This window comes from Legionella cincinnatiensis (assembly GCF_900452415.1).
GTDB classification, from domain to species: Bacteria; Pseudomonadota; Gammaproteobacteria; order Legionellales; family Legionellaceae; genus Legionella; species Legionella cincinnatiensis.
The window spans coordinates 3,805,147-3,862,817 of the sequence record NZ_UGNX01000001.1; the positions used below are offsets into that span (position 1 = coordinate 3,805,147).

Below are 57,671 nucleotides of genomic sequence, written 5' to 3' on the forward strand. Positions count from 1 at the left end.
ACCTTAGGGAACACCTTGAGATTGATAAAGAAGACATTTTACAAGATTTAGGCCGCGATTTAAATTTAATGACAGATGGCTTGGCATCTATTACAAAAAAAATTACCACCGCGGGCAATGAGATAGTGACTATGGTTGAAACGATTCTTACTTCAGCCAACGAGCAGGCTGAAAGTATTACCTCGCAAGCAACTGCAATTAATGAAATTAGCGCTTCTTTAGAAGAAATTGACAAAAGCTCAAAACAAACTATGGCTAAAGCACAAACGTTAAGAGAGGTTGCTAAAAATACGTATGAACAAGGGAAGTTAGGTACGGAATCGGTAGCACAAAGCATTGAAGGGATTAATGCTTTAGAAGAAAAAATGAAGCTTATCGCCCAAACTATTCTTGATTTAAGTACTCACACCCAGCAAATTGGAGATATCACTTCCGTCGTGAATACTCTAGCACAACAATCAAAGATGCTGGCATTGAATGCATCAATTGAAGCCTCTAAAGCAGGCGAAGCTGGAAAAGGATTTGCTGCTGTTGCGACTGAGGTTAGAAATCTTGCCGAACAATCCGAACAATCAACAGTACAGGTACAAAAAATTCTTGAAGATATCCGACGAACTACCGAAAAAGCCGTTACTGTTACTGAAGAAGGAGCAAAAGCTCTTGAGTCTGGAACAAAACTCATTGATAAAGCGGGCCAAGTCATTCAAACGCTTAGTAAAATGATTAATGATGCTTCTATTTCAAGCCAGCACATTGAAGTAGCCATACGCCAGGAAACTGTAGGTATCGAACAAATAGTCGAAAGTATGAATGAAATTAACCGTACTACATCAACTTTTTCAAGTGGTATTAAAGAATTGATGGATTTTATTCATAAGTTAGATGATATAGCCAAACATCTCAAAGACGGTGTGAATATTTATAAAGTTTAGAAGCTTTAACATGACTCCAAACGATCAGTTATTAAAACAGTTACTTGAAACATTTGGCCCAGAACTTGAGTCATTACTGGCAGTTATTACTGAGAATTTAAGAAAAATTGAGCGCGCAGAAGCAGTAAATGAGCTCAATCTTATGATGGCTGAAATTTCTCGTGCTGGACGCAATATTAAAGTTTCAGCATTTTCAGTAGGCATGCAAACTCTTGGCAAGATCGCTGAATTTGTGGAGCAACTGTTTGATCCGCATCATAAAATCTCTACAGAGATCATCCAATTAACCTTTCGTGCCGTTGATGGGATGCGTGAGGCTATGCACGATTTTATTGAAAAAAAACCTCTTTCTGCCAATCTTAATAAGCTATTATATCAACTTGAATCTCTTTTACAGGTGGAAGAAGATGAAGAAGAAAAACAAATAACAAAGACTACGCCGCAGGAAAAGAAATCTAATGAAGAAGTCTCTTCCTCAATACCCGCTTCTCCCCCCCCAGATAATGAGTTTATAAAAAAAATTGTTGAAACGTTTAAAACAGAGCTTCATGAAAATTTAATCACGATAACCGATGGATTATTACAACTTGAAAAAGGAACTGAATCTGAGCAAGACTTCCAAAATTTATTGGAAGAAATTTTTCGAGTTGCCCATAATATCAAAGGTTCTGCTCGAGGAGTAGGAGCCGTTGACGTAGGTGAAATTGCTCACTATTTAGAAGCTTTATTTGCTGCAATTCAGAAAAAAAAGATAGAGATTTCTTCGGAAATAATTAATCTTTGCCTGCGATCAATTGACTATATGAATGAAGCGATACAATGCTTTAGTGAACAACGACCCTTATCTTTTGACTTACACGATCATTTGCAGCAGTTAACCTATTATGCCGAAGGAATTACTCAAGGAGAAATAGCTGCTAATATATCTCTAAGTAATCAAAATTCAATTAAGTCTAAAGAAAAAGCTGGTTTTCCAATCGCATCACCCAAAAATGAATTTGAATCAATACGCGTATCTTTACAAAATTTGGAACGCATTTCAGTTTATATGGAAGAAATTCAGGCGATTAAAATTGCTATTGAAGAAAACTATTCCAAATTAACCAAAATTAATTTCAAATTGGAACAACTAACGAAGTCCTGGAAAAAAAATACCTTTGATTTAATTAAAAATTATTCTGGAAACGAAACAAAACATTTAGATACTTTATCCTCTGTAAACTTTATTGAACTCACAGATGCCAAAAAAGCTGTTTATTTAATTGAACGAGAATTGCGTATACCCGTGAGCGAATTATCGATTTTATTAAACGCCCTTCAGGATGAAATTCGTACATTACGCCTTATTCCGGTAACGAATCAATTACGTTATTTACCGCGTATAGTACGTGACTTAGCTCAAGAACTAAAAAAGGAAGTGAATTTCGAAATTAAAAGTAATAATGTAAAAATTGATAAACTAATACTTGATGGTCTAAAAGATCCTATAGTTCATATTTTGCGTAATGCCATTGATCATGGTATTGAAAATAGCGAGTCTCGTCTGAAAGCTGGTAAATCACCACAAGGAAATATCACTATTGAGGTCATGCAGAAAAACAATCAAATCGTTTTTAAAATAATCGATGATGGTATAGGAATTAAAACAGATGATGTGATTCGTAGTGCACTACAAAAAAATATTATTACCCAAACTGAACTTGATACGATGAAACAAGAAAATATTTATGATCTCCTTTTTCGCCCAGGTTTTTCTACTCGCAAGTCAGCTACTGATATTTCTGGGCGCGGCATAGGACTTGATGTAGTTCGATCGAATCTGCTTCGTTTAAAAGGTCAAGTTAAGGTAGAAAGTCAACCAGGAAAAGGAACTATTTTTTTCTTGCAAGTTCCTCTTACCTTAGCTACTGAACGAGGTTTAATTGTGATGTGCAGTAGCCAAACATTTGTAATTGTTACCAGCTCCGTAGAATGCGTATTGCTGCTACAAAAGAAAGATATTGTTAATGTAGAAGGTAATCCAACCGTTCTTGTTAAGGAACAGCCAATTTTGTTATGCTCGTTGTCAAAGGTACTGCATCTTGATGAAAATAAAAAAAATCCCAAGGAAAGTTTTTCTGTTGTTGTCATCAAGACAGATGAGGAATGCATTGCCCTGCTTGTTGACGAAATTATTGGTGAACGAGAAATTGTTCTTAAACCATTGCAAGAACCTTTAACAAATATACCTTGTGTCATTGGCGCTACTTTAACAGGCAGCAATCAAATTAATTTGGTATTAAATTCTACAGAGATAATTAAAAGAGTGCTGCTATAGTGAAACTACTTCTATGATAAAAATTTTAATTGTTGATGACTCACCTACAGAAACTGCGCTAATTCAACATATCATTGAATCTGCGAAAGATATGGAAGTGATTGGTGTCGCCAAAAATGGTAAGGAAGCAATTGAGTTAACCAAAAAATTAAAGCCTAATCTTATTACTATGGATATACATATGCCAGTTATGGATGGGCTAGAGGCTACTCGTATCATTATGGCACATCATCCCACACCAATTGTGATCATCAGTTCCCTGATAAATAGCGAATCAGCCCATGCTACCTTTCATATTCTTGATGCTGGTGCATTAACGGCGTTAGAAAAACCTGAAAGTGTATTTTCACCTTCTTTTGAAGACCGCAAAAATCATATCATTGAGACCCTTCGGAGTCTTGCGGAGATTCGAGTAGTAAAAAAACCCCTAAAAAAACATTTAACACACGAAAGTCACCAAGCACACACCGAGCCTAGAGGCGAGCCCCTTTATGAAATTATTGCCATGGGGGCTTCAATTGGTGGTCCCATGGCATTGAAAACAATTCTCTCTCAATTACAAGCAGATTTCCCAGTCCCTATCGTTATTGTGCAACATATGAGTAGTGGTTTTATTTGTGGGTTTGCACAATGGCTTGCAGAAAATGTAGATCTTACTGTTAAAAATGCAGAAAATTATGAAACCTTAAGAGCAGGAGTAGTTTACATAGCTCCTGAGCATAAACATCTGGAAATCGATAGAGCTCATAAAAATTTAATCTGCAAATTAGTCGATGCCCCTCCTGTTTCTGGTTTTTGTCCTTCAATTACACATTTATTTCAATCAATTGCCAAAGTTTCCAAAGACAGAGCCATTGGGGTACTTTTAACAGGAATGAGTGATGATGGAGCAACAGGATTATTGGAATTAAAGCGAGCTCATGGACATACCTTGATCCAAGATCAAGAAAGTTCTGTTGTTTTTGGCATGGGCGCCGTAGCACAATCATTAGATGCCGTAGATAAAGTTATTGAATTGGAGCATATTGCAGGTTATTTAACAAAAATTTGTACCATTATAAGTGAGTAACTTTTTTATGGAAAAAGAAAATCCATTGATTTTAGTTGTTGATGATAGTGCCACTATGCGTTTAATTACCTGCGATGCATTAATGAAAGTGGGCTTTAATGTGATTCAAGCTGAGAATGGGGAGCGAGCATTATCACTACTTACAACTGCTAAACCCGACGCTGTATTATTGGATGTAGAAATGCCCGGTTTAAATGGTTTTCAAGTCTGTGCTGAAATTCGTAAATTACCCGATTGGCGTTATCTTCCCGTTATGATAGTCACAGGTTTAGAGGATTATGAATCAATCAATCTTGCCTACCAAGCTGGTGCTACAGATTTTACAACTAAGCCGATTAACCCAACTTTACTTGGTTATCGGGTCCGTTATATGGTTCGAACCAACTCTTACTTTCAAGAATTGCAAATCGCTGAGCAAAAAGTTAGGGCATTAAACAATGAGTTGCTCGACAAGCTACTTCAAATTCAACAAAACGCCATCGCAGTGGCTCGTTTTGTCCCCCAAGATTTCCTAAAGGTACTGAATCGAAAAAATATTACCGATATCAAATTAGGTGACTGTGTTGAAAAAGTCATGACAGTCCTTTTTTTAGATATCAAGTCCTTTACTTCAATTGCGGAACAACTTTCTCCCGTTGAAATTTTTAATCTGATTAATACCTTGATGAGCTATATGGAGCCCGTAATCCTTAAAAATTCTGGCGTTATTGATAAGTATATTGGCGATGCCATCATGGCACTATTCAATAATGCAGATGATGCTCTTATCGCTGCATCGGAGTTGTTAGTGGCTCTAGACGATTTTAACTCCTCTCGCATACACAACCATCTGGAACCTATACATGTAGGCATTGGTATCAATACAGGTCATCTGATTTTAGGCACTGTTGGATTTGAAGAGCGAATGGATTGCAGTGTTATTAGTGATGCGGTCAACATCGCTTCGAGGCTAGAGAACTTAACTCGAGTTTTTGATATTGAGCTATTAATTAGCGAAGAAACCTTTACCCAATTACAATACAAAGAACGATATCACTTTCGTTCTTTAGGGTTAACTAAAGTAAAAGGCAAAAACCGCCCCATAAATATTTATGAAATATTTAATCATAATTCACCTGCAGAAATTCAGTTAAAAAATGATTCAGCCGCTATTTTTGCCACCGCTTTAAGTCAGTATGAAGCAAAAAGATTTAATAAAGCCCTAGAGCTTTTTAAAGAGATTTTGTCCATAAATCCTCAGGACTCATCGGTAAATTATTTTCTAGAGCAATGTAAGGAAAAAATGAAATAAAAGAAGGATGTAAACATCCTTCTACTTAAAGAACTAACCCGCTTTAATTTGATCGACAACATTTTGATTGAGATGAGTGACGATTAAACTAATTAACTTTACTGCTTGATCATAATCACGTTTATCAAATACACCGGCTTGTTGATGTGCATAACGGATTGGCACTCCAATGTTAATGCTTGGAACTCCTGAGCCTGAACCTTGTACTTTGGAACCATCTTGACCATAACCTATTTCAGATTCCAATTGTATTGGAATGTTATTTTTTTTAGCCAACTCTAAAATCCAACTTAATAACTCTTGGTGAGGAATCATAGAACGATCATAAACAAATAATGTAGGCCCTTTACCTAAAGCAATTTTACCTTTACGAGCAGCAATCAACGCAGGATAATCATCGGCAATGCCTACTTCCACATTAATGGTAACATCTGGATGTGTGCTGTTAAAAACAGTACTGGCTCCACGTAATCCCACCTCTTCTTGTACTGTTGCTGCTGTAAAAAGTTGATTAGGTTGTTGCTGATTTTTGAGGGATTCCAGAACATCGCCAATCAATGCTAAACCTAATCGATCATCAAGTGCTTTGGCTAAATAACGATTTTCGCTTAAAGGACTAAATTGACTGGCAGGAGTCACTTGTAATCCTGGGCGAACATTAAATTGAGTTTCTGCTTGCTCTTTTGTTTCAGCGCCAATATCAAGAAAAACTGCATTAACTGCAGGTAATTTATTTTTTTTAGTTTCTTCAATAAGGTGAGTTGAGTCCATTCCAGAATAAGCAAGAATAGGACCATTAGGAGTGGAGACAGTCCAACGTTGTGCAAAAATAACCGAGGCTGGAATACCACCTAGAGGAATAATCTTTAAAAAACCATCAGGCGTGATCGATTCAACCATATATCCTACTTCATCCATATGAGCCATCAATAAAACATTAGGACCTTTGGAATTATCTTTATAGAGCCCAATTAAATTACCCATGCCATCTACAGTAACTCGACTCATCGACTGTTGCCATTGTTGCTTTACCACATCGCGAACAGATTTTTCAAATCCAGATGCACCTGCCAAATCAGTTAATTTTGCCAAAGAATTTTGATCGGCGATAACCCCAAAAGACCCCATCATCATTAAACCCATCAGTACTGCATTTAATTTTTTCATCACCAATATCCTTATTTAACCCAAATTATTGCGCGACCATTCTACTATAGTAACCACCTATTATTTAGGCTATTATTGCTTTTTTTATTTTTGAACCATTTTTTGCCATGAAAATCGCCATTGTCATTCCTGCTCGTTATGCTTCAACCCGATTACCAGGAAAACCATTGGTGATAATTCATGGGCAAACAATGCTACAACGTGTAGTGCGTTTGTCACTTGCTGCTACTGAAGGATTAAAAAATACTTCGGTAATCGTCGCAACTGATGATGAACGAATTGTCCGTCATTGTAATGAAATTGGGGTTGTCTCTGTGATGACTTCTCCAGAAGCGCCCAGCGGCACTGATCGTGTTGCTGAAGCAATACAGCAAATACCAAGCAAACCTGATTTTATTTTAAATATGCAAGGAGATGCGCCCTTAACACCCCCAGATTTTTTACGGGCAATGATCGACGCCTTCACTGCTTCACCTTGCGATGCAGTAACTCCTGTGACTCAATTAACCTGGAACCAACTTGATGAGTTACGTCAAAATAAACAAACAACCCCTTTTAGTGGTACCACTGCTGTTTTCGATGAACAAACCGGTAACGCTTTTTGGTTTAGCAAAAGTATAATCCCTGCGGTGCGTAAAGAAGAGGAATTGCGCCAAAAAAGCGACAAAAGCCCTATATTTCGTCATATTGGTTTATACGGGTATTCGCTCAATATGCTGGAAAAATATATTACTTTAACTGAAAGCAAATTTGAAAAACTAGAAGGATTGGAACAATTGCGTCTATTGGAAAATGGTTACACGATTCGTTGCGTTGCTGTGGATTATAAAGGACGAGCAAATATGTCCGGGATTGATAGTCCCCAAGATGTCGTTCGTGCTGAAACATTGATTACTCAATATGGTGAATTATTACCATCCTTATCTGTTCAGTCTCAAGAGATTCTATAAAAATGACTACACGATTACTTGTTGCACGTCACGGTAATACATTCGCTCCTGGCGATATTATTCGCCGAGTAGGTACTACTGATTTACCCTTAGTGGAGAGTGGCTTACATCAAGGGCGTTTACTAGGTATCTATCTAAAGCAGCAGCATCTTATTCCTGATGTAATTTTTACATCAAAACTAAAACGCGCCATCCAAACGGCAGAACAAGCACAAAGCACGATGAGCACTGATTTACCTATTGAAACATTGTCCATTTTCAACGAAATCGATTATGGGCCTGACGAAAACCAACCTGAAGAGCAGGTAATTGCTCGAATTGGAAAAGACGCAATTAGCGCTTGGGAGACCCAAGCTATAGTACCCCCAGGCTGGAACGTTGATCCCACCACACTCATTAAAAATTGGCTGGATTTTTCTATTTGTCTTCGCACCAAGTATACGGGAAAAACATGTTTGGTGATCACAAGTAATGGCATTGCCCGTTTTTTACCTTACTTGACAGGTAATTTTTCAGCATTCTGTGGACAATACGGAATTAAAATTGCTACAGGAGCATTATGCCTCTTTGAAAATAAAGAGCACTCTGAACTATGGGATTGTATGGCATGGAATGTGAAGCCACAGACTATGACTTTTTAGTAGTGAACATCAATAAATAGTGCAGAACCCTAAGGATTTACTCCTAATTAATTAGGACACTCAAATTACTATTTTATAAATAGTTGTCTCAAGGAGTGAATAATGATAAAAGATCAAAAGCTATTAATTATAATCATAGTAAAATGTCATATATACCATTATCTACTCAAGGCACGTCTCCTTTTGAAAAACTCCTCGGCCATGCTCCTGAGATCTTAAATAATTGGTCTAAATTAGAGAATGCCTTTTTCCAAAGTAATACATTTGAACCGGATTTTTTAGAGCAAATCAGGCGCGCCTTAGCTTTTGATAATCTTTGCCTCTATTGTATGGAAAAAGCCGGTCGTCCAGACCACCGCCCAGAGGATATGCGGCTTTCTGAAGCACTACGATTTGCAAACATATTCGCCATCGATCATAAAGCAATAAATGAAAAAGACATGGACCAATTAAAACAATATTTCTCACCTAGTGAAATTAGCGAATTAATTTCTTATTGTTCTTTTATTTCTGCGTCACAACGTTTTGGAGCAGTATTAGGCCTTCAGCCAGCTTCAGCATATGAACAGAAATGATTGACGCATCACTTAATTATGTTTACAGGCAGGCGTATATTAATTGTGCCTAGAGTTAATTGTAACAAACTTGTCACAAGATAAACTCAATGTGTCATCCTCACGTTACATTTAAAACTTATTATTCCTTCTGAATAACATAACAGGAAAAAGACTGAATATGAAAAAGTAAAGGAAACTAAATAATAAATTGATGCCTATAAAATTAGCAATGATGTCATTTTAACAAATAGGTTTATGTATATGAATTATGACTTAAGTTTGGCAAGAGTAAGACAAAGAACGCAAATAAAGCAATTCAAATTAGGAAAAGAAAATACTCTTTTTAGTGCTAAAATTTCTAAGATTCCAGGAGCAATCTATTCAAATAGCCTCGATATTTATTCTAAAAAGGAAATCAAAATCTCCTCCACCGAAGCGGCCCATATTATAGAGAAAAATGGAAAATTTAAATCACTTATCTGCCATGTAACTCCAAGCTCCATAAAAAAATTAAAACAATTTGGTCTCATTCCTGCTGAAACACCAATTTCACAAGCTATCAATAAGTTAGGTGAATACCGACAGATCATTCTTAAACGAGCCTATGAACATCATAAGGTCACCTCTCTTTATAAAGAAAAAGCCTCCTTACTGGATTTTTCTCAAGATTTATTAATGGCATTAGAGCCATTAGAATGTGGCGCTAATACACTAGATGGATATCAAGAAAAAAGTCAGAAAATTGCTATTCAATCAAACATTCAAGCAACAATAACACAATTATCTAAATATAAAGCCAAACACCGCAACACCTTAAATTCATTATGTGTATTCGATAAAAATGCCCTTGATAAAATAGACTTACTCTATGAAACTTTATTTACAAGCTTAAATATTTTATCCATAACTATTAAGAACGCATCCTTTGAAGAACTGCAAGTGCTCTTAAGACCAACGGGCCCAAAATCCATTCTTACACATATAAAAAATATGGGTATGGCAATTGTTGTAAAAACACAAGAACTCAATCAAAATATTATCTACAGTCGCCAAGCAAAATCCTTTTTTCGGGGTGAATTAAATAATGCTTGCGAAGAGGCACTCAAAGTAATTCAGAATTATGAAGTTGATCCACATAATCCTATTTTACCCGCACATCAAGGAAACTTTAATCATAGTACCCGTACAATTGCTGTTGACTTCTCTGGACTTGGCGAGGAAAAAATAAAACATCTCATCTATGCTCTTAATGAAATATCCGATCAAGGCATTCAAAGTCGAGATGAAAAATATGTATTAGGGGAAATAGAGTTAAGCTCTTTTGATGCCTCTAATAAAAGATCAGGGAAAAATTTTTCTCTGGCTAACTCGTTTAAAAATATTTTTCGAGGGGCTCTATTTGTACTAAAGCAAGCACTCTTCGGAGTAGCATATTTCCTAATAAATTTAACTATAGATTTGCCTGTTTCTTACCTTACTACTCTTTTCTCTTTTGGCTCTCTAAAAATTTCTCCTTTAAGCACATTTCTTTTTCCCCCAAAAAACCAAAATGGCGCAACACCCTTAGTTAAAGAACTTCTCGAGTCGTGCTCATTTAAGCAAAACAGTTTTGGGTCGAATAGTGGGCGAAAACTCGCTTTATTAGCAGTTAATTTATTCAAAGACTTAGGACATACATTCTTAGATATACTTTACCGTTTAGGTCTTGGTTTTTATGACATTGTTTTAGATGCTAAAATAAAATTCAACAAAGGCGAGCGAACGGCGCAATGCCAAACAATTTTATCTCATATTAATGATTCTATTAGAGCAATACAGGAAGAAAACACAAAACAACTCGACTCCTTGATGGAACAGGAAAAAAGTATAATAAAAGCTCAACAGAAATGCTCTGAAAATACCAACTCAATATTAATAACAAGTCCTGAAGTAGCCAGTGTCCCCTACCATCTTAGCTCTGGTGAATGGCATGATATAATTAATGTAATATTTGATAAAATAAAAACCAATCTGGATGAAGAAATTACCTACGCTCTAGCCAAGCATCCCTTGCAAACAAATCTAAATTTAGTGTTACAACTTGGGGCCATACTTTCCATGCTCACCCCAACAGCAATTCCTCAAGTAACCCAAATATACACTCAGATATTCTCCCTTTTACAAAATACAGTAACCACTATTTTCCCCGAGGCTGCTTTAAATGCAGGGACTCAGATAATAAATAATGATATGGTCAAATACATCCAATTAACTCAAATGCTCGAAAATATAATTGGCTTCAATCAACCTTTAGGTATTGATACTGAAGAAGGTAACGCTGATAAGCCAATAATGAAAGGTAACTCTTTTGGACAGAACCTATTGGGTCAAACCTCAATGCAAAATGAGACATGCCGACGATTTTTACAAATGGAAGTTATTCAACTTCTCTTAACGAAACAAACTGTACTTCCCTACTTATCTTATCGAGAAAAACGTTTACTGATGATGACAATTGAAGAATTGTTCACGGATATTAAAAATAAAGAATATCTTATAAAAGGATTATCTAGTTTATTATACCCTTCTACAAAAAAAACCTCTTTAAACCAAACATTAACTATTATCTTTGATTACATTTCATTATTAACTCGCTGTCTTTTGAGTCCTATAACGTTTTCTTTTAGACCCTGGTATGAACTTGAAAATAAAATAATTAAAGATTTAACTCGTATTGTGCACGCAGCAAGTAGACTATCTAATGCGTTATTTAACCTGGTAGTACGAATTTTTATAAGAGCGCCTGGAGATATTATTGTCAATGAAGTTGCTGCAAGAGTAGAAGGAGCAATTCATAATAATAAACACAGTATCTCTCAAATTTCTTATCAATTAAGCCAATATTGCAATCAATCAATGGAACACATTCGACAAAAATCTTCATCAGGGGCGGATATAATGCGACACATGGCTACTTCACCATCGCCACAAATAGCACTCAAAAATGCGACCTCTTATTTGTATACTGATGGTTTTTTTGCGCGTGAAAAGGGTGTTAATTTCAATGAGCTTACATGCTCAATGAATACCCACTTGAGGTCCTAACTCATTAGGAAGAATGGTATAATTAACGCCAGTTATGGATAAAGATATAATTATAACGAGTCTCTATCACGAGCCGTTCGGGCTGAGGAGGCGCACCAGCGCCGTCTCAGCTCGAACAGGTCGAAGTAATAACCCGCTCTCTTATCCATAACTGCCGTTAATTAAAATAATATGTCACAACTAGGATAATAGGAGTTTTTGGTGAGTAAGGCTTTTACTAAAGAAGATAATGAGGATACTGAACCAGAGCGTCCAGACATCCAGTTACCCAGTATCAAAAATTATATGACCCCTAATGGTTTTGCAATGCTACAAACCGAATTACGTGATTTAATGAGTAATGAAAGGCCGGAAATTGTGAAGATCGTAAGCTGGGCAGCGAGTAATGGGGATCGCTCAGAAAATGGGGATTACATTTATGGAAAAAAGCGTTTACGTGAAATTGATAGACGCATTCGCTATTTGACAAAACGATTAGAAAGCGCTCAAATAGTCGATCCTAAACTTCAAGTAGGTCTTACCCAAGTATTTTTTGGCGCCACTGTTCACTACGTCAATGAAAATGGTGAATCTCATTCTGTCAAAATTGTAGGTCTGGATGAAGCAGATATTAATGTAGGAAAAATAAGCTGGGTTTCACCCTTGGCGAAAACATTATTGAAAGCTAGAGTTGGAGAGAATAGGACCTTACGAGTTGGTGATAAGGAATGTACTTTAACGGTGACAAGTATTTCTTACATTGTATAATTTTATATTTAAATTCAAGTGATTGACATTTACAACCAGCTTTTTCGAAAACCTCACAGGCAGTTATAAGCCTTCCTCTCATAAAGTTCACAAACCCAGTCCATGAATGAAATACTCTTTCATTCATAATTATTGTTTAATGCATAGAGTAAAAAAGAAAAGTAATCCAGCCTTAAGAGTTCCTTAATATTATTTATTTAAAATTCCCCAATGTTTTTTTATGGACAATATTATGCCCGTATATTCCATTCAATCTCCAGTAGTTCTGTTTACTCACGATGAATATGGAGCGCGATTATTATTTCAACAGGGTGAAGCAAATCCAAGAAATCAATTAGGTAAAAATGGAGTTAGCTTACATCATTGGTTTAATTCATTATTTTATAAAACAATAACTATTGAAGCACCCTTAATTGATGAGCATGGCAAACATCAAAAAAACCAACGCTTTATAATCAATAAAAACAGCTTGATAAAATATATCGGCTCCAGTGCTTCAAATAACGACAGCGATGAAGTACTTATTAAGAAATTGCATGAAAAAATGTATCACTCCCCATTAAATCAGCCGACTGAGGAAGATAAGTTAAGACAAAAACAAGCAGGCGATCATTTACGTCATGCTGGTGAATACAACCACATAAAAATGAAATACTCTTTGTGGGATAATTTAGTGGGAAAATTTTTAAGCTGGCTTTTTCAAAAGACTATAGCCAGTTTTAATTCTTTTAAAGCACGATTTTTAATAGTACGTACGGAAAAAAATTTATTTGAAGCTGGTGAAGTCTTAGCAAAAACTCGCTTCCATGAAGCTTATACAGATGTCCCTGCTTATAAACATCATATTACCCGTTTCCAAGGCAAGCCAGTTGCTCATACTACCTTGCGTGATATACCAATAACTACCAAAGACAATTACATTAAATATCAAAAGTTTGACTCAGATACACACTTTTATGGTAAATATCCTGTATATGCAAAAGTGGATACATCTACTGGCACCTCAGGTAAACCTACCGCTTGGGTACGTGGCGAGCGAGAACTAAATGCTGTTAAAAAAACTTTAGCGTTGGCCGAGAAGGCACAATTTGGTAACCGTAGAATCGCATTTATTAATGCTTTTGCCCTTGGTCCCTGGGCAACAGGATTAACTGCTTATGAGCTTATGCGAACTACGGGGAGCGTTTTTGCTACAGGTGCTGATAAAGAAAAAATTCTTGATGAGCTCTTACGTATTAAACACTATGAAGCACATCAACTTGAACTGAAACTAGATCAACTATATGAAAAATATCCAAGTATTACGCCAGAAGAGATGCAAGTAATCCGTAAATTTGTCGCGAGTAGTTTAAAAAATGCTTTAAAATATAGAGATACCTCGTTTGAAGACCTCTTAGCACAACAATTATCCTCATTGGATAACAAAGAAAAACGCTTAATTGAACAATATAAAAGTAATATTGTAGCAATAGCGCAAAAGCTCAATCAAGAAAAAGTACAAATACTACTAACAGGATATCCTCCATTTCTCAAAGATTTAGCGACATACATTAAGGCTAAAGGACATCATTTAAGTGATTTCTCGGTTGTTGGTATCGTGGGTGGCCAAGCAAATTCAGAAGCCATGCGTGATTCCCTCATTAAAGATGGATTTATTAATATTTATTCTTCTTATGGAGCATCTGATTTAGATGTCAATTTAGGTGAAGAAACAGATGATGAAATTATTATACGTAAAGCAATAGAGCGAAACCCTGGATTAGCACGTGAACTCTATGGAGTTAATAGAGGCTTACCAATGATATTTCACTTTGATCCGATGAACACTCATGTAGAATGTGATGATCATGAGGAAAATAAAGACAATTTAATATTTACTTGTACACGTGATGATCGTTCTTCACCAAGAATTAGATACAATCTGGGTGATAAAGGTAGAGTTTATGCCGCGAGCGATGTACAAGCGTTATTAGCTAAATATGGAATATTTCATCAACCCAAATCACCTCTTCCTTTAATGTTTATTTGGGGACGTGATTCAACTGTAGTATTTAATGGTGCTAATTTAGCATTTACTGAGTTAGAGCGTGCTATAACCAATATTGATACTAAAGGACAAATTCTTAAAAAAGCATTTTATAGTTATCAAGATAATGAAGGAAATGATCAGCTGGAGTTTTGGCTAGAGCTCGAAGAAGGTGTTGAGTTATTTGATGAGAAAACAATGGAGCATTATGCTAAAAATCTCATTTCTGAACTGGTTAATATCAATCAAGATTTTCGTTATCAAATTGAACATCTTAATGATGGTACCGCATTGCCAATGGTTCGTTTCTTTAAGCGAGGCCAAAGCCCAATTAGTGAAGCAGAGGGGCACCGTAAACAAGTACTAGTGTTCCAAAAAGAAAACCTACCAGAAAACTATAATTTCCCAGGACGAGATGTTTGTCGTGGAATAAGAGTGCCTATGAATCGTGCTCTATTAACTGCCGAGCAAGAACAATCCACTGCTTTAGCACCTACAGTATCTTTGAAGTAAGGGGTATAATTAATGAGTAAAAAAATTTGGCGTGAACTTTTGGAATATGGCCGTTGGGCTCCATCACCTCATAATACCCAACCCTGGTTATTTAAGTTTGATGAAAACAATCCCCAAAGTATCACTTTACTTTATGATCCTAAACGTTTAATTCCTGGAACAAACCCCACGGGCAGTTTTATGCAGGTTGGATTCGGCATTCTCAATGAAACCTTATCTATTGCTGCAGCACCACGGGGTTTTGATATTGAAGTTCAATATAGGGTAGATCAATTAGACGCCAGCAAACCAGGACCGCAACCTTTAGCACACTTAACGCTTATCCCTCGTAAAAAAGAAGAAAAATTAAATAGACAGCTCATTTTAGATCGCAGAACATCGCGATTACCCTACAATGGACAGCCCGTTCAATTCGAATTGCTCCAAGAACTTGCCGCTATTGCTAAAGAATATAATCATCTTTTTGAGTTTTCTAACGATCAAGCGGAGGTAGATTGGGTCATTCGTCTTAATGCAAATACGATGTTTGCCGACATGCGTGAAGTTGTGGCACGTAATGAGGTTGGTTCTTGGATGCGTTTTAGTAGAGAAAGCGCTGAAAAAAAAGCAGATGGTCTTGCCGCATATGCCATGCAGATTCCTGGTGTTGTTATGTGGCTTTTTGTGCACGCTAATTGGATATTCAATATTCCCGGGGTTTATCAATTAGTGCGTTGGGTTTATGAGAAAACGATGCAAGGAACCGCTACAGTCGCTTGGATTTCTGGGCCGTTTGATACACCAACTGATTGGGAAAAAGCAGGTCATATGATGGCTAGAATATGGCTCACTATGACTAAATTCGGTGTGTATTTACATCCTTTTGGTAGTGTTATTACAAATCATGAGGCGCACAAAGAGATGGACGAACATTTCAAAAATGATTCGCGTGAACATGATTTATGGATGCTAATGCGCTTAGGTTACGGGGATACCCCTCCTCAAGCACAAAGATTACCTTTAGATCAAATGATTATTGAAAATAAGCCAGAGCAAAAGACACACCCTAATAATTTCTTTCATACACACCAGAGTGACTCTTCAGAGCAACAGCAAGAAGAATTTAATTATGCTTGTTTCTAATCTCTTAGTATCCGTGGCGCTGGATGTAACGGATAGGGTACACACCTTGATGGAAACTATTTGCCAGTACTTATCAAGCAAGTTGATGCGCCCACTAAACAAATTACAGGCGACGGTGCTTATGATAAGCAAAAATGCTATGAGTGTGCCCTTATTATTTTTTTATTCGGTAACATTAATTATAAGGCAATTCGTAAGTATGGTTGAGCTTGAACAAGATAAATTATAGGTATACAATTGACCACTTTGTTCATAAATTTGGTTGTAAATAGGAAATGAAAAGTAAGTTAGAGCAGTTAAAAATACGGGTCAAAACAATTGAAGAAAATAAGGATAATGTAGATAGACTTAGACAGTTACAACAATTTATTACGAAAGAACGAGACAACTTAGTAGAGGAAGCTATTACCGAGTTAATTGAGTCTATAAATAAAGAAAATATTGAGATTATAATCATCTCAATAGGAAGTGGGAATGCACCAAAACAACAAAGTCCAGCTTTTTTAAGGCATTTCGGAAAAGCAACGGTTTTAAATATAGACGGTGCATTTAGGGACGAAAAAAGTACTAAAAACGATAACGCTAACATAGAATATATACCCTCTATTATTTCCTCCGAGAGTACGCCGAAAGCTTATGAACAATTAAAAAAAGCTATATCTTATTGGACTCATGCAGGGAAAAAAGTAATTTTTATGAATCATACTTTTCCAGGTGGTCATAATTATTTTAATGATATTATCAGGCAGAATTTGGATATGTTGGGTAGTACATTCAGTTACATTGGATCTTACCATCAAAACCAACCTGTTGCGGTTTATTCAGAAACTTTTCTCGACACAAATAAAGGAAGTACAAAAGAAAAAGTTGATCTTAAACGAAGAGTTTGGGCAACTGGAAAAACTTTTACCGATAATGAGCTTCAACAATTATTACAACCACAAGATTATGCATATGGCAATTTCTATTGCGATCTTAATCAGATTGTTCCTAATAATTTATTTCCCAAAAATAATGAAGAAGTAAAAAGGACTATCCAAGAGGCAGTTAAAAAGATAAAAGAGTTTAAATATGATGATTTTGATCTTCAGAAAAAAAACAACAAACAGCAAGTATTAGATTACCAAAAATTAGTAAAAAAAGAGTTTCATGCGTTCATGAATTCGAAGGAAATGATATCAACATATTTTTTGGGGAACAAAGAAGATCAAGAAGAATTAAAGCAAGCTTTTCAGAAGAAAATAAATGAAATAGATACAGCTTGTAAAAAACAAATAAGCAACATAAGTTACACAAATTCCGTTTCTGTATTAATAGATATGCACATCAATCAAAATCAAAAGCCAAGTTTTGATACCGATGAAGAATTTGCAAGAATGCTTCAAGAAGAAGAATTGATTAATGCAGGACTTATAAAAAAGCAGGGATTTTAAGAGACATTTAATGTAATACCTTATCGTAAAATTTTACACGGGTAGATCAAGTTTGAGGTTTTAAATCACCAGTTACGAACTCTATAGGCTTTTTTAGTCATTGATAAACTCTTATCTTTGACAAATAGAAGTTATACCCTTTAGATTCGTAACACCATATTTTTTATAGTTTTTTTACATCCCAGAAATTAAAAAGCAGATTTTATAAATCTGCAACGACACTGCTTTATGGCAGGATCCATGTGGTGTGAATCTATTGGCACCAACATTAACATCAGTTATGGATAAAGATATAATTATAACGAGTCTCTATCACGAGCCGTTCGAGCTGAGGAGGCGCACCAGCGCCGTCTCAGGCCGAACGGAGCGAAGTAATTACTCGATCTCTTATCCATAATGGACGTCATTAAGGTCTTGCAAGGCTGGATGTCGCGCATAAAGCGCGACACGTAGGGAGTGGCTCTAAATCTCATCAAAGTATTTTTTTAACGTTTGTTGTACTTCCAAGTTAAGCTTACCTGAATTTGGATCTATAGCACTTACCGTATCGCCAAGATAACCAATTGCCCAGAAAAAAAGGTTATTTGTTTCCATATTATCTTGTAAATAAGGCATTAATGAATTTGTAAAAAATGCTTTTCCTTTTGCAGTTTTCCAAGAAGCTTCCCCAAGGACAACAGGATAGCCTGCTTTATATAAAAAGCCCCATGACCAATCAAAACGTAATTGGCTTGCCATACCTGGCGAAGTTTCCCACCCAGCAACTTCGGCAGGATATACATGAGGTGAAAAGACTAAATGGCTATTTTGAGCTTGCTCATCACCCATTAACCACTCTAAAGCAGATTGATTTATTCCTTGCTGAATTAACTGATCTTTTAATTTAACTGCGTCAAAAACAGCGACTCCGCTTTGAGCCAATCGCTCATCGAGCAAAGGCTTAAAATCTTCGCCCCAATTGCCTTTAAAAAACACTCGTTCAAGGGTACCGCATAATGAAGGATCAGGAGAATGACTATATCCATTATCATCAGGTACTTGTGATCTAGGAACACAAATAATCGGATTATTTGAATCATCATTGCCAGAGTCTGGGCCTTCCACAAATAATAATAAATCAGGATTATTGTTTTGTACTGCATTTGCTGCCGTGGCTATAACTTTTGTCCAAGGGACTTGAGAATCATGTGTTTTAAACCAATTCAAACGATAAGGTTCATTAAAAATATCAATGCCTAGTACATTATCTAATTGGCGCTCTTTAATTTCTTTCGCTAAAAAAGCAATATCTTGTTCGTATTGCTTCATATCATAAACAGTTCCATCACGCATTGCATCACCATATCCTTGGCGGTGATGGATATCAATCATTACTTTGATATTGTTCTTTTTTAATTCTTGTAAGACAATCCAAAAAGCTTGTTTTGGGCTAACTGCCTTTTCACAACCAGTTCCATTGCTCTGCCAAGTTTTACAAAAAACACCATTACCTGCACTTGGTATGGCCTTGTCAGAAAGCCATTTATTTAAATCTACTTCACGTTGATCATCATAAAGTACTTCGGGTTGGATGGGTAAACGTATGGTTTTAAAAGACACTGCTGAGCTTTTATCAACCCCTGAATCAGGAAATTCCCAGGGTTTACTGATTAAATCCATCATCCCAAAAGATCTAGGATTAGATTGAAGTGATGGAATTGCATAAAAGGGGTTGCTTTGTAATCCTTGAAGAACATTTGTATCTTGAAATCCAGACCATGATAATCCATCTACATGAACAACCTGGCCTTTTTCATCATATATTTTACTCTCTCGAGTTTGATAGGAGTGTGCATCCAATGCAAGTATTAATAAGGAACAACAACCTAATACTTTCATTTTTTTCATTCAATAAGCCTCCAAATTAATGTATATAAACGAAAAATGTGCGTAATTTAACCACTAAAATGTTATTTTACAGCGATAATTGTAAAAATTTTGCTAAAAATTAACAAAAAAATAACAAATCCAAGGTAATTAAAGAGAAGAATAACGAGGTCCTTAGCCGTAATAGCAGCATGTGCATCCAGCGCAATAGACCTCTAACTGAGATTTTGGCAGAAAAACAAGGAATTAACCGATACGGGCAAAACGACGATCACTTTCATAAATTGATTGTTTTACCAACTCATCCATATCTGCACTTGGCTCACAAGACTGATAAGCTGTTTTTAATGGAGAAATATCTACCGTTGTTTTAGTCACATCATTTTGCAAATACCCATCGAGATTTCTAAAGGTAAGGTATTTATCTATAGCAAACTCGTGACACTGTGCCATAGTTTCATCTTGGCATATGGAAAACTTGATTAAATGTTCTGCGTGAAATGGCTCTTGGCTTTTTGAAAAAACATATTGCAGGTCATAAAGCAAACTATCGGCACCAGCGCAAAAATAATAGCCTGATTGAAATTTATTGTTCTCGAATATATCGCTACGAATATATCGACCTTCCCCAGGTTGTAACCCTGAAAGAGCCACAGTATGAGCAGCTACTTCTTTAGGATCATTAGCAAAAGCCAAACCGGTTAAAATAAAACCCAATAAAATCGAGGCTACTTTCATCATTTTGTTTTAGCTCCTAATGTGAAATAAATATCCCTTGTCCTGTTTATTATCCTTAAACCAGACCAAGGAACAAGAAAAATTAAGAGACATTGACATTTCATTATCTACCCTCATACATAAATCGAGACAAGTAGAGGCATGGAGATAAATTAGCAACAGCCCTTAATAATTGATAACTTTAACAAATTTTTTAGCACTAATGAATTTCAGCACAGCATTATATCCTATTTCATACGATTAGTGTAAAAAATTGTAAATTAATTCGTATTTTGATCGAAAAAAATCTCATTATAGAATGGAAAATAAACTTTTTATTCAAAAAAAAAGCTTTGAATCTAAAAATAACTATTTGATTTCATGATAAAAAACTTTTCTATTGAAAAAAAATAAGTTATAACATCCTTACCATAGCTTATGGATCGGTAAGCACTAGGATGTGGTGGCAGCATGATGCTGAAAAATATTTTTTCATGGAGTGAGAAAATGAACAGTAAAGTATTTTCGCAACGGTTCAATCGCGAATTAGCTTCTTTAGGGTTCCCAGAAGAGTTAACTGAAAAAACAAAAGCTGTATCTAAAGTATTTGGTGTTTCACGTCATTTAGCAAACTCCCTTATTTTTGGACATATACTTCCAGGAGCTGAGCAACTCAACAAAATCGCTGAAATTTTGGAAGTTTGCCCTCAATGGTTAGGTGGTGCTAGTGACCGAAAAAGAACTTATCTAAACCGCGAGACAGCAGATAGCGTGTCTTAATAACTAGGGCATTTTCATCCATTGATTCCTTAGCCATTTGAGATAATTATTGAAATTATTATATACTGTATATATAAATAATCTTGCTGTATCAGCTTCTATTAAGATTTGATACAGCAAAGTATTTCTTATATCTCTTTAAATGCTTTGAGTTCGCGGATTATAACCATCATGGAATGCTTAAGTTTTTGTATTGGTAAGTCAATTGATTTAACACGCGTAGATAATTATTTTAAAAACGCATCTAGTGAATTTACAGCGATTAAAACTCGCGATGTTCTAAAGCTAAATGCAAATCATAATAAAAATCATACTGTATTTATTTTTAAAAACGGGGCTGTAGTTTCGTGGGGTGTTAAACGTTATCAAATTAACGATTATCTAAATATTGTAAAGAGCCTGGTTGATAAACCTGTGGCTCTTTTGGTACATGACGAGTTTCATTACCAATATGACAGTAAAACCACTATAGAACCCCATGATTTTTTTGATGTAGATTGTTTAACTATTGAAGATGATAGCGATGAGTTAAAACTTAGCCTGTCTTATGGATTTTCTCAATCGGTTAAGTTGCAGTATTTTGAAACAATTATTGAAGTGCTGATCGAGAAGTACAATCCTATGATTCAAAAACTTTCACTAACAGGTGAAATGGAAATTAGTCGTACGCAAATACAACAAATTATTGGTGAAATTCTTGGTGCTAAAAGCGAAATGAATTTAATTAGTAATTTTCTTTATCATCCAAAATATTTTTGGCAACATCCGACTTTAGAAGAACACTTTACGATGCTTGAACGCTACTTGCACATACAAAGACGCGTCAACGCAATTAATCATCGTCTCGATACTCTAAATGAAATCTTTGATATGTTTAATAACTACTTGGATAATCGACATGGTCATAATTTGGAAATAATCATTATCGTTTTAATTACTTTAGAAATTATTATTGCGGTGCTAAATTTGCATTTTTAATCAATTAATAAGAGCAAATTTCATTAAAACCAGCTATTCTTAACAGAAATAGTGACAATTAATAAAATTATGCTAAGCAATACAAATCAACTCAATGAAGATCAACTTAAGGATCTAGAACAATTAAAAACCATCTGTAAAAAAAGCGATGGCAGTGTTCCTAACTTATATACTCACTTATTAATCCAAAAAAGAAACTTTCCAACCATTCTGTTAGATTATGAAAATCAAAAATTAATAGGTTTCTTAAGTGTTTATTTTTTTTATGATGATGCGGTTGAAATTTCACTACTTATTCACCCATCTTTTCGCCGCCAAGGCATAGCCAAAAAATTGCTTCGCAGTATTTTACCCCTTGTAAAGGAGCAAAATTTTTTCAAATTAATCTTTTCAAGTCCGGCTCATTTAAATCACCCTTGGCTACCTGATCTTGGGTGCACCTATATGCATAGCGAATACTATATGGAACGAAATGATTTAAGCCCTTTACTTGATTACAAAAAGGATTTAACTTTTCGTACCGCAACCGTTAAAGATATTCCTTTTCTTTGTGTTCTGGACGAATCCTGTTTTTTTAAAACCCAAGCAGAGTTAATTCCACGTTTCGAACACATACTCGGTGATAGAGCTTATCAAATCATACTCGCTTTTGAAGACAACCATCTTGTTGGTAAAGCACATTTACGTTGGCAAAAGCATGGAGCAACACTTTCTGATATTGCAGTATTACCAATAAGACAAGGGAAAGGATTGGGAACCGCTCTAATAGCGCACTGCATTAATTTTGCTTTAAGTGAAGGAAAACCGCATCTTAATCTCGATGTGGAAACACATAATCAGAAAGCACTCAGCCTATATACTCGCCTTGGTTTTCTCACTCAAAATGCATGCGATTATTGGGAAATAGATCTCTACCAATTGGAAAGGCTCATTAAACCGAAACATAGCAATAAAAAAGTATAGATCCGATGGGGGTAAACAAAAGTAACGATAAGTAGCTACTGGAAGCAGATCTACTTGTTAGAGAGTAAACTGATTGCTCATTGTGAAAGCGCTTATTGAAAAATTAAGTTCCTTTAGAAGGAAAAATAGTCCATCGATCGCCACTAATTTTAGGTTAACTAGAGCAAACTCCAGTAATAGCGGACCTTAATAAATGTTTACTCAATATAGAACTTGACAAAATTTAAAGCCCACCTTTAGTATTGGACTGAAAAAAATGGAGCAATTCAATTCTCATTCATTTTTTATACTTATATTTTAAAAACGAGTTTGCTGTTGATAAACACTAAAGGATCATTAATGAAAAAAAGGGTTGTAATAACCGGTATGGAAATAACTTCTTCCATAGGAACTGGACTCAGCAAATTCTGGGAGGCCGCAAGTCAAGGACAGTGCGGAATAAAACGCATTCAATGCTATGATCCCTCTCTTTATCCAACCCAAATAGCAGGTGAAATAACTGACTTTTCATTAGAACATCTTCCTGAATTGAATAAAAATAAACGCTACGTCCGTGTGGCTCAATTTGCATTATATTGCACACAAAATGCACTATTACAGTCCAGACTTACTGAGCATGAATTGCGTCAGGCAGCAACATACATCGGTACAGGAATGGGAGGCTATCCTGAATCCGAAGCAAGTTATAAGATGTTTTTCACTAATAACTGGAAAAAGATGCAGCCTTTAACTGTAATTAGAGGCATGGCAAATTCCGTTGCAAACTTTATCGCTATTGCATTTGGTATCGGTGGACCTAACTCTACAATTTCAAATGCATGCGTTTCATCAGCTGACGCTATAGGTGCAGCTTACCGACAAATTTCTCAAGGCATCATTTCTACCGCTATCTGTGGAGGAACCGAAGCGCCTCTTTGGGAATCCATGATGTCTGCTTGGTGTAAACTCAAAGTAATGTCTATTAATAACGAAAATCCAACAAAAGCCTGTCGTCCATTTGATCTTAATCGTGAAGGAATGGTCATGGCAGAAGGAGCTGGAATTTTAGTTCTTGAAGAATTAAGTCAAGCACAAGCACGAGGCGCCCCCATTTTTGCAGAAATCATTGGATTTGGTGCCAGTTGTGATGCGTTTCACATTACTGCCCCTTCTTCTGGAGGACAGCAACGTGCAATTCAGGCTGCCTTAGATGATGCAAGAGTATCGCCTCAAGATATTCAATATATAAAAGCACATGGCACCGGAACTACCTTAAATGATGCCACTGAAACCCAAACCATTAAATCCATATTTGGGGAAAGAGCCTATGAGATTCCAATCACTGCACAAAAAGCGATGATCGGTCACTCTATAGGTGCCTCTGGAGTAATGGAAATTATTTCTTCATGCTTGAGTCTACAACATGATTTATTATTACCAACAATCAATTTAGAAACTCCAGATCCTGTTTGTGATCTCGATTATGTTCCTCATCAAGCACGTAAAAAATCTATTGATATAGCATTATCCAATCATTTTGCCTTTGGAGGCGCTAATGTTGCTTTAATTCTACGTAGATTTGTGCGCTAGAAAAAAACATCACTCTCTGGGGAAACGGCGTTGTTGGGGGGAGCAAATATGGGGCGTAGAGTCTCATATTTTGTTTAAAATCAATCATATAGATTTGAGACATCGCCACTTTAGTAAATAAATTAATAATCTTACATCTAATAATCAACTGAGAGAGTAGAGTCTCTATAGTTCTGCATGTTATCCCCAAAATAGGACTTAAACGAAATATTATGTTCTCGACTAAGGAAGTTCTTTTTTTAATCTGTATTCGCGCAACAACGCCGCTTTCTTAGAGAGCCACATTTTTTAGAAATTGAATACTTCTCCTCGAAATTAGAATTTATTGATCGCGACTTTAGGAAAAACTCCAAGCAAATCCCCGCGGCCAAGCCGCAGGATATCGGTTTTTCTCTTTTTAAAATGTTAAGGCTTGCATACATAAGGTGAGCATAAAGCCCCCTCAGCGCACTTTGTAAGCATTCCATTACAACGATGTAGCATGCTTTGAGTCATGTTAGAGAAAAAATCACTGATGCTGATTTTGTAAGACTCATTGATATTGCATTGAAAGGCTTTAGAAATTGACTTCGAAGCGCTTGCGGGTGGTGCGTTTAATTTGTTGATCATACATTTCTCTGAAATTCAAATCTGTTAATAAATAGTCCAATAATGGTGTCGTGCATCAACTCAGATTTTGAGACACAAATTATTTTTCTAGCCAATCTTTTGATACGCATACGTAGCGTTAAGAACTTTCTTTCTATTTTTTGTGTATTGCGCTTACCTTCTTCATGCAATTGATAATGAGCCAATTGAAATATTTTGCCACATTCAATAGCGCGATATTTATAGCGTCGCTCTCCTGTAATTGATTTACCATTTCTTACTACATCGGTGCTTGAGCAACGGACACAACATACTTCCATTACGGCTCAAAAAGTGATGGTCACTTTTTGTGACCATCTCTCAGAAACAAGTCGCGGCACATAGGCGGTAGAGATGAATTGTAAACACATCCAAGTGTTATCTATATTTTTTTATTCCGGTTCAGTATAGTATCTCTCGGAAATTTGAACTATTAATAAGGATTTTTATGAAAAAATTTCTTTTATCCATGAGCTTAGGTTTAGCTCTTGTATCGGGAGAAGTCTACGCTGGTGAAAAACTGGCTCAATTAAATACACAAGTAAAGGATATGTTATCACGATATCAAAGCACAACAACTAGCGCGCATTTAAATTTCAATTCTTTTGAATTTGAAGAAGATTCTGCTTCTCCATTCGTTGAATTTGCGCTAAATGGGCTTTATCGCAAAATAGGCTCAAAAAATACCGTTGAATTGAAAATAGATAATTTTAGTTATAATAAGACCGGGTATCACGACCTTATGTTTATCTTTAAAGGTTCGATAGGAATGGATCTAAGACATAGCGGCGGTCCTAGAGTTTCTGATTGGATTTATATGATAATATCTCAATTGTTAACTAATTATATGCAACCATATGAAAATGCTGGAACCATTAAGTTTATAATAACGTCTAATCCCCAAAATGGTGAGGATGAAAACTATACCATCGATACGGCTGTTATCTCAGCTAGAATAGATTTATCTAAGTTACCACAGGAAATCGATAAGGAATCGGTGCAATTCACAGAGCTGACCATGACTGTTACCGTCGAGCCTAAAAAAGGAATTATGATTGATGCATATTTAGTAAAAAATTTTGAATATACAGAGTTTCTTGAAAATGAACGAAAAGTAAAAGAAATTTTTAACAGTGTGCTTTCTGGAAATCCAGAAAAATTGGAAGTAGTTCATACCTATATCGAAGCATTTAAAACTTTTTTAGATCAATTTGCTCCTGACAATAGTCTAAAATTTGGAGAGATCACCAAACTTTTTGGCGTTGTTGAATAAATTAAATTAAGGCAAATATCACTCCAATTGGTTTCGTCGCATAAATTTCTCCAGTGCCGGCTGGAGAAACGGTGGACGAGCCTATGCTGCGAGCCCGTAAAATTGTTCAAAGATGGACTGATTATTTGCTTGAAGATGCTTCCTCTTCCGGAGCATGTGGTGAAGTTCAATCCCGCTAACCTAGATTCTGCTCAATGAAATGCCTTGAATCCCTTCAGGCACTTAAAAACGCTAAATAACAATTCTATAGTATATAAATGAGATATGACTGAGGCTTGGTTAAGAATAGCATCATCACCTCCCACTAATTTTTCCCAATCCGCAAATTCAGCATCCATACCTAATACCTGAGAGTCCCTCTCTAAGGCCAATAATCCCTAATATAATCTGACTAATTTTATGCAGAATTTGGAGTCGATTTTCTTTACCTCTCTTATTTTGCAAGTAAACTCAAAGAGATAAAATCAAGTTGTCTAAAACGTGGCATTGGAGGTTTCTTGGGTATATAATCAGCTATTTTACAAAAAGGCCAACAAATGAGTTATTCACTATCTGATATAGCAAATATGGTGCATGGGATAGTCATTGGGGATGACTCGATAAGAATTTCTTTCCTATCACCTATCGATGAAATTGCTCCGGGAAGCTTGGTATTTGCTGATAGTATTGAAAATTTAAAAAAAGCAGAGGCATCACAAGCAGCTGCTATACTTGTAAATCAGCAGGTTTCAATTTCTAGCAAACCCTTAATCCAAGTAAAACACCCATTCAATGCATTTATAGCGTTAATCCGACAATTTAATCCACCACCCAAAATTGTTCCGAATATTCATCCTTCTGCCATTATTGGAAAGGGGGTACAATTAGGAAATGAAGTCTTTATAGGTCCTTATGTAGTGATTGAGGATGGAAGCATTATAGGAAATCATTGTGTATTGAAAAGTCATATTCATGTGGGAGGTGAGGTAATCCTAGGTGACCATACCACCATTCATCCTCATGTGACTATCTATGATAAATGTCACATTGGATCCAGAGTAACCATTCATGCCTCTACGGTTATCGGTTCTGATGGTTTTGGTTATACCTTTATTGATGGCAAACACCAAAAAGTTCCTCATGTTGGACATGTGATTATTGAAGATGATGTAGAAATAGGCGCAAATACAGCTATAGATCGCGCAACAATAGGTTCCACCGTTATTGGCGAAGGAACTAAAATTGATAATCTAGTCCAAGTAGCTCATTCAGTTAAATTAGGGAAACACAATATTCTTTGTGGATTTACGGGTATCGCGGGAAGCACTACCTCTGGCAATAATGTTATTTTTGCTGCAAATGTTGGAGTCAGTGACCATGTACGCATTGATGATGGCGTAATATTGGGGGCACGAACAGGTGTGCCGCCAAATAAGCATCTGAAAGAAGGAAATATTTATTTGGGAAATCCTGCTCGCCCCAAAGACCTTGCAATTCAACATGAGCTTGGTGTCAATCGAATTCCCTCGATGCGTAAAAACATTAAAGCGCTTACAGAACAAGTTGATTTATTGAAAAAGCAATTGTTAGCTAAAGAAGAGGCAGAGTAACTATGACCCCATCCCCATTGATTCTCATTGATGGCTCATCCTATTTTTTCCGCGCCTTTCACGCGCTTCCTCCTTTAACTAATTTAAAAGGCCAACCTACAGGAGCAATCTATGGGGTGGCCAATATGATTAAAAAGCTCATTAAAGATTATCAACCTGAAGAATTGGCCGTAGTCTTTGATGCAAAAGGAAAAACATTCAGAGATGAATGGTATCCTGAGTATAAAGCACATCGGCCGCCCATGCCCCAAGAGCTTAGCTCACAATTTGCTCCTTTAATCCAGTTATTAGAAGCCATGGGAATTCCCATTCTAATTATTGAAGGAGTTGAAGCAGACGATGTAATCGGCACTTTAGCAACACAAGCTACCGAACAAGGCATACCCGTCGTTATTTCTACGGGCGATAAAGATATGGCACAACTTGTCAACGAACATATTTCATTAATTAATACCATGAATAACTCAGCTATGGACATTGCAGGAGTTAAAGAAAAATTTGGTGTTATGCCCAATCAAGTGATTGATTATTTAACACTCGTTGGTGATAGTGTAGATAATATTCCAGGGGTAACCAAATGCGGTCCTAAAACAGCAGTAAAATGGCTCACAGAGTACCAAACTCTTGATAATCTAATCAATAATGCAACTCAAATCGGTGGTAAAATTGGGGACTATTTGCGCGAAAGTATACCCCAGCTCCCTCTATCTAAAAAATTGGTGACCATTAAAACCGATGTAAGCTTACCCTTGGGCTGGGGTGAATTAAAGCCTAATGCTATGAACAAAGAACGTTTAATTACATTACTCCGGGAGTTAGAGTTCAAAAACTGGCTAAAAGAGCTCCTCAGTGAAGAAGAACAATGCGACGACCACGCAAAAGAAACACAAGTATCCTTTGAATTAATTACCACTAATCAACAGTTAAGCCATTGGTTAAACCAATTAGAACAATGTGAAGCATTTTGTATTGATACAGAAACAACAAGCCTTGATATTATGATGGCAGAGATTGTAGGCATTTCCTTAGCAATCGAAGAAGGCAAAGCAGCTTATATCCCACTTACTCACAATGATGGCAGCCCTCAATTACTCCGTGAAGAAGTACTAACTGCATTAAAGCCCATTTTGGAAAACCCTACAATTAAAAAAATCGGTCAAAATCTTAAATACGACTATTCCGTTTTGAAAAATCATGGCATTACCTTAAAAGGGATTCATTACGATACCATGTTAGAATCCTATGTACTCAACAGCGGTTCAGGTCGTCATGATATGGACTCTCTTGCTTTAAAATATTTAGGACATAAAACTATAAGTTATGAAGAAATTGCAGGGAAAGGGGTGAAGCAGCTTCGCTTTGACCAGATTCCTGTCGATAAGGCCGGGGCTTATGCTGCAGAAGATGCCGATATTACCTTGCAACTCCATCATAAACTCTATCCGTTAATTCCAGAGTCAGTACAAAATGTTTTTAGCAATATTGAAATGCCATTGGTGACTGTACTTGCAGATATGGAACGAAGTGGAGTTCTTATAGATTCTATAACCCTACAGCAACATGGAGAGCGCTTAAAAGAACGCATCAGGACATTAGAAGAAGAGGCTTTGCATCTAGCAGGAAAGCCCTTTAACTTAAACTCACCCAAACAACTACAAGAAATTCTTTTTGATTCACATAAATTACCTATCATTGCAAAAACGCCTACTGGGCAACCATCAACAGCGGAATCCGTGTTGCAAGAATTAGCCTATGATTATCGTCTTGCCGCTGTAATTCTTGAGTATCGGAGTTTAACTAAATTAGTTTCTACGTATATTGATGCCTTACCTAAAAAAATTAACCCAAAAACCAATAGAGTGCATACTTCTTATAACCAGGCGGTCACTGCCACAGGCAGACTTTCTTCGAGCGAACCCAACTTGCAAAACATTCCTATACGCAGTGAAGAAGGAAGACTAATTCGTACCGCATTCATCGCTCCTAAAGACAATCTTATTCTTGCAGCTGATTATTCCCAAATTGAATTACGGATCATGGCACATTTGTCACAAGATGAGAATTTGCTCAAAGCATTTGCTAATGGCTGGGATGTTCATGCAGCAACTGCCAGCGAAATTTTTCAAATACCCTTAGAAGAAATAAATAATGAACAACGTCGCCGAGCTAAAGCAATCAATTTTGGCTTGATTTATGGAATGTCTTCTTTTGGTTTAGCAAAGCAAATTGGGGTGGAACGTCACGATGCGCAATATTATATTGACACCTACTTTCAGCGCTACCCCAAGGTACTGGAATACATGAATAACACCCGTCAACAAGCCCATCACCAAGGTTATGTAGAAACGTTATTTGGCAGGCGTTTGTATTTACCCGAAATCAATGCACGTAATTTAGTGCGACAAAAAGCTGCAGAACGAACTGCTATTAATGCTCCCATGCAAGGAACTGCCGCAGATATCATAAAAAATGCAATGATTTGTATCGCAAAATGGCAAAACGCTCATGAAAAGCCTCCAGCAAGAATGATCATGCAGGTACATGATGAATTGGTTTTTGAAGTAAACAAAAATGAAATCGAATCAAGTAAAGAAATAATCCGTGAATTGATGGAGCACACCGTTACACTTTCTGTTCCACTTGAGGTCTCTATTGGCACTGGTGTCAATTGGGATGCAGCTCATTAGATCCATCCCCGTAGCAATGGGCACTCTTATGTGTGTTGAGTTGCCCAATAAATATTTAATGCATCACCGTATTCAAGAGGTTTAATAATTTGACCTCTAACATTTAAGTCTTTGGTTGCAAGTTTATCTTTTGTAGTATAAGCATTGGTTACAATAAATACCTCTATAAAAGTTAACGAAGGCTCCTGACGGATTATCTTAAGCAAATCGATCCCATTTACTTTGGGAATATTAATATCGAGAAGAATCACTTTAGGGTGTATTTTTTTTTCTCCTTCACGACCAAATAATTTATTTAATGCTTCCTCTCCATTAGAAGCAATTTCAATAGCACAGGATTCTTTAACTTTTTTAAATAGCCGCTTTGCACCCTGGGCATCGACGATGTCATCCTCCACATATAAAATATCGACCGTGTTTTCTTGGGGTTTCATAATCATCCTCCTGTTGCACTTTTCCTATATTCACATTGCCCCTAAGCCTGGTAGAATTTAGATTTTGTTTGACGATTCATTCTTCTCCTCTATGTCCCGCGCTTTATGCGTGAGAGCCATTCGGGAGAGTAAATTCTATTTGAACCAACATTAGGTTCTTGCAAAGCTGGATGTTGCGCATAGAGCACAACACGTAGGCAGTGGTGGGAACCAATTGTCAACAGTCTTAGAAAAATCTGAATCAATAAAGACTCCTCTTATAATTATAGTATTGCTTGCATCCGCAATGATGGTTTTATTGCCTATAATTATATATAAATATGAAACTCGGGGACTAACTATGTTTCAATTTGATCAATCCATCAACTTAATGCTAGTGGATGATGATGAAGTTGATATCCAAGATATAAAAAGAACGTTTCAAAAAAATAACATTAATAATCCGCTTCACATAGCAACTAGTGGATTAGACGCATTAAATATGTTATTGGGAAAAGCAGGGGAACAAAAACTGCATCCCACACCTAGAATCATTATTTTAGATATCAATATGCCTAAAATGAATGGCATAGAATTTATGAAAATCATCCGCTCAAATAATCAATTAAAATCATTACTGATTTTTATTCTTACTACTTCAAATAATGAGCAGGATAAAATAGATGCATATAATTTAAATGTTGCCGGATATATCATAAAACCGTTCCAATTTTCCGATTTTAAAGAAGTAGTGAATGTTTTACACCACTATTGGAATCTCCTGGAATTTCCACACAATAATCTTAATTAATCCGTAAAACTGCATGCCTAATTATTGACACTTAATTTCTTAACGTATCTGGGCCAAGTAAATGACATAGTAGTACCATGGCCTACGCGAGATTGAACCATTACTTTGCCACCTTGAAACTCCACAATTTTCTTTACGATACTTAAACCAATGCCTGTGGCTTCTAATTCATCTCGAGATTTAAGAGTTTGGAAAACTACAAAAATTTTATCAAAAAACTCAGGATCAATTCCAGGTCCATCATCTTTCACTGTAAAAAGGTAAAATGAACCCAAAGTATCAATATCAATTGAGATAGATCCATTTTTTCGATGATGATGTTTTATGCTGTTGCCAATTAGATTGGAGAGTACCTGAATTAATGGGGTTTTAGCTGTTTCAAAAATAGGGAAATTTTTCGGGTATTTAATCTTAAATCGACCATCCGGATTAAGACTCTCCACAATATCCTTTAAAATTTCTTGGGTATCAACGGATTCAATATTTAAATCTACTCGACCCGCTCGTGAATATTGCAATATTCCATCAATTAAATTGGCAAGGCGAATCGAACGTTTGCGTAACAGTGTCAAGTTTTCTTTGGATTTCTCATCGAGCTTATCTTTATTATCCTCCTCAATCCAACAAGCCAGTCGTTGTATTGCTCGCAAAGGAGCTTTTAAATCATGTGAGGTAATATAAGCAAACTGTTCCAACTCTTCATTGCTCTTGATAAGTTCATTTTCAATGCGCTTGGCTTCAGTAATATCTCTGGAAATCATTGCATAACCAATAGGAATCGCCTCATCATCTCGACGTATAGTTAAAGTAACTGAGGCGGTAAAACGTGATCCATCTTTACGAATACGTTCAAAGATGCCTTCTGCTTTTCCTTGCTCTAAGGCCGTTTTTATAAACTTTTGAGCCTCTCCCGACTCTATATCTTCAGGTACATGCAACATGAGAATATTGTTTTTGTGAATCATCTCATCAGCTTGATAACCATAATTACGATAAGCACCCTCATTCCATACTAAAATTGTCCCATTGAGATCGGTGCCCACAATGGAATATTCAATAGTGCTTTCCAAAATACTTTGCAGGATACTTTTCGTATAATGAGCTTCTGCTTTAAACATTTGTTCCTCTAAGTCAAGAACGCTTTTTCTTTTTTTAGCGTGAATTTTTTTTCCCTTCTGTGATTTTCTATTTGGGAAACATGGAACATTTATTTCTTGTTTCTTTTGATCTTTCTGCATTTCAAAGGTTAAGCGGTGATATTCCATTATATTTTCTTCCTAAAAATTGGACTTTTCTATTGAACAACAGGAATAGCTTTTATAATAATTATAGCTCAGTTACTTATAACTTCTTGATTCAATATCAACATAAAAATAATTGTTTAATTTTTCTAAATACAATCCATACGGTAACTTGTATGTCGTTGAGTACCTATTGCATGAGAGAATGGTTGAGCTATTTTTCCGCTTAATTCATCAAAGTAATAATCAAGAGTTTTACGAACATCGTTTGGACTTACCGTTTTAGACCAAGTATTATATTCATTAACTATACGGTTATGTTGCATAAAAACTTTAGTAAAAGCTCCGCGCATAAACTCTGAATCTGACCAGGTTATAAGAGGAAGATGGGGGTGTTTTTGTAAGAGTATCGCAGCAAGTTGGGGGCCATGAGTAGAAAATTCATCGATTAAATTCAACTCACCATCAATGATAACAAGATCAGGCACATGACTGTCTATAGCCGATAAAACATCTTGGCTATTATTTTCCACAGTTATTGAAACTGAACCAATAACTGTCTCTAATATTCGAGACAAACAAAATGCATTAAAAGCATTATCTTCAATAATTAATACATGCATCGCGTCGAGACTCCCTGTTAATTAACGGTTAAGTATAAAGATCAAACCTTAAGGAACACTTAAGAAACAATAAATATTTATGCTCTTTTTGGGCTTGGACAAAAACTCTTAACTCAAATACTCGGTTTTAACCCTATGCAAAACCAAGCATCATTAAGGCTCTCTTAAAAAACATGGAAAAATCGCTGACATATAATAAAATTAATATACTTAATGAATATTTATTATCGAGATAGATATAAATTTTGAAAAGTCATGGAGGATATAAATGAGAATTTGGCGCTTGATGGCAGTTGGAGGAGTATTGCTACTTTCTTTAAATCCTACTCATGCACTTACTAATAACATTCTTGTTAATTTTTCTCAACTCGTTCAAGCCATTGAAAATGGTGACGATGTCCGGGCAATTATTCATTTTGATAATTGTCTTGTGAAAGAGCCTACCATTCAAACTCAAATAGAAAGAAGATTAGCAGGAGCCACAACTCGATTTAACTTCACCCACTATTTGCATGCCGAAGAGAAAATTAATGATCAGTTAATAGATACTGTGACCACGTCTATGAAAATTTTTATAGAGCATCCATCAGGAGAGCTCTTAACATTTTCTGGTCGTTTACGCATTTTTGAAGATAATACAGCAACACTGCATCTGGATTTCTTTAATCCTCTTTTGCAGAAGCACCAACTGGTTATCGACTGGCTTTGTACTATTAGTAACGGCCACGATGATAATGGCTTAGTGTTATTCGATTTTTTTTAGCGCGTAGATTATTAGTTTAACTTAGAGAGAATCTCTCAGTTTTGTGTACAACATCCGACTGACAACAGTTGGATGTTGCGCAAAATGAATTGTAAACAAACTCTAGTTATAGAGTTTTTGACTGAGCTTTAACTTCTCTAGGATTCATTTAGTCTATACAATTAAAGATAAAAAAATCTAGTGACCGCCACCACCTTCACCACCATAACCTTTCGCATTATCAGGTATCGTCTGATTCGTTACACAGGAACTAATAAATGGGGAAATTCCGATAAGACAACTAATAAGAATCATTCTTTTTAAAAATTTAATTGTTTTCATTGTATTCCTTATTTAGCATATATTCCTATAGAGATTTTACTTAAATTAAATTTTAAAAGTGAAACCGCTCTAAACTAGTGATACCAGAATAAACTCCAAAGATAAACTCATTGGCACTAAAATATACTCTAATTTTCATTATCAGAATCAATTTATACATCAGCATCATGTGCCAATAAACGTCTAATAGCACGAAAATACGTTAGGGGAGAATACTCTAATAAATCAGATAATTTTTCCATATAAATACATGCAAAGCGATCTACTTGATAAGCAAAGTAGCTTTCCTCTGCTCCTGCTCGAAAAACCCGTTCCCACTTGGGATTAAAATAAGCTTGTTGCTCTTTGATTAATTTTGTAAGTTGGGCATCAATTCTACTGATCTCTGCTTGTAACTCTTGAAGTTCTTTACTGTGCTCTTTAGAAGCACCCTCATCAATAATCTTGGTATATAAATTTACATATTGTTTTTCTAAATCCTTTTTGATTTCCATCGCTTCAATTATTTTTTTCTCTATTGGCATAGCTTGAGTTTGTGCTGCTATTTCTTCGCCAAGCTCTTCAACCACCAAGGCCGTTCGCCAATTACAATCCTTTTTTAATCTTAGAATATCACCATAGATATGATCGCCAATATAAAGGATTTCATCACCACGAATATGTAAATCCTCAGTGAACTTCTTGGCATTACCTCCTTGATACACACCTGGAACAATGGAACCTATTGTATTTGTCATCATACCCGTACCCGGATTCACGGATAAAAAGCGAAGATTATCGTAAAAAAAACGCGGCTTATTTGCCAAAGTAATAACATATTCAAATAAATCAACCCAATGTTCCCCTTTTTTTAAAAAGGGATTTATCGCATATTCAAGTAAAAGCTTTGTATAAGAATAATCAGAATTAGTCAGGATAAATATTTTTTTACCATGATGGATAAAATGCTTTAATCCTTCAACTACGGCTCGTTCCTTTATAACATAAGTAGGTAAATTCTTGCTGATAATCGATTTTAGACTGCCATCAGAATGTACCTTATCTACACAAAACTGTACATCTATAGCCATCGCTTGATAACTAGGCATTTGTTCAGGATACAATGTATCTTTTAATTCAACTAATTGTCCATATAGAACACAAAAAGCAATCGAGAAAGCAGTATCTATGGCCATATAGTTAGGATCACTCAAATCCACATAAATACTGCGATAAATTTTTTGCTGTTCCGTAAAATCAATTAATTTGGTGCCATGATAACTTTGTCGAATTGCACCATAACGACTTAGTTTTAATATATTACCGTTTTTACGATCAATCACTAACCCACGAATTGCATCACGATAATTAAAATTCAATTTTTTAATAGGCTCGGGATAATGTTTTACTTCGACCAATTGCTCTTTAACAAGCTGATAAACCAAGGATTCAAAATTCTCAGAATGGTAACGAATCAAAGTATGATCCATATCTAAACCAATCAACTTGATTTTTTTCATATTGAGAATTCTGTTTACATAAACTTTATGCTCATTCATTAACGAAAACCTGCTTTTGTTTAGGATTAATATGCATAACCTAGGGTAGGTATAGGGTATTCCTGGGGTTCATTATATTTTACCCGAGGCCACGATTACTATTTCAATCGTTTCACTCCATCTTGAGACCCTAATAAAATCACATCCGCTATGCGATGAGCAAATATACCATTTTCGACAACCCCAGTGATACGATTAATGCGCTCTTCCAAATCCATAGGCTCATTGATTGTGAAATTAAAAACATCAAGAATAATATTGCCATTATCAGTTACAAAGCCCTCTCGGTACTCTGGATCACCGCCCAATTTTACGAGTTCCCGGGCAACCATACTTCTTGCCATTGGAATCACTTCAACTGCGACAGGGAATACTCCTAAGTGACGTACGCGTTTTGAATCATCTGCAATACAGATAAATTTTTGAGCGACTTGAGCTACGATTTTTTCGCCAGTCAAAGCGCCTCCTCCTCCTTTTATCATCTCACCATACTCAGTGACTTCGTCGGCACCATCAATATAAACGGGCAAATCCTGTACTGAATTTAAATCAATAACGGGTATTCCTTCTTGTCTTAATAAAGCTTCTGTTACTTTAGAGCTCGCCACGCATGCATCGATTCTATGCTTAATAGTCGCTAATTCTTTAATAAAGTAATTAACTGTGGAGCCCGTACCTACACCAACAACTATGTCATCTTCAATATAATCCAACGCCGCTTTTGCGGCTTTAATTTTTAAATCACTCATTAAAAACCACTCCCTTTTCTTTGCCTTAAAATTTCATATAAAGAAACACCGGTGGCTACAGAAACGTTTAAACTATCAACACTACCCAACATAGGCAAAGAAAATAAGCCATCACAGTTCTCACGTGTCAATCGACGCAAACCTTCTCCCTCAGCACCTAACACTATGGCAACAGTGCTCGTGCAATCTGTTTGATACAATGTGCTTGTTGCCTCACCTGCAGCGCCATAAATCCATACCCCATGTTCTTTTAAAAGTTTCATACTACGTACCAAATTGGTCACTCTGACTAAAGGTACAGACTCCGCTGCACCACATGCAACCTTGCTCACCACTGGAGTAATACTGGCGCTTTTATCTTTTGGGATCACCACAAAATCAACACCTGTTGCATCAGCAGAGCGTAAACAAGCTCCTAAATTATGAGGATCTGTGATTCCATCTAAAATAAGAATTAAAGCAGGCTGTTTACTGGATTCTAATAATGCAGGCAGATGCGATTCATTATATTCAGGTAATGAGGAAGCCCAAGCCACAATTCCTTGATGGGTAAAATCAGCAAAACGTTGATTCATTTTTTGCATACTTAATTTCTCAATATCAATACGCGCCTGCGTCGCTTTATCAATTATATCCTGCACTCGCTTATCCTCGCGATCATGGCTGATATAGAGTTTTTTGGTTATCCGGTGAGGATTCGCTAATAAAGCAGATACCGCGTGTACTCCATAAACGTATTGATCACTCATGACTTATCGTGTCCTCAACAGGTTCAAAATCGATTTTGCGCTCATCTAAATCAACACGCGCCACCAGAACCGTCATTTTGTCACCCAAGCAATACACTTGACCGCCGCGAGCTCCTGTCAGTCGATGCTTTATAGAATCAAAAGTATAATAATCGTTTTTCAAAGAAGTTACATGCACCAAGCCTTCGACATAAATTTCGTCCAATTCAACAAAAATTCCAAAACTGGTTACGGCAGAAATTCGACCTTTAAATATCTGCCCTAATTTATCTTGCATGTATTCACATTTTAACCAAGCAGTCACTTCTCGAGTTGCTTCATCGGCACGACGTTCGGTCATTGAGGCATGTTTTCCTAAACGATTCATATCCTCATGAGTATAACTAAACTCATAAATTGGATGGTTATCGAACAAATGGCCTAATGCACGATGAATTAATAAATCAGGATAACGCCTGATCGGAGAAGTAAAATGAGTATAGGAGGAATAGGCTAAACCAAAATGTCCTTCATTCGCTTCAACATATTGTGCTTGTTTCAATGATCGTAACATTACTGTTTCAATAAGATGTTTGTCAGGACGGTCTTCTATCGCGCTCATGGTACGCTGAAAATCTTTAGGTCCAGGTTTTTTGCCTCCGCCTAATTGCAATCCCAGTTCACCTAAAAATTGCCTTAACGCAGTAATTTTATCTTCATCAGGGACTGCATGCACCCGATATAGAGTAGGGATTTCTGCTTTTTCTAAAAAGCGTGCTGCCGAAACATTGGCTGCCAACATACATTCTTCAATTAATTTGTGTGCATCATTGCGAACTACGGGAACAATACATTGAATTTTTTTATTTTCGTCAAATTCAATCCGAGTTTCAGTAGTCTCAAAATCCATTGCACCACGAAGCTTACGAGTAACCAATAAAACGCGATACAAATCATGGAGCGCAAGCAACATCGGCCATAATGAAACATGTTGTTCATCCGTCTTACCCTGCTCAAGCCATAAGCCAACCTGAGTATAAGTCAAGCGTGCATGGGAATGGATAACTGCTCGATAAAAACGTGAACGAGATATTTTTCCTTCGCTAGTTATTGCCATCTCAGCAACCATGCACAAACGATCCACATGCGGGTTAAGTGAACAAAGTCCATTGGACAAAGCCTCGGGGAGCATAGGGATTACTTTACCTGGAAAATAAACAGAATTACCGCGACGAGCGGCTTCTTTATCCAATGCTGAATCTTGCCTCACATAATGGCTTACATCGGCTATAGCAACATATAATTGAAAACCTCCCTTAGGTTTTTTATAACAATAAACAGCATCATCAAAATCCTTAGCGTCTTCACCATCTATAGTAACAAAAGGAAGATTGCGAAGATCGGTGCGGCCTTTGATTTGTTCTTCAGTAACTTGCTGTGAAATTTTTGCGACCTCAACACGCACATCGTCAGGCCATTCAAAGGGAATCCCATGTGCATAAAGTGCAACTTGAATTTCCATGCCTGGAGCCATGTGTTCACCCAATACATGGATGATTTTACCTATGGGCTGAGTACGTTTACTGGGAAAAGCAATTAATTCGACTAAAACGATTTGGCCATTTTTAGCTCCATTTATCATTTCTTGGGGAATTGAAATATCTTGAGTCAAATGCTTACTGTCTGGTAGAACAAAACTGACTCCATGATCCGTAAAAAAACGACCTACAACGGTGGCATTAGCATGTTCGATTACTTCATGGATCTTTGCCTCAGGCCTGCCTCGACGGTCCATGCCAATTTGATAAGCAAGAACTATATCTCCATGCATCACTGCCCGCATTTCTTTAGCAGACAGGAACATATCTTCTGAACCATCATCAGGAATAAAAAAACCAAAGCCATCTGAGTGTCCTTGGACAGTGCCGCGGGATAAATTAATCCTTTGCATGAGACAAAAACGCCCGCGCCTATCTTGCATAATTTGCCCATCACGCAACATAGCCTTTAATCTAAATCCCATAGATTCTTGTTTGCGTTCGTCGCTTATATGTAATTTATCAAATAATCGATTGCGCGACATCGGTTTTCCGTATTCATTAAGAATTTTCATAATGAATTCACGGCTGGGTACAGGATCAGTATACTTTTCACTTTCCCGTTCGTAAAAGGGATCTTTTGATTTTTTACTCAACTTTCATCCTGTTTTTGTTTGTATTTTATTGTCATATATTCAATGACACACCATTCACTTTGTTCTATCATTTATCCATACAAGTAGCAAGATAAAAGGAAGGTAACAAAAAATTGCCTATTCATCACTTTTAGCTACAGGAATAACAAATCCACGCGCCCCAACTGCTGCAGTTACCCCAGATAAGGACATATCCTCCGCAACCCAGAAAGTGGTTTTTTTAGCATTAGCAGGAATTTTTACTCCCTTTGCTTTCCATTGGCATACGGCTATTGCTCCTTCACATGGAGATTGTTGTTCATGCCCTGGCCTAGACTCAATGCAATTTAAAATAAAAGGACCTTTTTTTAAAGTTAATGCCGACCAATTTCCACCTTTCAATCGAGTAGTCCATCCAGCACTTGCACTAGCATCCGTTACAGGATGAGTGATCCACAAATCTGCAGCAGTCAGATTATGAATAAAAAATAAACTACTTGCTTTGGTTTTTAAGGTTACTGACTCTCCTTGAACTGTCACCGCTTGACAACCAGAAGGCAAAGTAGACTCCGCTGCAACATAAAAAGATAACAGCAAACAATATAAAAAAACGAAAACTCTCATTAATTTTTTCTCCTCAAAATTACAACTTCATTTTTTGAATGTTGTTGATATTATTCTAAAACACAATCAAATTGTAACAAGGCTAATGGGTTGAAAAATTCTGCGTAATAGCCACTCGAAATGGGTTTAGTAGCACTTTTTTAAGATTATATAATTAGCGTCTATTGCTTGCCAACCTTGCTTATTTAATCTCTTGTTCGAATAGGCTGATTTTCAATCAGAAAGCTTAACTAAAATTTGACAATTATCTTATCGCAATCTAGATTTTTAGATATAATTGCAACGGATGTGTCCCATGAAAATTATGAAGCAAATCATTTTCTTAGCTTTATTCATGACCAATATACTTGCTTACAGTGCTACTATCATCGTAGGAGTTGGAAAATTTGCTCCCCCCTTTTCAGCAGGAGATACAAGTAATCATTATTTTGGCTTTTGCATCGACTTAATGAATGAACTATGCAAACGTATGAACGATACCTGCGAATATAAATCAATCATGGATGAGGGCATTGAAGGTTCACTCACTAAAGAACTAGTTGACATTTCTTTAACGCCAACGCCCATTACCCCAGATGTATCCCCTGAATATATTTTCAGCATGCCTTATATGACCAGTAACGGACAATTTGTAACCAACAATCCAAACATAAAATCACTCAAAGATCTTCAAGGTAAAAAAATTGGCGTACTTGAAGAATCTAATTTAAAGAGCACACTTATACTCTACACTTCTATTGAAAATATTAAAGAATTTGCACAAGCTAATAACTTAATAGAAGCCTTGGAGGATAAGGATATTGATGCCATATTATTTAATGTAAATATTCTTAAGTATTTAACCAACAATCAAATAATTAATTTTCGACCCGTAGGTAAACCTATTAATCTTGGAAATGGGTATGGGTTATTAGCGCTTAAAAAAAATGCAGCACTCATTAATAAGATCAATAAAGCGTTATTGCAAATGGAAAATGATGGAACTTATGAAGGAATTTATAATAAATATTTTGGTAAGTAAATTTATTTGTCTTCATAGATAAACTGTTTATCGCCAAACAACCTAGATTCTAGGTATCGTTCAAAAGGATGCTGAATATGAAATATATTAAAAATGTAATTTTTTTATTTTTATTTCTCAGCAGCATACAGGCTTATGGCAACCCGATCACTGTTGGTATCACAAAATTTGCAGGGCCATTTGTAAGATCAGATGTCGATAATCATTATTTTGGCTTTAGTATCGATATAATAAATGAAATATGCAAGCGCATCCAAGAACAATGTGAATTTAAATCAGTAACAACTGAGCTTTTATTAGATCAACTGACTAAAGGAGATGTGGACATTACGATTACGTCAACCCCCATTCCGCAAGAATCATCATCTCAATATATCTTCAGCTTACCTTATATGCCAAGTATAGGACAATTTGTAACTATTAATCCAAACATAAAATCATTCGAAGATCTTCAAAATAAAAAAATTGGCGCACTTAGCGAATCGAATCTCAAAAATGTCCTCGTACTTTATACTTCCGAGGATAACATTAAAGAATATTCAGAAGTAGATACGTTAATAAATGCATTAGTCAACAATGATATTGATGCCATTCTATTGAATGTAAATATATTAAAATACTTTACCAACAATAAAATAATAATTGGTGTTCGACCTATAGGTAAACCTATTTCTCTGGGAAATGGGTATGGGCTATTAGCGCTTAGAAAAAATGCTGCGCTTATTGATAAGATCAATAAAGTGTTATTACAAATGGAAAATGATGGAACTTATGAAGCAATTTATAATAAATATTTCGAGAAATAACTCTATTTAACCTCTCCTCTACTTTATCGATAAAAAGTAGCATAAATAGTTTTACTTCAAACATTCTTTTACATTTTCAGATCTATTCTTTCCTACGACAAAGGAAGCCGTGTACAAACTCAAATTGAGACAAAATCAGCTATAGGTTAAACTGGTACCTATTTTTGATAGATAGGATAAAAAATGCCAGATAGTATTAAGACTCCAGAAATAACCAACCTCCACCAAAACTCTATTATTCTTTGGAAAACATCTGGCATAATTTTTCACCAGGAGGGCTTCTATCGATTAGTTGAAGAAAATCATGCATTTAATTTTCAACTATGGCATGCAGAAGACCGAGCACGTCGTGATGACATGGGTTATGAGTTTGTATATCAAGCAAAGCGGGAAATAGATAAGTGCAATCAATTACGCAATAATCGCATGGAAGCTATGGATGAATGGCTTTTCAAGCACTTACAACCCGCAGAATTCAATATTTGTCCTGTCAATTCTGAATCACCAGGTATGATTATCGATAGACTCTCTATCTTATCCTTAAAATCCTATCATATGTCCCTACAAACAAAGCGCACTGATGCAACAGAGGAACATCGGCAAAGCTGCTCTAACAAATTAAGCATCATTCAACAACAATTAGAACAATTATCGCAATGTTTTAGTGAGCTGCTTGAGGAAGTACGGGCAAAAAAACGGACTTTCAGAATCTATCATCAATTTAAAATGTATAATGATCCTAATCTAAACCCAGAATTATACCGCCGCTAGATGATTCAAATGAAGAGAAATGGGTTTCACTCTTTGAGTGGGTGATAGGTTTGTCTTGGTGAGGAGTCTTTTTAAGTTTTGAGCTGAAGAAGCCAATGTTTGCTATAGAAGGTTCATTTTTCGGCAGGGAATCAGACGCTTTTTTCTTGGAAGGTTCGCTTGATTCCCCTGAAGACTTGGTTTTTATGTCATCCCTTGACGACTCAACCACATCAGGTTGCTTCACGTTACGTGAATTTACCTGCCCTAAAGGAGGCCGCCCTAATCCCCGTGCCAAAGCCCGAAGGCCAAGGACTAGAGAAAACAACACCGCATTTGCGGCAGCTAAGATGCCCATTATTGGCGTATCATGATAATGTCCTTCGGAATCAGCCTCTTGAAGAGGGGTGGTTGCAAAATTAGAAAAGCTTTTTCCCTTAGAAATACCAGATGCTAGCGAACGAAAAACTTCAAACCATTCTTGAAAAAAGTATTGTGGTGATGGATCAAGTGCAAGACCATCTTTTACGGAGGCTCCAAAACTATCAGAATTTAAAATTTCTGCAGCTTCTCCATCAGCCTCTATATTTTTTTTCATTTCCACTAACTGCTGATAAGGATGCTCTTCCTCTTGTGCCTTTTCTTGTTTTTTCAGATGTTGATAATGGGCTCTTAAGGTGTAAGCAGTAAACCCAGCCATTAAAACTAAGCCTGAAATAATAAACGCAGCTAACAAAGCAGGAGGAAACACCGTTGCAGTCACTAAAAAAACTGAAGAAACCATAAATAAAATACTGGTTAACACTCCATAAGCATATAAACCATACTTCATTCCTAACAAACCAGCGGTCAAATAGCTATGTGTTGTCTGATCTTTTAATGTTTGGCGCAACTCTTCAAAGTTTTTAAGGAGTCCACAGACCTCCATTTTCAAGCGCTTAATCTCAAGTTTATCTTCAAGAGTCTTGTCTTTTTTTTCTTCCAAAGAAAGTAACTTCGCATAAGCAAGCTCCATTTCTTTAGTAACAAGCGCAAGTTGGCATTTGGTTTGGGTAACCATCAAACGCAATTGAAAATCATATTCTTCATAAATTCGTGTAATCACACATGACAACGCATAAACAGCACTGAGTATTGACATGGCGAGAAAAAGAGGAGGAGCCAAAACAGAAAGGCTGACTACCCCTATATAGAGATATAACCCGTCAAGCAAACCTCCCGCACCCACCGCCAAGTAAGCATGAATACGTTCCTCCTCATCCTGATGAGCAATATGGGATAAATAATATTCACGATCTAAAGGTGTTAACGAGTTTAATTGTTGGATTTCAATTAAAAGCTCTTTATTTTCATTCATTTTCTTCTTACGCGACTCAAGCATACCCCGTATCCAAAGTCGATTGACTGCCGCAAAAACACCTAATACCAGCCCTACCGGAACAACCATATACTTAAGATCAGCCTCACTGATTATGCCTAAGACTTGTACTGCACTTTTCCAGCCTTTGTATGCATTTTTTAAGCCTTTCATTACATCTCTAAAATAAGGCCATGCACTTGCTATGAATTTTTTAACAGGATTTTTTTCTTCTCCATCATAAACACTTGCTAAAAAAGAAAAAGAAACTAAAAAGAGTGCTTCTGCTGAAACTGCGGCGATACCTTCAGGTGAAGTTAATATATCGTGCATTACATCAGGATCGTTACTGGGCATGCATACTTCAAAAAACCATTTAAGCATGCTGTAAGAGGAACTAAGAGAATCTAAAATTGCGTAGGCATGATAAACATATCGATTCTTATCGAGCTTTTGAGCCAGAAGCCTGCTTTGTGCGTCGATGCGCCCAGCAATAGCTAAAAGAAAAATAAGTTCTTTTGATTTTGGAGCTGAATCTTTACTCTTACGGGACATGCTTACACGCAGAGAGACCATCGGTTAAGATGGCGCGGATTATATGTATAATTGATCTTCATGTCAATAATAGCCTCATCCTGGACCAAAAAAATACAATTTTATTGGCCATTGCTTATGATATCACACTCAATGCGTACAAAAAATATGTGGTAAACCTACTTACGGTTGTGACTTAATCTGCAAAACCTGCTACGATATCGCACTAAATAATAAAAATAACTTAGGAAAGATGATTAAATGAGATCAACACTTGCTCTCTTTATTTTTGTGTTATTAATGACTGGACCTGTTATGGCAACAAATGAAGCACAAATTTATGGTTATGTTGAAAAAGTATCTTTTCCAGAAAAGAATTTGACTCTATCAGCAAAACTGGATACTGGAGCTAAATCAGCTTCATTAAATGCAACCAACATTACCGAAATTACCAAAAAAGGCATCGCCTATTTGCGCTTTACAGTGCCTACTAAAAACGGAGATTACCAATTCGAAGCAGAATATAAAGGTCGAGTAAAAATCAAAGTTCGCGAGGGAGAGCACGGTTCAGAAATATTGGCACATGCACCAATTAAACGCCCCGTGGTACTACTTAGTATGCAACTTGGCGATAAAGTCAGAACAATTAAAGTCAACTTAACCAATCGCAAACGTTTTCTCTATCCTCTTCTATTAGGAAGAGATGCAATCATTGCGTTTAATGGCGCAGTTGATCCTGCTCTCGCTTTTACTTTAAGAAAGAAATAAGAGTCTTAAGAAATAATGAAAAACAATACGCGTCACGTTTATGGACTGATATTTACCTTATTTATCTTAGGAACAGGGATTTTTTTATACAGGCATTTAGTACTTGATGTGCCATTAACAGATACAGAAACCATAAACAGCTGGATGGTTGAATCCAACTTACGTTTTGTTGCTGAACCGAATACACCCATTAAAGCAAGCTTTAATATTCCTTATTTACCCCCTCATTTTGCTATTCTTGATGAGTATTTTGTCTCAAGAAACTATGGGGTTACAACCAATTTAAACGGCGATAATCGAGAAACAGTTTGGGCAATAAGGCGAGCGAATGGTCAGCAGTCGTTGTATTACCGCGCTATTTTCCGCCAAACAGAAACCAATGAATCACCATTAGGAACACCTCCTATGGTAAAATCCCAACCTCTAGAAGAAAATCAAAAATCAGCAGTAGAAACTATTACTAGCCAAGTGAGACAATCTTCTGCAGACATTAAAACCTTTGCACAAAGCACCATTAAAGAACTGAATAAAAAAGATGGCAATGCTAAGCTATTAACAGGCAATAATTTTGATGATGAACACCTCATTAGCGCTACGATTCTCATTTTAAATCAGTCTAAAATTTATGCAGTTCCTGTCAAGGGAATTTATTTATCCCAAAAAAGTAAAGCGGATTTAAATTCATTTTTAGCTGTTTTTAACGGTAAAAATTGGATTTATATTAATCCCAAAACAGGGGGAGCGGGATTACCTAAAGATTTTCTTATTTGGCAATATGGAAATGAACCTGTTTTTGATGTTGTTGGAGGGAAAAAAACTCAATTTACTTTAACAGTATCCCCTACTCCTATTAATGCTTTAAGTATTGCTAAATCACGAGGATTGCAATCAGATTCACAATTATTACGTTTCTCATTGTTACAGCTTCCAGTCAATGTGCAAGCAACTTATAAAATTTTATTAACGGTTCCTATAGGTGCCTTTATTATTTTAATCCTGCGTAATTTTATTGGGATTAAAACCTTTGGGACTTTTATGCCCGTTTTAATCGCGTTAGCATTCAGGGAAACTCATGTGGTCTGGGGAATTTCTCTTTTTGTTATCATTATCTCGTTTGGGCTGTTAGCACGCTTTTACTTGGATCAATTAAGGCTGCTTCTCGTACCAAGACTTGGAGCGATTCTCACTGTGGTCATTTTATTAATGATTTTTATTAGTGTGATTAGCCAAAGTCTTGGACTCGATGCCGGGTTATCTGTTGCTTTATTCCCTATGATCATTTTAACCATGACCATAGAACGCATGTGCATTACTTGGGACGAGCGAGGTGCTTCCGAAGCGATCAAATCAGGTATTGGAAGTCTAGTTGCAGCAGTCATCTCATATTGGGCAATGAGCTACGAACCATTACAATATTTGGTCTTTGCTTTTCCCGAACTGCTTTTGATTTTATTAGCTTTGATTTTATGGTTTGGACAATATCGAGGCTATCGCTTGTTTGAATTAAAACGCTTTAAATCACTAGCGAGCCATGTAAAATGATCACCCTGTTTCGTCGTTTAAAAAAACATGGAATTTTGAGTATCAATCAGCGTAATACTGATTTCGTATTGCGTTATAACCCTAGAAAATTATTTCCTTTGGTTGATGATAAACTAAAAACAAAAAAATTAGCCTTAAAAGCAGGGATTGCTGTACCCCCTTTATACGATATTATTGAAACAGAACAACAAATTAAAACTATCGAAGAACGTTTGACAGCTTATAATGATTTTGTAGTAAAGCCAGCCCGTGGTTCTGGTGGCGATGGTATCTTAGTTTTTAAAGATAAAGTCTATGGACGTTATCGGCAAATTAACGGTAAATTAACAACAATCCAAGAGCTCAGCTATCATTTATCTTGCTTACTGTCAGGTGCATATAGTCTTGGTGGTTCTTCAGATTACGCGATTATTGAAAAACGTGTCGTTGTTGACCCTGTATTTGCTGAAGTCAGTTATGAAGGCATCCCCGATATCCGAATTATTAGCTTATTGGGTTATCCCGCGATGGCTATGGTACGCCTCCCTACTCGATTATCGGGAGGAAAAGCTAATTTGCATCAAGGGGCTATTGGTGTTGGAGTTGATCTTACTACTGGAAAAACGCTAGGCGGTGTCTATCACAATGATATTATCGATTATCATCCAGATACCTTGAACTCAATAGTAGACATAGAAGTACCTTATTGGAATAAAATACTCGAAATAGCTTCCAGCTGTTATGAGTTAACCGGATTAGGATACCTTGGGGTGGATATAGTACTTGATAAAGAACAAGGACCTTTGATGCTTGAACTCAATGCTCGCCCAGGGTTAAACATCCAAATTGCAAATAGGGAAGGAGGACTGAAAAGATACCGCACTATTGAAGCACGATATCATCAGTATCCCCACGAATCAGTCGCAGAAAAAGTGGCATTTAGTCGCGAAAGTTTTTCTCGTTTAAAATAAAAATTTATGCTTCCTATGATTCACTTTTTATTCGAGGGCTGGTCGCGTCATCCCTCGATAAAGTTAACCGAGGAAGATCTATTGGCAGTTATTACCTAAATATCTGGGCCTCTTTCATGCTTCTCAGAAACCCCTTTTGCTATTTTCTCAATTTCATCCTTTTTTGTAGTAAATGCAGGCTCAAAAAAGCCTACTTTATTGGGCTTTGTAGTTCTTTGTGGTTCAGGACTGGAGGTTTTTTTAGTCAAACCATCTACCAAGCCTGCAGCTAGCTTTTGTACATACCCAAGCAGAGAAATATCCTCTTGCGGTATTACTTCAGGCTTGCTTCGTTTTGGCATGGCAAATCCAGGAGCTAGAGGATAACAATGGATATGAGCATTATATGCTGAATTAAGCAAATGAATATTAGGAATATTACTGGAAATAGCTGCATCAACACTTGAGTATTTACCTTCATTTCCAATCAACGCATGTGGATCAGCGCAATTTGTTACTGCATTAATATATCCTGGTACAGGAGCTAAAGCATCTTCTATTCGATCCGTACCCCATTCCAACTTTAATCGCCTACACTCATTTTTTATTGCCTGCAGAATTAGTGCATATTGTTTTGCAACTTCTGGGCTGGCATTATCCGGTACTAAAGCACTAAAAGGCAAATTCAAGCGTTTAACCTTACCGAAGTTGGTATCAGATGGGTAGCTCTCTAGAGCAGCTAATATTCCTTTTAAGCGAGCTAATTCAACTTTTGCAAGACCATCATTTTGAAGCGCTGTGAAAGGGTAATTAAAATCAAGATCGTAAAGACCGGCGCTAAAAAATCCCATTCCTGCTTTAAGGAATTTAAAATTAATTGGGTTTGAATCTTCTGGAAGAGTTTGACTGTAATTGACCAAACCTGCTAATGCTTGATGAAACTCATGCATAATACCCCAACGCACCCCATCTAAATCAAGCACTCCACGTATTCTTAAGTCACTATCTAAGCTTGGCCCCCATTGCAATTCCAATGCATTTTCTTTAGAAGGTTTCTTCTGTCTTTCAACACCATACATCTGAAAAAACATTTCATTTTGCCATACAGCATAGTTCTTGGGTAACTTTTCAATTTCTGAATCTTCAGGATAAAAAAACATACCGCCGGTATTACGCAAATCACCTTGCCACTGAAATCCAATTTGATCAATAACAATTACATCTTCTGGTTTAGGCAGTTCTTCTACTTTACGACCAAAACCATATGCTTTAGTTGCTGTAACTTTACCAATAACTGCGGATCCTTTAACTAAACATCGAATACGCGCAATTTGATCTTCAGTCAGTAGCCCTCCGTATAAGCTACAATCCATAATACCGCTCACATTACTGCTTTCATTGCGGGCCAAAAATTGTAAATGTCTTGCAGTAAATTCAGTAGGGTGTTCAGGGAATCGCTCCATCTGTTCTGTGAAGGGGTTATAGAATTCTTGTCCACATAAATCACTTTCTTTAATGATTGCCTGAAAACCTTCTAATACACTATCGGGATAGTAAACAACGACTGGGTTTTTTTTATCTGTAAAGTCAGGTTTTGGTTTGCCAACCGCCGATCGAGTTAACTGCATATTAAAGATACCTGGTTTAGCTGGATTCGGGGTTTCCGTAAAATTAGGCATTTTGTTTTCCTCTTGCGTATAAAATGGTTAAAACAGACTTCCAATAAAATGATCCATATGTTATCATTTAGGCCAATATGTAGTCAAAAAAGATGCTCTATATCAATGCTCTTTGAGCTTAATATATCCGGTAAACTTTAAATGATCTATATTTAAACTTATTAATTATTTTTTAGCGCTTTAATATGTCATACACAAAAATTGAAAGTGGTCTTCTTTTGGCCTTAGATTATCCTAAGTTAGATGAGTCAGATTTCATTTTACTTTCCACTAAACTTCTTGAAAAAAAACTAGGTAATAATGAGAATTATCCTGCTTTTTTGAAACAAATTCAAAAACACTATTTAGAGCAGGAATATAAAAAAGCCATAGAAAATATTTTAAGGCTGTGTAAAGAGCACGAAACACGATTAGGTACAAACGTTGTTCAACGTTTGATAACGAAAGCCTCTCAGATAACAAGTGACCCCAAAGACAATGAAAGTCGACGATTTTATGAAGTATTGTATGCAGAACATATTGAATCTATCCTAAGAAAAGACTTTGATTGTTCCGTTTTTGATGAATTAAATGAGGCCTATAACGAAGTAAGGCCTGAATATACCGTCAATGATCTCACCAAGATTAATACCTTTGAAGAAGCACGAAAGCTAATTTTAGCGTTCGTGATGCTTAATGATAACGTCGAACTGGGATTAAAAGCTCAATCAACAACCTATCAGAAAAAAGATCGCTCCAGAGAAGAGTTAGGACAAGTCTTAACAGCCAACCCTGGTATTATGAAACCCAATTCTCCTAATTTTGCAGATAATAGAGTTGCTATAAAAAAAATAGATAAAATAGTCCTCGATGAAAAAAAGGTGGGTGGCTACTCAAAAACAAATGCTCAAGTTCCTTTTGTGGCCTCATTATCAGGCACAACTTATTCTTTAGTTGTGGTGCTCCAAAAATATATGGAGAAACATAAAACCGATTTAAATCTTGAAAAAAAAATAAATAATATCGTAATGTTATGGACTTCTGCATACATTAAGGACGGTTACCACAGCTATAAAGAAGTCATTGATATCTTTAAAGACCCACACATTCACTCTATTTTTGCTCAAGCAAACATTAAATTGGATTACGCTATTATTGACGACACTGCTCATGAATTTCATAGAGCTCAAGAATACGCTCAGGGAATAGCAACAAAATCAATGATGCATCAAGAACTTGTGCAAAAAGCTCAAGATAAAAATGCTCGCGAAGAAAAACAAAGGCAAATGATTAACTCTTGTGGGATGCTTATAAAACAACTAAATCAAGCTCCTAAAAGTAAAGAAAGATATCCAGAACAACTTAAATCACTCGATGAGCTCTATAAAAATTGGAGCACGGCAATAAAAAAGAATCAAGAATTTAAAAAAGAATGTGCGCAAATCTGTGCTGAGATCCAAACTAAAGAGCAAAATACGCCATTCTCTTTTACAGACTTTCTCATTAAAATTAAAAACTTTTTTAATCGCTTATTTACATCAGGATTTCGTAAAGAGGTGCTCATAGAGCCTGTCAGTATGGCAATAGATATCCTAACTCAACTCAAGGACACTGTAGAGCAAATACCAGATAGCCCTACCCCTAAATCCCTCATTAGAAAATCTGGTAATCAGCCGATACAATCTGAAGTAAAACATTTTCCCTCTCCGATAAAAGAGGAGCAGAAACATGCTAACGGACTAACTACTGAATTAAGTCACGATTCAACAACGAAAAGAGATCATCCACTAAACCTTATATAAAATAATATTTGAATGAGGTAACCTGCATGAACTCATCCATTTTCGCAAGTACTCATTGAGTGGAAGGTGAGGTATATACATACGTAATCCGACCATTTAATGAGAGAAAATTGTTTTAATTCACTCAGACCTTGATTTAGCGCATTATTTATTTTTATCCTAATTCTATCTGGGACCAGACCCACTAGGATAGATTTTGAAGTTCTTAATTTAACGTCAATTATGGATAAGAGATCGGGTTATTCCTTCGATCCGTTCGGGCTGAGAAGGCGCACCAGCGCCTCCTCAGCCCGAACGGATTGTGATAGAGACTTGTTATAATTATATCTTTATCCATAACTGACGTTAATTTAGATAATCCTAATTTGGACAGAAGTATTAAATTTCATTATGGGTAAAAATTTATCCGATTTTTTGTGCAAGTAAAAGACCAAATAAACCCGATATGGGTCTTCCCAGTTCATCTTGTTTATGCAAATGACCTACCGCTTCTTTATATTCGAGTATCGACCACCCACTATCTTGATACACATGATAGAGTTCTTCTTTTTGTGGCAGAAATGTGAAAAATTCTGGTAGTGAAAAAAGTTCTGATTGAATAGGAACTACTAAAAAATGATATCCATTTTTCTTAGTTGCCTCTTGAAGTTCAGCGAGCAATTCTGGAATGCGCTGCTGGTTTAAAAACTGTAAGGTGACTGTTGAGAGTACTAAATCATAACATTCTGATTTAAGACTTAAGGGTTGATTTAAATCGTGCAATTGCGTCTCGACTCCAGGCAGTGCTTCTTTCTGGACAATCTCTTCAATTGTTCCCAAGGCTGATTGGTTATGATCAATTCCCATAACACGATGTCCCATTTTTGCTAAATACAACAAATTTCTACCTGAACCACAGCCTACATCAAGAATCGATGAGTTCTTTAAATGGCGCAAATAAGTTTGATAGACATATACTAAATCACTATGTACTGCCCCTAAACCGTATTTTTTATTGAAATATCGCTGGGGCATGCAATAAAACTCAAGATTTGCCTTAAATGGTTCACTGACTGGAATAATTTTATGCCATGCAGCAGGAGGAATCAGTAATTGAGAGTTTTCTTTATCGATTCGAATTCGTGACCATTCATGCCCCTCACCATTGAGGAATACAAAATCAATGACTCCTTCCTGGAGAGAGAGCTTACCCCAAGTTCCTTCTTTGGTACTGTGTTTTTCCAAGAAAAATTTCAGTTTTCCATGACTGTCAATTTCAATTTGCTTATAACACATTAACTCGCTGTATTCGGATATCATCATGATGCACCTTTTCTTCGGGTTATCGATAATTCTCTTATTGGTTGGTATTCTTATTCTCTGTAAGCTCTAGTTCCAGCTTAGTTAAAAGAGTACGGTTTGTTGCCAATTTATCGGCTAGCTGATGGTTTACATCTCTATGCTCTTCCTCATCAACACGTACAGCTAAGAGCACGTCACGTAAGCATGCATCAGAAGCTAATCCCCAGTAGCTTTTAGCAATATCAGGAGCGGGGCTATTTTCAATACGGCCCTCATCTAACTCCTGTAAATAATGGGTATAGCTAATCACTGCCTCTTCTTCAAGATAACCCACAAAACGATGGGCTGTTTTAGAAGAAAGAATATACATCAATAAATACAATACCACGAAAATTGCTTGCGCTATAAAAATAATAGCTCGTTCAAACCAATTAGGTTTGGCAATGTACATAAAAGTAATCAAATGCATCCGTTCATTTTCTGCTTCATCCAGCAACGTTTTAATCCACCCTTCATCATTTTTGATTTTTCTTAAGCAGCGTAAATGCAGTAACGCAGCGCCAACCATGCCCGGTACTGCAGCTACTGTTTCGAGTACTATAGCGCGATTTCCATAGCGTTTTTGAAAAAAGGTGTCCGCAAAAAAACGAAAAAACTTCACAAGACCAAAGGCAAATTTATCACTGCCGGTTTTAGCGGGTTTATGTATTGCTGACATGATATGCTCCTTTAGAGGACCTTAACTCAAGACTATTATAATAAAGATGTATTTAAAATACAACTTTTATACGGATATGGGGAACCATTAGGGATATTAGAAAAATCACATGCGCTGAGCATAAAATCACCTGGCGACCAGGAAAAGCATCAATGTTTAATGTGGTCGTTATTATTTCTGGTCTAGAATAAGCTATGACATTTTTAAGAATGTAAGTAAGAAGAACGACGATTGAAATGGCTCCAATTAAATGTAGGCTTATCCATTTTTGCCTCTTTATGCATAAATAATGCTTGTACTTATCAAAACGTGTTCAATCTCTAGTTTCATGAATTCACCTTTCGCAAACACCACAAGACAGTGGCTTTACGTCCTTCCTCAAATATCAATATAGAGGAAGCAATACCAATGGCCATCACCCACTGAGTAAGGGTCAAGTTGGTCGTCCCAAAAATAGACTGTGCCGGTATCCAGTGCACTGCCAGAACCTGGAGAATGACGACTGCGGCGAGCGATAGCCATAACATACGATTTTTAAAGAAACCTTTGCTAAAAGCCGAACCACTCTCAACACGAGCATTAAAAATATTGAAAAACTGGAACAGGACAAATGTGGTGAAAGCGAGTGTCAGTGCACTGTGCTCATTGTAATTGTTCACTGCATAGCACAACACACCAAGTGTACCCACCATCATCATTAAACCAAACGCCACGATGCGACTCAGACGCACCCAAGATAATACAGGTTCCGAACGATGACGTGGCGCATCGTTCATAATCCCTGATCGTCCCGCATCTAGAGCTAGGGACACTGCAGGAGGACCATCCATGATCAGCGCAACCCACAAGATCTGGATTGGATTAAAAGGTTCCGGCAGTCCTAGGATAGGCGCGAAAAACACCGTCAAGATAGCGCCAACAGTGGTAGAGAGTTGGAAACGGATGAACTTGAGGATATTATCGTAGAGTACTCGTCCCTGGTGAACCGCACCAACAATTGTGGAGAAGTTATCATCCGTGAGCACCATAGTCGCAGCTTCTTTTGCAACCGCCGTGCCAACCATACCCATCGCCACGCCAATGTCTGCAATTTTTAGCGCAGGGGCATCATTGACACCATCTCCGGTCATCGCCACCACATGCCCCTTACTCTGCAGTGCTTGTACGATCTTCACTTTATGAGCTGGCGACACTCGTGCAAATACGGTAATCCCGTTGATGACTTCGGCAAGCTGTCGATCATCTAGCCGATCAAGTTCTTTACCAGAGAGGGCCTCGCCTTGCAGACCAAGTTCATGTGCGATAGCCACGCCCGTATCCTGGTGGTCACCTGTAATCATTTTGACTGCGATGCCAGCCGCTTTACACTGCACGATAGCTTGCTTTGCCTCAGGTCGTGGTGGATCCTGTAGTCCAATCAGACCTAAAAACGTGAGATCGCTAACCCAAACCAATAAGTTATCTGATCCCACAAATTCTTCGGCCCCCAAAGTGCGGGACGCTATAAGCAAGCATCGAAGCCCACGAGATGCCATAGTACAATACTCATCTTCTATTTCTTTCTTGTGCTTGCCGTCCAACAAACCATTGTGATCAGCGTCACTAATAAAATGGCTGCAGCGAGCAAGAAGAACATCAGGCGCTCCCTTTAAAAAGATTCGAACGTGTTCTCCTACACGGTGAAATGTGGCCATGAACTTATAGGTTGAATCAAAAGGTATTTCGGCCATGCGAGGATACTCCGCCAGTATGGATTCGCGATGAAGCCCCACCTTTTCCGTAAGTATTAGTAGAGCAGCCTCGGTCGGATCACCAATTACTCTTCCATCCTCAACATAGCTATCATTACAAGCGACTACGGGGACCAAAACTGGCTGCATGTCTGGCAGCAATGAATTTTCTGTCTCAGGAAGCACCCCACCCGCAGTGCTGTAGCCCTCACCAGTAACTTTGAATCGCCGGCCAAGGTAGAACAATTCACGCACAGTCATTTGGTTAAGTGTCAGTGTTCCAGTCTTATCGGAGCAAATGACCGTTGTGCAACCTAGGATCTCAACACTCGCCAGACGCTTGATGATCGCACGGTGTCGCGCCATCTGATACATGCCCAGGGCCAGAGTTACTGTGACAACTACAGGCAATCCCTCCGGCATTGCAGCAACGGCCAACGCAATAGCATCGATAATAGCATGTGTGAGATTCACACCACGAATTAATTGAAATAGAAACAGAAGGCTGATCAACATCAACGCTATCGCGCCCAGACGTTTGCCGAGCTGGTCTAACTGAACTTGTAGTGGGCTGAGAATCTCTGGTGTTAAAGCCAACTGTTGCGATAACTTTCCCATTTCAGTGCGCACACCGGTGGCCGTGACCACAAGTTCTGCTCGTCCGCGAGTGACCATGGTATTCATATAGACCATATTTAATCGGTCAGCTATTGGAAGATCTCTTTCAAACATAGCATCCATATGTTTGCTAACTGGTTGTGACTCACCCGTCAAAGTTGACTCATCGACATCGAGATTGGCCACAACCACCAATCTGCCATCAGCAGGAATTCGGTCCCCAGCTTCCACCAGTACTATATCACCAGGCACCACGGCTGCAGCATCGATAGTATGTTTCTTACCGTCACGCCGAACATGGGTCTGCGATGGGAGCATCTTTCGTAGTGCGGCTAGACTTTGTTCTGCTCGGTATTCTTGATAGAAACCGACGAAGGCATTAATCACTACAATCACAAGAATCACACTGGCATCCCTAAAGTTTCCTATTAACGTAGCCAGTGCAGTAGCTCCGATTAAGATTAGGATCAAAGCGCTTTTAAACTGGGTCAGAAAAAGCAGGATGGGTGATCGTGACGGTTGTTCTTCGATTTGATTAATGCCTACTGAAGCTAATCTTGTTGCTGCTTCGTGCAAAGTAAGTCCATGAGACAGATCAACATTAAAACGTAGCGCAACCTCACTGATGTCAAGGGTATGCCAAGATTCGGTTTGACTGATGTCAGAATCTTTACCTGATTTTCCATTCGGTTGCATAGCACTCCCTGTTCAGTAAGTCAGAAGCATCACCAAATTGAGCAATGCCTCTGTGAAACCCAATACAGTGGTGTTCTAAATTTTTTTGGCTATATAATACTAGAATAGCATTTTCAAAAAGCTTTATTTTTTCCTTCTTTATAGATTACACATTTTCGATTAAAAATTTTGTACTCTTGAGCTAATCTCAATATCAATCTCTACCTCATTCATCGTGGGATTGCTCCTTCAAAAATAACACCGCCCTCTGTAACATCAGCACTGCTTCAATGGTGCAACAGTGGGTCAGGCTTTTTATTTATTTTGTTCCTAATACGATAGGCTATAATTATCATTATATTACTATGCATTGCTTGTAAAAGGTAAAGATGTCACATCCATCAACAATTGCAGAAAGGTGAATATATGGCATTTATAGAAGCATTTGTAGAGGAAATAGTCCCTGTCGCACAAAAACGCCTTGTTACCGTCAGAGATGAGGCTCCATTAATGGAGGCTGCTAAATTTCTTGATGGTCGACACATCAATCTTGTTGTGGTTTGCGACAAGGATGGAGCAATGGTTGGGATCATTACGCGA

At 36.9% G+C, this 57,671-nt stretch carries 46 protein-coding genes and 2 pseudogenes (2 of these 48 only partly in view); 29 read left to right on the forward strand and 19 right to left on the reverse strand.

What is annotated here, in order from left to right; genetic code table 11:
• The 4 genes in view from DYH34_RS16620 to DYH34_RS16635 are tightly spaced (at most 13 nt apart) and all read left to right on the forward strand, a layout consistent with a single transcriptional unit that may run on beyond the window.
• Nucleotides 1-932 carry the 3' portion of a methyl-accepting chemotaxis protein gene (locus DYH34_RS16620; protein WP_058465751.1) on the forward strand. It extends 925 nt beyond the left edge of the window, so only the last 932 of its 1,857 coding nucleotides appear in the window; its start codon lies beyond the left edge, outside the window; its stop codon occupies nucleotides 930-932.
• 10 nt (nucleotides 933-942) lie between these two features.
• A complete protein-coding gene (locus DYH34_RS16625) occupies nucleotides 943-3,249 on the forward strand; it encodes an ATP-binding protein (protein ID WP_058465752.1) in 2,307 nt (768 codons plus the stop codon).
• 13 nt (nucleotides 3,250-3,262) lie between these two features.
• Nucleotides 3,263-4,318: a chemotaxis-specific protein-glutamate methyltransferase CheB gene (gene cheB / locus DYH34_RS16630; protein ID WP_058465753.1), complete on the forward strand. Its 1,056-nt coding sequence runs from the start codon at nucleotides 3,263-3,265 to the stop codon at nucleotides 4,316-4,318.
• A gap of 7 nt (nucleotides 4,319-4,325) precedes the next feature.
• On the forward strand, nucleotides 4,326-5,609 hold the full coding sequence (locus DYH34_RS16635; protein WP_058465754.1) for a response regulator: 1,284 nt from the start codon (nucleotides 4,326-4,328) through the stop codon (nucleotides 5,607-5,609).
• Nucleotides 5,610-5,642: 33 nt separating this feature from the next.
• On the opposite strand, the gene DYH34_RS16640 is transcribed toward DYH34_RS16635, so the two are convergent.
• Nucleotides 5,643-6,752: a M42 family metallopeptidase gene (locus DYH34_RS16640; protein WP_420795586.1), complete on the reverse strand. Its 1,110-nt coding sequence runs from the start codon at nucleotides 6,750-6,752 to the stop codon at nucleotides 5,643-5,645.
• 131 nt (nucleotides 6,753-6,883) lie between these two features.
• Here DYH34_RS16640 and kdsB point away from each other — a divergent pair, with 131 nt between their 5' ends.
• The 8 genes from kdsB (at nucleotide 6,884) to DYH34_RS16680 (ending at nucleotide 17,849) form a co-directional block, all read left to right on the forward strand.
• Nucleotides 6,884-7,726 carry a 3-deoxy-manno-octulosonate cytidylyltransferase gene (kdsB, locus tag DYH34_RS16645; RefSeq protein ID WP_058465756.1) on the forward strand — a complete coding sequence of 281 codons (843 nt, stop codon included), beginning with the start codon at nucleotides 6,884-6,886 and terminating at the stop codon, nucleotides 7,724-7,726.
• A 2-nt stretch (nucleotides 7,727-7,728) separates the two neighbouring features.
• Nucleotides 7,729-8,367, forward strand: coding sequence for a histidine phosphatase family protein (locus DYH34_RS16650; RefSeq protein WP_058465757.1), 639 nt, complete (start codon nucleotides 7,729-7,731; stop codon nucleotides 8,365-8,367).
• A gap of 143 nt (nucleotides 8,368-8,510) precedes the next feature.
• On the forward strand, nucleotides 8,511-8,942 hold the full coding sequence (locus tag DYH34_RS16655) for a carboxymuconolactone decarboxylase family protein (RefSeq protein WP_058465866.1): 432 nt from the start codon (nucleotides 8,511-8,513) through the stop codon (nucleotides 8,940-8,942).
• 243 nt (nucleotides 8,943-9,185) lie between these two features.
• Complete coding sequence (locus DYH34_RS16660; protein WP_058465758.1) at nucleotides 9,186-12,008, forward strand: hypothetical protein; 2,823 nt, start codon at nucleotides 9,186-9,188, stop codon at nucleotides 12,006-12,008.
• 201 nt (nucleotides 12,009-12,209) lie between these two features.
• Nucleotides 12,210-12,755, forward strand: coding sequence for a transcription elongation factor GreB (gene greB, locus DYH34_RS16665; RefSeq protein WP_058465759.1), 546 nt, complete (start codon nucleotides 12,210-12,212; stop codon nucleotides 12,753-12,755).
• Between the two features lie 232 nt (nucleotides 12,756-12,987).
• The gene (locus DYH34_RS16670) at nucleotides 12,988-15,294 is read left to right on the forward strand and encodes a phenylacetate--CoA ligase family protein (protein ID WP_058465760.1); all 2,307 of its coding nucleotides are present in this window, start codon (nucleotides 12,988-12,990) and stop codon (nucleotides 15,292-15,294) included.
• Nucleotides 15,295-15,306: 12 nt separating this feature from the next.
• Nucleotides 15,307-16,416 carry a hypothetical protein gene (locus DYH34_RS16675; RefSeq protein WP_058465761.1) on the forward strand — a complete coding sequence of 370 codons (1,110 nt, stop codon included), beginning with the start codon at nucleotides 15,307-15,309 and terminating at the stop codon, nucleotides 16,414-16,416.
• Nucleotides 16,417-16,691: 275 nt separating this feature from the next.
• Nucleotides 16,692-17,849 (forward strand): hypothetical protein, encoded by a 1,158-nt coding sequence (locus DYH34_RS16680; RefSeq protein ID WP_058465763.1) that lies wholly within the window; start codon nucleotides 16,692-16,694, stop codon nucleotides 17,847-17,849.
• Nucleotides 17,850-18,311: 462 nt separating this feature from the next.
• Here DYH34_RS16680 and DYH34_RS16685 read toward each other — a convergent pair whose 3' ends face one another.
• Nucleotides 18,312-19,736, reverse strand: coding sequence for a cellulase family glycosylhydrolase (locus DYH34_RS16685; RefSeq protein WP_058465764.1), 1,425 nt, complete (start codon nucleotides 19,734-19,736; stop codon nucleotides 18,312-18,314).
• A 225-nt stretch (nucleotides 19,737-19,961) separates the two neighbouring features.
• A complete protein-coding gene (locus DYH34_RS16690) occupies nucleotides 19,962-20,456 on the reverse strand; it encodes a hypothetical protein (RefSeq protein WP_058465765.1) in 495 nt (164 codons plus the stop codon).
• 483 nt (nucleotides 20,457-20,939) lie between these two features.
• Between DYH34_RS16690 and DYH34_RS16695 the strand changes: the two genes are divergently transcribed.
• The 4 genes from DYH34_RS16695 to DYH34_RS16710 all read left to right on the forward strand — a co-directional run bounded on the left by DYH34_RS16695 (nucleotide 20,940) and on the right by DYH34_RS16710 (nucleotide 24,722).
• On the forward strand, nucleotides 20,940-21,212 hold the full coding sequence (locus DYH34_RS16695) for a hypothetical protein (protein ID WP_058465867.1): 273 nt from the start codon (nucleotides 20,940-20,942) through the stop codon (nucleotides 21,210-21,212).
• A 171-nt stretch (nucleotides 21,213-21,383) separates the two neighbouring features.
• Nucleotides 21,384-22,190: an RMD1 family protein gene (locus DYH34_RS16700; RefSeq protein WP_058465766.1), complete on the forward strand. Its 807-nt coding sequence runs from the start codon at nucleotides 21,384-21,386 to the stop codon at nucleotides 22,188-22,190.
• Nucleotides 22,191-22,259: 69 nt separating this feature from the next.
• A complete protein-coding gene (locus DYH34_RS16705) occupies nucleotides 22,260-23,153 on the forward strand; it encodes a GNAT family N-acetyltransferase (protein WP_058465767.1) in 894 nt (297 codons plus the stop codon).
• A 339-nt stretch (nucleotides 23,154-23,492) separates the two neighbouring features.
• A complete protein-coding gene (locus DYH34_RS16710) occupies nucleotides 23,493-24,722 on the forward strand; it encodes a beta-ketoacyl-[acyl-carrier-protein] synthase family protein (protein ID WP_058465768.1) in 1,230 nt (409 codons plus the stop codon).
• Nucleotides 24,723-25,327: 605 nt separating this feature from the next.
• Here the strand turns inward: DYH34_RS16710 and DYH34_RS18475 are convergent.
• Both DYH34_RS18475 and DYH34_RS18580 read right to left on the reverse strand, forming a co-directional pair.
• Nucleotides 25,328-25,498, reverse strand: a pseudogene (locus tag DYH34_RS18475) (IS1 family transposase); the annotation flags it as partial.
• 57 nt (nucleotides 25,499-25,555) lie between these two features.
• Nucleotides 25,556-25,630, reverse strand: a pseudogene (locus DYH34_RS18580) (IS1 family transposase); the annotation flags it as partial.
• 167 nt (nucleotides 25,631-25,797) lie between these two features.
• Between DYH34_RS18580 and DYH34_RS16720 the strand changes: the two are divergent.
• The 3 genes from DYH34_RS16720 to polA all read left to right on the forward strand — a co-directional run bounded on the left by DYH34_RS16720 (nucleotide 25,798) and on the right by polA (nucleotide 30,898).
• Nucleotides 25,798-26,622 (forward strand): hypothetical protein, encoded by an 825-nt coding sequence (locus tag DYH34_RS16720; protein WP_058465769.1) that lies wholly within the window; start codon nucleotides 25,798-25,800, stop codon nucleotides 26,620-26,622.
• Nucleotides 26,623-27,158: 536 nt separating this feature from the next.
• Nucleotides 27,159-28,211 carry a UDP-3-O-(3-hydroxymyristoyl)glucosamine N-acyltransferase gene (gene lpxD / locus DYH34_RS16725; RefSeq protein ID WP_058465770.1) on the forward strand — a complete coding sequence of 351 codons (1,053 nt, stop codon included), beginning with the start codon at nucleotides 27,159-27,161 and terminating at the stop codon, nucleotides 28,209-28,211.
• 2 nt (nucleotides 28,212-28,213) lie between these two features.
• Nucleotides 28,214-30,898, forward strand: coding sequence for a DNA polymerase I (gene polA / locus DYH34_RS16730; RefSeq protein WP_058465771.1), 2,685 nt, complete (start codon nucleotides 28,214-28,216; stop codon nucleotides 30,896-30,898).
• A 26-nt stretch (nucleotides 30,899-30,924) separates the two neighbouring features.
• On the opposite strand, the gene DYH34_RS16735 is transcribed toward polA, so the two are convergent.
• On the reverse strand, nucleotides 30,925-31,332 hold the full coding sequence (locus DYH34_RS16735) for a response regulator (protein WP_058465772.1): 408 nt from the start codon (nucleotides 31,330-31,332) through the stop codon (nucleotides 30,925-30,927).
• A gap of 340 nt (nucleotides 31,333-31,672) precedes the next feature.
• Between DYH34_RS16735 and DYH34_RS16740 the strand changes: the two genes are divergently transcribed.
• Nucleotides 31,673-32,122, forward strand: coding sequence for a response regulator (locus DYH34_RS16740; RefSeq protein ID WP_058465773.1), 450 nt, complete (start codon nucleotides 31,673-31,675; stop codon nucleotides 32,120-32,122).
• 17 nt (nucleotides 32,123-32,139) lie between these two features.
• On the opposite strand, the gene DYH34_RS16745 is transcribed toward DYH34_RS16740, so the two are convergent.
• Together DYH34_RS16745 and DYH34_RS16750 are read right to left on the reverse strand one after the other, a co-directional pair.
• A complete protein-coding gene (locus tag DYH34_RS16745) occupies nucleotides 32,140-33,387 on the reverse strand; it encodes a sensor histidine kinase (RefSeq protein WP_058465774.1) in 1,248 nt (415 codons plus the stop codon).
• A gap of 125 nt (nucleotides 33,388-33,512) precedes the next feature.
• On the reverse strand, nucleotides 33,513-33,986 hold the full coding sequence (locus DYH34_RS16750; protein ID WP_058465775.1) for a response regulator: 474 nt from the start codon (nucleotides 33,984-33,986) through the stop codon (nucleotides 33,513-33,515).
• A 268-nt stretch (nucleotides 33,987-34,254) separates the two neighbouring features.
• Here DYH34_RS16750 and DYH34_RS16755 point away from each other — a divergent pair, with 268 nt between their 5' ends.
• Complete coding sequence (locus tag DYH34_RS16755) at nucleotides 34,255-34,749, forward strand: hypothetical protein (protein WP_058465776.1); 495 nt, start codon at nucleotides 34,255-34,257, stop codon at nucleotides 34,747-34,749.
• Nucleotides 34,750-34,926: 177 nt separating this feature from the next.
• On the opposite strand, the gene DYH34_RS18125 is transcribed toward DYH34_RS16755, so the two are convergent.
• From DYH34_RS18125 to DYH34_RS16780, 6 genes are all read right to left on the reverse strand, one after another.
• The gene (locus tag DYH34_RS18125; protein ID WP_165481788.1) at nucleotides 34,927-35,070 is read right to left on the reverse strand and encodes a hypothetical protein; all 144 of its coding nucleotides are present in this window, start codon (nucleotides 35,068-35,070) and stop codon (nucleotides 34,927-34,929) included.
• A gap of 152 nt (nucleotides 35,071-35,222) precedes the next feature.
• Nucleotides 35,223-36,608, reverse strand: coding sequence for an HAD-IG family 5'-nucleotidase (locus tag DYH34_RS16760; RefSeq protein WP_058465777.1), 1,386 nt, complete (start codon nucleotides 36,606-36,608; stop codon nucleotides 35,223-35,225).
• A 98-nt stretch (nucleotides 36,609-36,706) separates the two neighbouring features.
• Entirely contained in the window at nucleotides 36,707-37,357 is a 651-nt protein-coding gene (rpiA, locus tag DYH34_RS16765; RefSeq protein ID WP_058465778.1) for a ribose-5-phosphate isomerase RpiA, read from the reverse strand.
• Nucleotides 37,357-38,106, reverse strand: coding sequence for a 23S rRNA (guanosine(2251)-2'-O)-methyltransferase RlmB (gene rlmB, locus DYH34_RS16770; protein WP_058465779.1), 750 nt, complete (start codon nucleotides 38,104-38,106; stop codon nucleotides 37,357-37,359). Before rlmB ends, rpiA begins: the two co-directional genes overlap by 1 nt.
• Entirely contained in the window at nucleotides 38,099-40,279 is a 2,181-nt protein-coding gene (gene rnr / locus DYH34_RS16775; RefSeq protein ID WP_058465780.1) for a ribonuclease R, read from the reverse strand. Before rnr ends, rlmB begins: the two co-directional genes overlap by 8 nt.
• Nucleotides 40,280-40,396: 117 nt before the next feature.
• A complete protein-coding gene (locus DYH34_RS16780; RefSeq protein ID WP_058465781.1) occupies nucleotides 40,397-40,882 on the reverse strand; it encodes a hypothetical protein in 486 nt (161 codons plus the stop codon).
• Between the two features lie 295 nt (nucleotides 40,883-41,177).
• On the opposite strand from DYH34_RS16780, the gene DYH34_RS16785 reads away from it, so the two are divergent.
• The 3 genes from DYH34_RS16785 to DYH34_RS16795 all read left to right on the forward strand — a co-directional run bounded on the left by DYH34_RS16785 (nucleotide 41,178) and on the right by DYH34_RS16795 (nucleotide 43,480).
• Nucleotides 41,178-41,903: a transporter substrate-binding domain-containing protein gene (locus DYH34_RS16785; protein ID WP_058465782.1), complete on the forward strand. Its 726-nt coding sequence runs from the start codon at nucleotides 41,178-41,180 to the stop codon at nucleotides 41,901-41,903.
• A 77-nt stretch (nucleotides 41,904-41,980) separates the two neighbouring features.
• Nucleotides 41,981-42,709 carry a transporter substrate-binding domain-containing protein gene (locus DYH34_RS16790; protein WP_058465783.1) on the forward strand — a complete coding sequence of 243 codons (729 nt, stop codon included), beginning with the start codon at nucleotides 41,981-41,983 and terminating at the stop codon, nucleotides 42,707-42,709.
• Between the two features lie 183 nt (nucleotides 42,710-42,892).
• Nucleotides 42,893-43,480 carry a DUF4254 domain-containing protein gene (locus DYH34_RS16795; RefSeq protein WP_058465784.1) on the forward strand — a complete coding sequence of 196 codons (588 nt, stop codon included), beginning with the start codon at nucleotides 42,893-42,895 and terminating at the stop codon, nucleotides 43,478-43,480.
• On the opposite strand, the gene DYH34_RS16800 is transcribed toward DYH34_RS16795, so the two are convergent.
• On the reverse strand, nucleotides 43,449-45,371 hold the full coding sequence (locus DYH34_RS16800; RefSeq protein WP_058465785.1) for a hypothetical protein: 1,923 nt from the start codon (nucleotides 45,369-45,371) through the stop codon (nucleotides 43,449-43,451). The genes DYH34_RS16795 and DYH34_RS16800 overlap by 32 nt on opposite strands.
• A 240-nt stretch (nucleotides 45,372-45,611) precedes the next feature.
• On the opposite strand from DYH34_RS16800, the gene DYH34_RS16805 reads away from it, so the two are divergent.
• From DYH34_RS16805 to DYH34_RS16815, 3 genes are read left to right on the forward strand one after another with little or no spacing between them, the layout of a single operon-like run.
• Nucleotides 45,612-46,118 (forward strand): ATP-dependent zinc protease family protein, encoded by a 507-nt coding sequence (locus tag DYH34_RS16805; RefSeq protein ID WP_058465786.1) that lies wholly within the window; start codon nucleotides 45,612-45,614, stop codon nucleotides 46,116-46,118.
• 15 nt (nucleotides 46,119-46,133) lie between these two features.
• Nucleotides 46,134-47,660, forward strand: a complete 1,527-nt coding sequence (locus DYH34_RS16810; RefSeq protein WP_058465787.1) for an inactive transglutaminase family protein — start codon at nucleotides 46,134-46,136, stop codon at nucleotides 47,658-47,660.
• Nucleotides 47,657-48,610 (forward strand): alpha-L-glutamate ligase-like protein, encoded by a 954-nt coding sequence (locus DYH34_RS16815; RefSeq protein WP_058465788.1) that lies wholly within the window; start codon nucleotides 47,657-47,659, stop codon nucleotides 48,608-48,610. Before DYH34_RS16810 ends, DYH34_RS16815 begins: the two co-directional genes overlap by 4 nt.
• 95 nt (nucleotides 48,611-48,705) lie before the next feature.
• Here the strand turns inward: DYH34_RS16815 and DYH34_RS16820 are convergent, their stop codons facing one another.
• Nucleotides 48,706-50,268 (reverse strand): hypothetical protein, encoded by a 1,563-nt coding sequence (locus DYH34_RS16820; protein WP_058465789.1) that lies wholly within the window; start codon nucleotides 50,266-50,268, stop codon nucleotides 48,706-48,708.
• Between the two features lie 185 nt (nucleotides 50,269-50,453).
• Between DYH34_RS16820 and DYH34_RS16825 the strand changes: the two genes are divergently transcribed.
• Nucleotides 50,454-52,049: a hypothetical protein gene (locus tag DYH34_RS16825; RefSeq protein ID WP_058465790.1), complete on the forward strand. Its 1,596-nt coding sequence runs from the start codon at nucleotides 50,454-50,456 to the stop codon at nucleotides 52,047-52,049.
• Nucleotides 52,050-52,451: 402 nt separating this feature from the next.
• Here DYH34_RS16825 and tehB read toward each other — a convergent pair whose 3' ends face one another.
• The 3 genes from tehB to DYH34_RS16840 form a co-directional block, all read right to left on the reverse strand.
• Nucleotides 52,452-53,348, reverse strand: coding sequence for an SAM-dependent methyltransferase TehB (gene tehB, locus DYH34_RS16830; protein ID WP_058465791.1), 897 nt, complete (start codon nucleotides 53,346-53,348; stop codon nucleotides 52,452-52,454).
• Nucleotides 53,349-53,385: 37 nt separating this feature from the next.
• Complete coding sequence (locus tag DYH34_RS16835) at nucleotides 53,386-54,048, reverse strand: alternative oxidase (protein ID WP_058465792.1); 663 nt, start codon at nucleotides 54,046-54,048, stop codon at nucleotides 53,386-53,388.
• Between the two features lie 326 nt (nucleotides 54,049-54,374).
• The gene (locus DYH34_RS16840; protein ID WP_058465793.1) at nucleotides 54,375-57,092 is read right to left on the reverse strand and encodes a cation-translocating P-type ATPase; all 2,718 of its coding nucleotides are present in this window, start codon (nucleotides 57,090-57,092) and stop codon (nucleotides 54,375-54,377) included.
• A gap of 405 nt (nucleotides 57,093-57,497) precedes the next feature.
• On the opposite strand from DYH34_RS16840, the gene DYH34_RS16845 reads away from it, so the two are divergent.
• A protein-coding gene (locus DYH34_RS16845; RefSeq protein WP_058465794.1) for a CBS domain-containing protein crosses the window boundary here: on the forward strand, nucleotides 57,498-57,671 show its 5' portion. It continues 285 nt past the right edge of the window; the window shows 174 of its 459 coding nt (coding positions 1-174); it begins with the start codon at nucleotides 57,498-57,500; its stop codon lies beyond the right edge, outside the window.

Coding starts and splice junctions, on each gene's coding strand:
- DYH34_RS16780 (WP_058465781.1), bottom strand. CDS start 40,882: ATGAGAGTTTTCGTTTTTTTATATTGTTTGCTGTTATCTTTTTATGTT.
- DYH34_RS16635 (WP_058465754.1), top strand. CDS start 4,326: ATGGAAAAAGAAAATCCATTGATTTTAGTTGTTGATGATAGTGCCACT.
- DYH34_RS16825 (WP_058465790.1), top strand. CDS start 50,454: ATGTCATACACAAAAATTGAAAGTGGTCTTCTTTTGGCCTTAGATTAT.
- kdsB (WP_058465756.1), top strand. CDS start 6,884: ATGAAAATCGCCATTGTCATTCCTGCTCGTTATGCTTCAACCCGATTA.
- DYH34_RS16835 (WP_058465792.1), bottom strand. CDS start 54,048: ATGTCAGCAATACATAAACCCGCTAAAACCGGCAGTGATAAATTTGCC.
- DYH34_RS16790 (WP_058465783.1), top strand. CDS start 41,981: ATGAAATATATTAAAAATGTAATTTTTTTATTTTTATTTCTCAGCAGC.
- DYH34_RS16685 (WP_058465764.1), bottom strand. CDS start 19,736: ATGAAAAAAATGAAAGTATTAGGTTGTTGTTCCTTATTAATACTTGCA.
- DYH34_RS16735 (WP_058465772.1), bottom strand. CDS start 31,332: ATGAAACCCCAAGAAAACACGGTCGATATTTTATATGTGGAGGATGAC.
- DYH34_RS16740 (WP_058465773.1), top strand. CDS start 31,673: ATGTTTCAATTTGATCAATCCATCAACTTAATGCTAGTGGATGATGAT.
- DYH34_RS16650 (WP_058465757.1), top strand. CDS start 7,729: ATGACTACACGATTACTTGTTGCACGTCACGGTAATACATTCGCTCCT.
- DYH34_RS16795 (WP_058465784.1), top strand. CDS start 42,893: ATGCCAGATAGTATTAAGACTCCAGAAATAACCAACCTCCACCAAAAC.
- DYH34_RS16785 (WP_058465782.1), top strand. CDS start 41,178: ATGAAAATTATGAAGCAAATCATTTTCTTAGCTTTATTCATGACCAAT.
- DYH34_RS16840 (WP_058465793.1), bottom strand. CDS start 57,092: ATGCAACCGAATGGAAAATCAGGTAAAGATTCTGACATCAGTCAAACC.
- lpxD (WP_058465770.1), top strand. CDS start 27,159: ATGAGTTATTCACTATCTGATATAGCAAATATGGTGCATGGGATAGTC.
- DYH34_RS18125 (WP_165481788.1), bottom strand. CDS start 35,070: ATGAAAACAATTAAATTTTTAAAAAGAATGATTCTTATTAGTTGTCTT.
- rlmB (WP_058465779.1), bottom strand. CDS start 38,106: ATGAGTGATCAATACGTTTATGGAGTACACGCGGTATCTGCTTTATTA.
- DYH34_RS16720 (WP_058465769.1), top strand. CDS start 25,798: ATGAAAAAATTTCTTTTATCCATGAGCTTAGGTTTAGCTCTTGTATCG.
- DYH34_RS16755 (WP_058465776.1), top strand. CDS start 34,255: ATGAGAATTTGGCGCTTGATGGCAGTTGGAGGAGTATTGCTACTTTCT.
- DYH34_RS16820 (WP_058465789.1), bottom strand. CDS start 50,268: ATGCCTAATTTTACGGAAACCCCGAATCCAGCTAAACCAGGTATCTTT.
- DYH34_RS16690 (WP_058465765.1), bottom strand. CDS start 20,456: ATGATGAAAGTAGCCTCGATTTTATTGGGTTTTATTTTAACCGGTTTG.
- DYH34_RS16680 (WP_058465763.1), top strand. CDS start 16,692: ATGAAAAGTAAGTTAGAGCAGTTAAAAATACGGGTCAAAACAATTGAA.
- DYH34_RS16700 (WP_058465766.1), top strand. CDS start 21,384: ATGGAATGCTTAAGTTTTTGTATTGGTAAGTCAATTGATTTAACACGC.
- DYH34_RS16660 (WP_058465758.1), top strand. CDS start 9,186: ATGAATTATGACTTAAGTTTGGCAAGAGTAAGACAAAGAACGCAAATA.
- polA (WP_058465771.1), top strand. CDS start 28,214: ATGACCCCATCCCCATTGATTCTCATTGATGGCTCATCCTATTTTTTC.
- cheB (WP_058465753.1), top strand. CDS start 3,263: ATGATAAAAATTTTAATTGTTGATGACTCACCTACAGAAACTGCGCTA.
- tehB (WP_058465791.1), bottom strand. CDS start 53,348: ATGATATCCGAATACAGCGAGTTAATGTGTTATAAGCAAATTGAAATT.
- DYH34_RS16705 (WP_058465767.1), top strand. CDS start 22,260: ATGCTAAGCAATACAAATCAACTCAATGAAGATCAACTTAAGGATCTA.
- DYH34_RS16810 (WP_058465787.1), top strand. CDS start 46,134: ATGAAAAACAATACGCGTCACGTTTATGGACTGATATTTACCTTATTT.
- DYH34_RS16745 (WP_058465774.1), bottom strand. CDS start 33,387: ATGGAATATCACCGCTTAACCTTTGAAATGCAGAAAGATCAAAAGAAA.
- DYH34_RS16815 (WP_058465788.1), top strand. CDS start 47,657: ATGATCACCCTGTTTCGTCGTTTAAAAAAACATGGAATTTTGAGTATC.
- DYH34_RS16675 (WP_058465761.1), top strand. CDS start 15,307: ATGAGTAAAAAAATTTGGCGTGAACTTTTGGAATATGGCCGTTGGGCT.
- rpiA (WP_058465778.1), bottom strand. CDS start 37,357: ATGAGTGATTTAAAAATTAAAGCCGCAAAAGCGGCGTTGGATTATATT.
- DYH34_RS16625 (WP_058465752.1), top strand. CDS start 943: ATGACTCCAAACGATCAGTTATTAAAACAGTTACTTGAAACATTTGGC.
- DYH34_RS16710 (WP_058465768.1), top strand. CDS start 23,493: ATGAAAAAAAGGGTTGTAATAACCGGTATGGAAATAACTTCTTCCATA.
- DYH34_RS16805 (WP_058465786.1), top strand. CDS start 45,612: ATGAGATCAACACTTGCTCTCTTTATTTTTGTGTTATTAATGACTGGA.
- DYH34_RS16760 (WP_058465777.1), bottom strand. CDS start 36,608: ATGAATGAGCATAAAGTTTATGTAAACAGAATTCTCAATATGAAAAAA.
- DYH34_RS16640 (WP_420795586.1), bottom strand. CDS start 6,752: ATGGGTTTAATGATGATGGGGTCTTTTGGGGTTATCGCCGATCAAAAT.
- DYH34_RS16750 (WP_058465775.1), bottom strand. CDS start 33,986: ATGCATGTATTAATTATTGAAGATAATGCTTTTAATGCATTTTGTTTG.
- DYH34_RS16800 (WP_058465785.1), bottom strand. CDS start 45,371: ATGTCCCGTAAGAGTAAAGATTCAGCTCCAAAATCAAAAGAACTTATT.
- DYH34_RS16655 (WP_058465866.1), top strand. CDS start 8,511: ATGTCATATATACCATTATCTACTCAAGGCACGTCTCCTTTTGAAAAA.
- DYH34_RS16695 (WP_058465867.1), top strand. CDS start 20,940: ATGAACAGTAAAGTATTTTCGCAACGGTTCAATCGCGAATTAGCTTCT.
- DYH34_RS16670 (WP_058465760.1), top strand. CDS start 12,988: ATGCCCGTATATTCCATTCAATCTCCAGTAGTTCTGTTTACTCACGAT.